Genomic DNA, 57,671 nt, shown 5'->3' with positions numbered 1-57,671 from the left:
AAGTTGCAGCGTCGAGAAATTATTGTGTGGTTTTAAACGTTGTAGCACCGAGGTGAGGCCACAAGCAGAGGTGAAATGAGTTTAGGCAATACTTTGTTTAAAGAGCTGCATAGCTTGACCGCGGTGACTGATTTTGTTTTTTTCAGTTTTGCTTAGCTCTGCACTGCTTAAGCCCAAATTGGGTAGCCAAAATAATGGATCATAGCCAAAGCCATGCTCACCACGTGGCGCGTCGAGTAGCTCACCTGACCAAGTGCCTTGGAAAATCTGTGGCAGCGGATCATCTGCATGCTGAACCAAGGCCAATACACATACAAACATGGCATCAATGGCTTGGCCTGCTTGGCGTAGTGGCTGAACGTCTTGTAGTAATTTAAGGTTGTTTGCCGCATCATCGCCGTGTTCGCCAGCATAACGTGCCGAGTAAATACCCGGTGCACCACCTAAAATTGGGACACAAAGACCTGAGTCATCTGCAATTGCAGGTCGACCTGAGCGGCGTGAAGCATGACGGGCTTTAATAATGGCATTTTCGACAAAACTTAAGCCATCTTCAATGGCATCTTCAATATCCAGTTTACCTTGTGCAATCACGCGAATTGGCAAAGCCAACTGTGCAAAGAGTTGTTCAAATTCTGCGATTTTCCCTGCGTTATTACTGGCAAGAACCAACTGATCTTGCGACAACCAAGCCTGTGCTGACATTGTTTTATTACTCAAAATCTAAATTTAGGGCTGTATTTTAACTGATTTTAATCGCTTGGCTGTGCAATCTTTTCGGCTGCAAAAGCAGAAAGTCTAGGCATAAAAAAAGCACCCGAAGGTGCTCAGATGGAAAGCGTGATTATTGTGCTTGGATCCACTTGTCTGCACGTTCACGTGCAGTACGAATTTGGTCTTGAGTGAGGTTTACAGCAAGTGCCGTTTTTTTGGTTTCAGACAAGTTCATGACTTTATTGTCGAGCATGCCATCACGGGTAGATAACTCATACCATTGATATGCACCAATATAGTTTTTCTTTTGCTCTTCCATGACTGCAAGATTGAAGCTGGCACGGTTATCACCATGGCTTGCGGCTTTTTCGAAGTATTGACGCGCAAGAACATCATTTTTTGAAACGCCCATACCGTCTGCATACATACGGCCGACATTTAATTGTGCAGAAGAAATACCCTGATCTGCTGCTGCTTTATACCAAGCAAATGCTTGTTTAATATCTTGTTTAATTTCTTTACCAGATTGGTAATGCATCGCTAAATAAAATTGAGCTGCAGGCTGACCTGCTTTTGCGGCTTTACTAAGGTCTTGAATCGACATATGCGCATATTGTGCCGCCATTGAAGACGTTGATTGTTTTTGTGGCATATAGTCAGCATGGACTTGCATGCTAAGCAAACCAAAAGCAAAAGTACTGCCTAATAAAAATTTTTTCATAGAGCGCTCACTCGGTAAATTGCGACTTCACCAAACAAATTGGGGCTGTACTTACTGAGTAAGCTGCCTTGTTGGTTCCCATTCACGGCAAGTCGATTAGTAATCTTTATATGATTTTCAGCACAGAGTGCTTCAAAGTCACGAAAAGTGCATAAGTGAATATTTGGCGTATTATACCACATATATGGTAATGCTTCAGAAACAGGCATTTTGCCCTTCAATGCAAGGAAGGAACGTGTCTTCCAGTAAGCAAAGTTGGGAAAGGTGATAATTGCTTGTTTTCCAACGCGAACCATGTCACGTAAAAGCACATCTGGTGCATCCACAGCCTGCAAAGCTTGTGCCATGACTACATAGTCAAATGACTGATCAGCAAAACGTTCTAAACCTAAGTTTAGATCTTGTTGGATAATATTTAACCCTCTGCTGACTGCAATTGCAATCTTTTCCTGGTCAATTTCTAAGCCATACGCGCGGATATTATGCTTTTTGCTCATGTGCGCGAGTAGCTCACCATCGCCACAACCCAAGTCTAAAACGCTTGAATCGGGCTTAATCCACTTTTCTGCCAGTTGATGATCAATACGCATTAGATTGCCTCCTTCGGGGTCGACTGAAGTAGTTTCTCACCGCCAAGGAAAGCACGTAAGGATTTAACATATAAGGGAATAGGGAATAAAAATGAATCATGACCTTGTTCTGCATCAATATCCACATAGCTCACGGGTTTGTGATTGCTAATGAGGGCATCAACGATTTCAACAGAACGTGCAGGGGTAAAACGCCAGTCAGTGGTAAAGGACACCAGTAAGAATTGGCATTGTGTTTGCGCCATTGCTTTCTGTAAGGAAAGTTCGTGTTCACGTGATGGATCAAAATAATCCAAGGCCTTGGTCATGATCAGATAGGTGTTGGCATCAAAGTTACGACTAAACTGTTCACCTTGATAACGCAAATAACTTTCAACCTGAAACTCCACATCAAAGCCATACATAAATTTGCCAGACTTGAGATCACGGCCAAATTTCTGTTTCATGGCTTCTTCGGAGAGATAGGTAATGTGGCCAACCATACGTGCCAAGATTAAGCCACGTTTGGGATAGCTATCATGTTCGAGATAGCGACCATTATGGAAATCTGGATCGGACAAGATGGACTGACGAGCAACCTCATTAAAGGCGATATTCTGTGCCGACAATTTTGGTGCACTGGCGATAATGACACATTTTTTCAAACGTGCTGGATAATCAAGTGACCATTGTAAGGCCTGCATACCACCGAGTGAGCCACCAATAATCGAATACCAAACATCAATTCCCAAACGATCTGAAAGCATGGCTTGGGTTTTGACCCAGTCACGGACAGTCACTAAGGGAAAGTCTGGGCCGTAGGGCAGATTGTCATTTTCTGGATTGGGCGAAGTCGGGCCAGTTGAACCATGGCAACCGCCAATATTGTTAATGGCGACTACAAAAAACGCATTGGTATCAATGGCTTTATTCGGACCAATACAGGCATCCCACCAACCTGCTTTTTTATCATCAAGATGATGATAACCCGCAGCATGATGATGCCCAGAAAGTGCATGGCAGATTAAAATCGCATTAGAATGGTCCGCGTTTAAGGTGCCATAAGTTTCGACCATGATTTCAAAACGTGGCAGAACACGACCACATTCGAGTGCTAAAGGCTGTTCAAATTGGTACTTTTGTGGGCTTACTAAACCCACTGAGTCAGCTGGGAAAGACACAGGTATAATTCGCCTTAAAATATGATGAATATCAATATTAAAAGGATACCATCGAGGGTATCCTTTCTAAAGTCTTTTTAGTGCATAAGGCCGCGTGTTTCGCGGCCTACAAAGCCTTTAAACGTCTACAGTACGGCGTACTTGATCGAGTACACCTTGCTCAACCAAGCGGTTGACACAAGCAATAATGGCTTCAATTGATGACGTTACGATGTTGTCATGTACACCGGCACCAAAGGCTGAACGTCCAGTACCTTTCACTTGTAATTCAATCAGTGCTAAGGCTTTGGCACTTGCACCTGAACTTACGCTGCGCTCTTCATAGTTCAATACATCAATTGGTAGTTGTAAGGCATCTAAAATGGCAGAAATAGGGCCATTGCCTTCACCACGTAAGTGTTGTACTTCACCATTGATGGCAATATCAAGTTCAATGACTTGTTTACCATTGTCATCAGACAGACGATAGTTCTTACTTGAGTAGAAACCATCTTTTACAGCAACATACGTGCTTTTGAATAATTTCCAAATTTCTTGTGCCGTAATTTCAGTTCCTTGCTCATCCGTTACTTGCTGTACGATTTGAGAGAACTCAATTTGTATGCGACGTGGTAATACCACATTGTAATTGGCTTCTAATAAGTAAGCGATCCCACCTTTACCAGACTGACTGTTGACACGAATCACTGCATCGTAGTCACGACCTAAGTCTTTAGGATCGATTGGCAAGTAAGGCATGTCCCAAATTTCTTGATTTTTTTGGAACTCAAAGCCTTTTTTAATGGCATCTTGGTGTGAACCCGAGAATGCAGTAAAGACCAAATCGCCTGCATACGGATGACGTGGATGTACGGGTAAGCCAGTACATTCTTCAACGGTTGCAATGATTTCATTAATGTTGGAGAAATCTAATTCTGGTGCAACACCTTGTGAATACATATTTAAGGCAATCGCTGCAACGTCAACGTTACCGGTACGTTCACCATTTCCAAATACACAACCTTCGACCCGATCTGCGCCAGCCATGATGGCAAGCTCAGAGGCTGCAATACCGCAACCACGGTCATTGTGGCAATGCACAGAAATAATCACACCTTCACGTCGTGCAATATTACGATGCATCCATTCAATTTGGTCTGCATAGACGTTTGGAGAGGATACTTCTACGGTGGCAGGCAAGTTTAAAATAACCTTGTTTTCCGCAGATGCTTCCCAAATTTCAGTGACGGCATCACAAACGTCTTTGGCAACTTCAAGCTCAGTTGCAGTAAAACATTCAGGGCTATACTGGAAAATCCATTCAGTTTCAGGGTATTGCGCTGCATAATGCTTGACTCTTTCAGCAGCATTCATGGCCAAGGCTTTTGCACCAGCAACATCAACATTTAAAACTTTTTGACGGAAAGTTGGTGAGTTTGAATTATAGATATGCACGATGGCACGTTTAGCACCCGCTAAAGATTCGAAGGTACGCTCAATGAGGTGATCACGTGCTTGAACCAATACCTCGATATAGACATCATCTGGAATATGATTTTCTTCAATGAGTTTACGGGTAAAGTCAAAATCAATTTGCGATGCAGAAGGAAAGCCAATTTCAATGTGCTTAAAGCCAATTTTAACCAACATCTGGAACATTTTAAATTTCTGTTCGAGGTTCATCGGCTCAAAAATCGCTTGGTTACCGTCACGAAGGTCGGTACTCATCCAAATAGGCGCTTTGTTGATTTCGTTATTCGGCCATTGACGGTCTGCTAAGTCGACACGTTGATACATACGACGGTATTTTTTACTTGGATCAGCCAACATCATTTCAGAACTCCTTAGATCACATCGCATGCTTAAATTTTAGGTATAAGCAACGTGCAACTAAATATAAATTTATATCTGTTTATAAGTCTTTCAAACTTTAATATGGGGTCGAAGCCAAAATGGCAGTTTTTATTATGCGCGCGCGGGGCGCAGCATAAAGAACAAGCTTAGGGAGTCGCTTGTTAAAGGGAGGAGGGCGAGAATAGATGGGTATTTATTCATATACATAAAATTACGCCATTAAACATGTACTGTCAATTGCTAACTGAAAATTATATTTTTGTCTTTTCAATGCGCTTGAGTGTGCAGGCGAGTAGATCAAAGCTCAGCCCATTTACGTATAAGATTATGATACATATTGGTTAGTTTAATAACTTCAAGATGTGCATCGCCCAATTGGAGACGTAGGTTTTGAATACTCTGATCAAGGTTAAACAGCAGATGTCGTTCAGCATCATCACGCACCATACTTTGTACCCAAAAGAATGAGGCAATTCTACAACCCTCTGTAATCGCAGTGACTTCATGTAAGCTGGTGGCTGGGTAGAGCAATAAGTCTCCTGCTGGTAACTTAACTTCATGAAAGCCATAAGTGTCTTCAATGACGAGCTCGCCCCCCACATATTCTTCAGGTTCGGATAAAAACAAAGTACAAGATAAATCAGTTCTTAAACGCTCATTGCTGCCTCGAATGCGTCGAATGGCATTGTCGACATGCATGCCAAAGGATTCACTTTTTTCATAGCGATTAAATAGGGGCGGGATGATGTCTAAAGGAATTGCCGCAGATAGAAATAATGGATGTTGACCGACTGCTTCCAAGATAATGGTACTGAGTTCATGGGTAAGCGGATGGTCTTCAGGCAATTGCTGATTATGTTTGACAGTCGCAGAAAGCGTTCCTGCTGTGACTTTGCCATTGACCCATTCAACTTGTGACATCGCTTGTCGAAAATATTGCACCTGTGCTGGCGTCAGGACATTTGGAATATGATGAATCATGACTGCACCTATAAAATGAATGATTGAAAAAATAGCCTCATCATGAGGCTATTTTAAATCTAATTCCATAAAAATAATATGGGATTTTATGGAACAGATTTTAGTATTTAAAGTTTAATGACAATACTGCACTGCGGCCTTCAGCTTCAGTTGCATAGTGTGAAGAGTAAGCTTTATTGAAATAGCGTTTATCAGATAAGTTATTGACGTTTAGCTGCAAATTCACCTCTTTATTCACATCGAAACGTGCCATCGCATCGTAGCGTACATAGCCCGGCACCCACTTGGTATTGGCTGCATTACCATATACTTTGTCCATCGCCAATGCGCCTACACCTAAATTAAGTTTTGGCAGTACTTGATAAGTGGTCCAAAGCGTTGCGCTGTTTTTCGCTACATTTTGAACTTGCTTGCCATTATTAGGACTAGGTTGATAGTTGGCAGGTTGACCCGATGCTGCTGTATTTACAAAGCCACCATCGACAAGCTCACTGTCTAAATAGGTATAACCGGCAGATACTGCCCATTTTTCTGTGATATTACCGTTTGCACCAATCTCAATACCATCAACACGGGTTTTACCTATATTGCGAGTAGTGCCATCTTCTGCGGTAGCACGGGTATTGTCTTTTTCGGTACGGAAAATCGCAGCAGTTAAGTTTAACTTATCGTTCAGTACATCCCACTTGGTACCAATTTCATAGGTTTTGACTTCTTCGGGTTTTAGGTTGTTAATTGCAGCCGTAATACCTTCAGAACCATCACCACCGTCGACACCCACAGGGTTTGATGATGTTGCATAACTTGCATAGATCGCACCATTCTCAACGGGCTTAAATGTTATGCCAGCTTGATAGTTGATGAAATCTTTATCATTTTTAAGTTTGATCTGGTCGCCAGCTTTTGCTGTTGGCGGTGTTGTTGTTGAACCTAGAACGGCACTATTTCGTGCCCCATAAGTCATGGTTTGTTTTGTATCAAACCTATCCCAACGAAGTCCTAAATCTAATATCCACTGAGGATCTAATTCAATACTATCCAAAAAGTAGACCGCAGTTGATTTAGATCGAATATTGTATAGATCTGCTCCAGTCGTGCTAATCGAGCCCACCCAATTTGGATTGCTCGGATTTTGTACTGAAGTACACCAACCTGATGCAATATCCGCAGCATTGCACTGATTATGGTTAGAACCTGTTGAATTTGAGCCATCAATAATATATTGGGTGCGGTCTGTTTTTTGGTCGCTATATTCAGCACCTAAGTTAAAACGATGTTGCAATTTACCTGTATTGAACTTGCCTGCTAACGCAAGCTGGTCGGTGAACGTATCCGTATTGGCTACGCGAGAGTTAACACGACGCCAGATATTGCCATTTAACTGACCCGTGGTTTTATTATAAAAATTACCTTTAGAATCATCTGGGTTCGTCCAAAGAAAGTCATTGTTAGACTTACTGTAAACGGCTGTATTACTCAGGGTAAGATCATCAGTCAGGTCATGCTCTAACTTAATTGTTCCGATTTGATTTTCTTGTTTTTGGAAATCACGATCTTTCCAACCATAATAATTGCCTTGTGCAACATCGATTGGTTTACCATTACCATTTAGTCCAGCATTGGGGTCTGTCGCTGAAAACGGATTGTTATAGGGAATACCTGAATCTGGGGTATCATCCGATTTTAAATAATAATAGCTTAAGGTTGCACGGGTTGGGGTATCTAGGCCAAAAGTAATACTTGGTGCGATACCAAAGCGTTTGTACTCAGCACCATCAGACTGACCGGCTTTGTCATTGTGATGTCCCATCACAGCAACACGCGCTGCAATACCATTGCCGAAATCTTTATTGCCATCTAAGGTAATCCGTTGATAGTCATCGGTGCCACCTTGTACAGAACCTTCAACGAAATCACCGGCTTTGGCAAGCTTAGAGATCATGTTAATGCTACCACCAGTACCACCAGCGCCACCAATGGTTGAGGCTGAACCTTTAATCACTTCAACTTGTTCAATCGCAAACATTTCCCGATTTTGCGAAGATGAATTACGTACGCCATCAACATACATCGAACTTTCTGAGTTATAGCCACGAATAAATGGGCGGTCACCATTTGGATTGCCGCCTTCGCCAGCACCTAAAGTAATACCAGGAACGTTGCGTAGCGCATCGCTCAAGCTAGTCACATTGGTGTCTTCAATTAGTTGTTGGGAAATGACTGAAACTGATTTTGGAACATCTAATAAGGGAACTGTAAATTTTGAGTTGGCAGATTGGTCTACTTTTAAGCCTTGTTCTTGTGTTGCGTTGGTATAGATGGTTGGCAGTTGTGTTGGTTGTTGTTCATCTGCTATAGCGTGAGTTGTGATCAGGGTGAGGGATGAAGCAATCGCGGATGAAACGATTTTTTTCCGTGCTGAAATAAATGACATTGCTTGTCTCTAGCGTTTAATTAAAAAATCATGAGAATCATAATCAGTAAGATTTAGGATTGCATTAATTTAAAATTGATTTTGACGATTAAGTTGAAGGACTTGTTTGTAATAATTGATTACAAACTCTAAAATTTAGTGCAAGTCATTGATTTTAATTTCTATTGGTTTTTTAGATTAAAACGATGTTTTAGGTCAAAAGTATTAATAACTAGGGCAGAAATACCGAATTAAACGCAGTTGAGGTTTTGAATGTTATTTAGATCTTTATAGTAAGTCGTTTATAGCTTATGGCAGTTGTTCAAATACGCTAAGTTTTGGCTACTGCTGATTGACATCATTTAAAACGCCATCCTCGTCAATCCATATGAATTTTTTTAGTTGGTTTTCAGGATTATCTAGGGGAATTTCTATTGTTGAAAAAGGAGCTATCATTCCGTCATTTGGCAAATCACTAACGATTTGATTATCGTTAAGAGTGATATTTAATAACGAGATGTGTAATGGCGAATGATTTTTTAATGATAAGCAACGACCAGACAAACAGTTAACTTTATCTGATTGAAGCTTTTTTATTTCGTTTGTTAGATTAGTCGTTGCCAATATACTCGGACGATAAAACAACTTAATACGCGTTCGAAATGCCAGCTGTAATGAGTTACTATCCACTGATGATAAAGGTTTTGGGGGCACTTCTAATACATTTAGCCAGAATAAGGATTCTCTATCTTTAGCCATTGCCTCATCCTGATCAACCAACTGAATACGTACAGCATATTTTTTACTTGCATCTAACCGAAACAATGAAGGCGTAATTAGGAATGGGGATTTTATTAACTCAGGTCGATCAAATAAATTGTTTTGATCAATCCATAATTGCATCAAAGCTGGAAACTGGCCTTGGTTTGTCAATGAGAATGTCACATCTGGATCTTTCTCTTGAATAATAAGCCGTGTTTTATTTAAATAAGTTGCTGATTGAACTGTGCTCGCGAAGCACAGCCCAATAAATAGCCAGAATATTTTTTTAATATTAAAAAGTAGAGATAGCTTGAAAATCAATTTCGGATGCCTCATGCCTATTTATAGCTTAATGTAAAAGTAACAGCACCACTAATACTACCTGGATTAACATTGTTTTCGGTTTGATAAATTCCGACGCGTAAAGGTATTTTATAATTAGCATTGCCGACTGAGGAATTATAATCGTTAAAGCGATACTTAGTATTAAAATTGAGTGGGCTATCTTGATTATTTAATAATTGTAGCCCTACACCACTAGCGGTAGAGCTATTATCTAGTGCAAATACACCATTGCTGTTATCTATGATAGAAGTCGTTGGCGTAAAGAGATAGTTAATACTTGCTAAGCCAGCTGGACATTTGATTAAATTTAAGTCAAAACTAGCGCGCGCTGCTGTGGAACCAATACCAATAAATTTACTTCGACTTACTGGTGGAAGCGTTACGTTAGCATCAGAAGTTGTACAAGTGCCACCAGTTTCTATGCCAACCTGACCAGCACGAAATTGAGCAATCATATAGGTTCCACCCCCAGCATCGGTATTGCCATTATAACTTTGATAATGACGGACATATATTGGATCAAAGAGGGGGATTCTACCACTGGTTAAGTTCTCGCCAGTTTTTACAAAACGAGTTTGTACATCTACACCAAAACTCCATTGCGGGTTATTGGGATCATAACTGATATTAAAAAACTCTGCTGGAGTCTGTTGCCCTAAAGCAGCAATTGTTAGTGGATACCAATTGCTGGTTTGCCCCTTGGCAGTGAAGCGCCAACGTGTAATATATCCTAGCCCAGGTTTGACTGCTGTACTGTAAATTGTGTAAGTGGCTCCATCAACACTAATTGTACCTTTGGTTATATAGGGCGGGTAGCCCTGTACGGTTATGGGCACTGTAGCATTTTCATGTGTTTTACGATGTGAGCAAGTCCATGCCGTTGGGTTAGCGGAGGTAAACCAATCACCAAGAACATCACCTACTTCAGCATCCTTTCCAGCTTGAACCGAACCGGAGTCATAAAATTGATAATAGCCATCGGTCCGATTACAGTTGATCCATGTGCCATCGGCATGAGCTGAACTGTAAAGTCCTGCAAAAGATAGCACTGGTAAGATATTTATTAATATAGTTTTTTTCATGCTATAGATTCCTTTTATTGGCATATAGCGTCATGTTGGCGTAATGAATTTTTTTCTAAAGGTTCAATATTTAGTTCATAGTTAAATTGGCATATTTGGCTATCTTCTGTACCCCATTTTAAGCTTAGAGTACCTTTTTCTTTCTTTGTGTGAACAAAGCTACGCCCGCCTTGTGAAATATAACCTACAATTTCATTATTTTCGTCCATCAACGGGGTCCCAAAAGGTAATTCTTGTACGGGGTGACGCACATTAAACAAGACTGAGTTCCCGATATCGGTTTTGTATTTTAGTAATACAATTGCACCTGCGGTTGGCACACTATTGTGACTAGTCTCTTGAAGTACTATGTCATTAGATAATCCTTTTGGATTTAACTCAATCGTGTTCAGACGGTATGGTGTTAGGTATGGCACAGCAGCTTTTCCTTTGTTATCAAGGCTTAGGCTTGAATTATTATTGATTTTTGCACCCCCTGCGTGCTCGGCTTCAATAATGGCCATGGTATCGCCCATAATTGGTGTTAACACTAATCCGTTGCTGTAGGCAATAACTCCACCTGATAATTGCATGCCATATTGTTGATAGTTTCTACTCGTTGAGAAGTTACCACCTAACCTTGCCCATGGTGAAGTCCAGTTGCCACTAATACCACCTGTAGTTTGAGTACCTGTGTCACTATACTTGTCGAAATTAATATAAGAACTGTAATTATATTGTTGGTCTATGCCGGCACTACCAGAAATTGAGTTTTGAAGGCCTTGATAACCTTGTTCATGTATATACGTAGAGTTGAGATAGGGGGCTTTAGAGTTTTTGCCCAGTGGTAAAGAGATACCTAGGGCGATTTTATTTTGCCATTCATTATTAATCACATCTTTAGTTCGACTGGCATTAACACTAAGGTTAAACCATTTAAAGCTATTATTATAACCAAGCTGATATTCTGTATCTCGTTGATCACGATTCCAGTAATCTTGTATGCTAGCGTTAATACTAATGCTTCCAAGGGTGTCTGAAATCTTTTGATTGGCACTGAATTGAAAGCGGTTTTTGCGATCAATCCCTGTATTCTGCCAACCAGTATCGTCCCAATTATTTGAACGCATCAGCATAGCGTCATTAATATTGTAAAATCCAGAGCTCGAATAGCGATAGCTTGCTAATGTGATGTTCGTATTCACAACTGGTAAAATTTTTGAAAAAGAAAATCTTATGCTGTGCCCTTTACTCTTGAGATCATCGTTTAATATTGTGTTTGCATAAGTAATATCAGAGGATATGGCGCCAATTGGTGTATTTAGTGCAACGCCACCTGATACCGCTTGGTAGTATTTCCCACCTAATACCCCCGTGTACCCGGTGACCAAGTTATTGAATCCGTGACGTACAGTTGCTAAAAATATTTCTGGATTTTCATTTATACCATTGTCATGAAAGCTACCACCCATCACTGAATAATGAGTTACACCAGGGCGTAAAAGCTCTGAAATACTTGCATAAGTAACATTAAAGCTGCGCTCACTGCCATCAGCTTCTTTAATTGTTACGAGTAAATCTCCACCAGTACCTGTTGGATAGAGATCATCAATCGTGAATGGTCCTGGAGGGACAGAGGTTTCATAAATAACAGTTCCACGTTGGCTAACACGTACCAAGGCATTTGTATTCGCAATTCCATTTACGATAGGTGCGTAGCCGCGTTGAGAGTTCGCCTTCATACGGTCATCAGACACCAGCATCACCCCTCTAAACCCTATACTATCAAATACTTGACCATCAGTAGACGACTCACCAAGTACGAGTTTACTGCGAAGTGGAACAATTGCTCGTTCTAGGTAGATATTCGAATTATTGTAGCGCCAACTATTGCTTTCATCCCAATTTAAAGCGCCACGATAACGTAAACGCCATGCACCCCAATTCACTCCGCCACGAAGCCCAAGATATTGAGTTGAAAAGGATGAGTTATCTGATGCTTCAGAATGCCAAGCATTGTAATCATACTGTAGACTAGCTGCAGGAATACCATTATCCCAAAGTTCCGGATTGATGTAACCTTTAGCATTTCGTGATAGGTAACTTTGTGGTGCTTGCACTTTAAGCTGTTGAGTGGATACATCATAATCAGCAGCTAACTCATGAGATAAGTCACCTATACGAGTACATTTAACGCCACTTTCCAGTTGAGCTAACCCTTCTGGTGTCATGAGTTTTGTATCAATACCAAGCATTGTGATTAGTTTGGTATTAAAACAGGGTTGTGCTACAGAAGAGTTGGCTTCAGAATTTTTGAACATCACATTTGTGCGCCCCTTCAAATCATTATTAACATATACATGAATGAAGTGATTACCCTCAGAAACGGGATTACCGTGAGAATATGCACTAATATCTATGGCTGAGCGTAAAAAAGCTTTGTTGAAATTGATATTATCACTTGATTTGGAAAAAGCATTTGAGGAAACAAAAAAAGAAAATATAACTAATTTTGCAATTTTGGCTAAACCAAATTTTGAGCTGATAATATTGTCATTTACTTTGCAAGATTTTCTCATTTGTTATATTTTCTCCAAAATCCTTCAGTTAAGTTGTGTTATGGGGTACTTTGATTTCTAATGGTTTTTTATTTATTTAAATACATTCATTCTTCTAAGTTGTTAAGCTCAAGTAAGTTGATCACGTTAGGAGGTATGTAGATATTTAGATTTTATCTATAAGTTGTTTTATTAATTAATATTAATAATAGAGTCTAGAGGTTTTTTATTTATGGTTTCTCCTCCAAAATCATTGATTACATTATAGAATAAATTAGCTTTATTTATTTCTGAAGGTTCTTTTATTGTTAGGGGGAGCTTCATTTCCCCATTTGGTGCAATCATATGTTCAGGAAATTTTTCAACGGAACCTAGAATTTTTGTGTTTTTTGATTTTCGAATTTCAATTTTACTAAATGTAATATAATAAGGTGATGGATTTTTAACGCTTAATATATTTTCATTTAATGAGAACGTTAAATTCTTATAAGCCTCAACTGGTTCCGGTATTAAATTGTTGGGACGGTAAAAAAGCTTAACTCTTGTTCTAAGCGCTAACTGCAATTGATTTGTACTGGCATCCGTCGCAGTTGATTTTGGTGGGATCTCTAGCATATTGAACCAGAAAAGAGATTCTTTCTCCTGCGGCAATGTAATAGATGGCGCTGTGATATGTATCGCTTGTCCTTTCTCAGGATCAATACGAATAACTGGAGGGTTTATTAGAAAGGGTACATTACTTTCACCTGGACGAGCCTTAGGGTTACCATCATCTATCCACAATTGTAAAAGGTAAGGGCTCTTACCATTATTTTTTAATTGAATTCTTGACTCATTATCTTTAGCATTAAATATAATTCTTGTTCCATTAATAGAAACTTCTGCCAGTGCATTATTATTAAAAATTCCAGATATTAGAATTATTATAATAAGGAATGATTTTGTAACCATAAAACAAGCCTCATTTTTTATTTAATTTTAATAAATAGAGGTAAGGGAAATTACCCTTACCTCTTCAAAATTATTGGTAAGTAATAGTGTAGTTGACTAATGTAGAGACAGCACCTGGGCTCGCCAAATCAGTAGCATAATACTGAGCGTAATAGTTAAGTAGACCACTACCAGTACTGATATCTACAGGAATGTCATTTTGGTCTGCATTCGCAGCACCAGCTTTGATTGGACTCATTTTACTATTTAACAGTTCCACTTGAACATTTGTCGCGGCATCCGCAGCTGTAAGATCATTGTTAAGACGACCAGTTAGACCATCTACGTGAGAGCCTGGCTCAAAGTGTGTACTAGCAGTCGACATTGATACGCCAGTACAACCACTTAGAGCAATACTAAATGGAGTTGCGCCGGCAGTTTGTCCAGAAGCACCTAATGAGCTAGATGATACTTTTGGCAAAGTTACAGTCGTATCTTTAGCGCCACCATTAACCGAAACTGTGCAAGTAGTATCTACAATTTGCCCTTTAATAGTAATAAGTCCATCCGCTGCGAAAACAGATGAAATACTTAATGTTGATATTGAAATAGCACTCAAAAATTTATTCATAGTAATTCTCTAATTGATGTAGAAGTAATATCTTTTTTGTTTACTTGTAATACACTATTGAAATTAGTATTTTTTTAACAATTAGTCAAAAAATCTAACCAATCGGCATATTCTGATGTTTTGTGTCTTTATTTTCAATAGTTTTTTTATTTTAATTGATATTTATTGTTAACGGTTTTTCATTAAATTTTATTTTTTAAAAAGTATAAATTAATTTAAATATGGTTGTTTTAGATGCTTGTGTATTATTATTAATTGGTGGTTTTTTAATATAAATAAATAGTTACATCAAGTGAATTGGTTTAAGTTTTATGTGAAAATTGAGTGTATTTTTATCAGTTTTTTATCCTGTTAATTAATGCGACTTAATACTGGGTGGTGATCTGAGTTGATATGTTTTTTGTAAATCATATTTCGTGGTTTATTTTTTGATGTCATAGCAGAGTGTCATTTTTTGATTGATGGAGGTATGTCAATTTTTTGTGTATCTGGAAAAGGTGGTGAGCTAATAGGGTTGTTTGAATGATGGTTGAGACTGGTTTAAGTGAAAATAATGAATGTAAATTAATGAGTATATTAATTATTTGGTTTGGTTGGTATTGAGGTTGTATTTTTAAAGGTTAATAGGGGGTAATCAGATGTTTATTTACTATTGTTGTAACTAAGATTTTTGGAAGTTTTAATTATTTTGTTGAAAATATTAATTTATAATAATGGGGTGTATATATTGCGTTTGCTTTAAAGCAGTATGTAGTTGAATGATTTTAAATTTTATTGGTTTTTTAGATTAAAATGATTTTTTTACATAAATGGTTGGTGCCCAACATTGCTAGCATGAAAGATACTCTCAAACCTCGTTATAAAACCCTCAATTGGCCTGAATATAACTAAGCATTTAAAAGGCGTGGACGTATTGATATCTAGTTCAGTAAAGATCTCAAATGGATTATGCCATCACAAGGCAAGCACGGGCGTAATCAGTTATATTCAGATGCTGCAATCCAATGTTACCTCATGCTTAAAGTCCTTTTTCAACTACGATTGAGGCAAGTTACTGGATTTGTTGAAAGCTTAATTGAGATCACTGGATTATCATGGTCAGCACCTGATTACTCCACACTATCCAGACGACAAAAAACGATTGATATCAAGATACCCAACCAAAGAAGCCAACAAGGCTTGCATCTTTTAGTGGACAGTACAGGGATCAAAATATTAGCTGAAGATGAATGGAGGCGTAAAAAGCATAAGGCAGAATATCGAAGACAATGGCGTAAAATAAATATCATTATCGATGCTGCAACCTTGCAAATACGTGCAGTAGAAGTGACAAGTAACAGCATTGGTGATGCAGAAGTGCTGCCTAATTTACTCGATCAGATTCCGGAGTCTGAGGAAATTATTACAGTCTATGGAGATGGTGCTTACGATGCGAAGCAATGCTATAAAAGCATTATCGAGCGAGGTGGAATACCTATTATTCCACCGCGTAAAAATGCACAGATTAGGAAGTCATTTCTGCCTTTTGCACAAATACGCAATGAGGTTGTTAGCCTAGTAAAGAAAATAGGTGTTGATGTCTGGAAAATTAAGGGGACAAATTATAAAGACAAAAACCAAGGCAAACATTCCAAAGAAACTGAATACAAAATTGAGCAACGATGATATGGATTGGTATTTATATAAAATCAGACACTTGATCGAAAATGCATTTGCAAGATTGAAACAGTTTAAGGGAGTTGCTAGGTGTTACGACAAGCTTGAAGGGAACTATGGAAATTCTGTCGCTCTAGCTTGGATTTTTATCAGATTACCATTATGAAATGGCAATAGACCTAAATAACTAAGGCAGAAATGCCGAATTAAACGCAGTTGAGGTTTTGAATGAAAGGGTGTGAACGAGATCATGTCTACTTTAAAGTGGGCCTGCTAAAACTTAATTGATGAAGTAAAGCTATCGGTGGTAAAAATAAAGTTGTGATTCGTTAAATGTGATAAGTCGTAAAAAAACCCTAGATTGACTAGGGTTTTAGAGCTTGACTCACGTTGTTCAGTGTACGTTGTATTAGAAATTGTAGGTCACGGCCAACCAGTAATTGCGGTCTGGGATATAAGTTCCGGCAGTTGCTGAAGTCGTCTTATTGTATAAAAATGCGTTTACAGTATCGCCATTTGTATTGATGTAACTTCTATAATCCCCAAAATCTTTATTGAATAGATTGTTAACACGGCCAGAAAGTGTAACTTGGTTACTTACCTTATAAGATGCTCCCAAATTAAATAACTCATAACCTTTTAATTCGTTATTGGTTATTTCTGCTTCACGAATAGTATTTATATTTTGCATTGGGTCTGTAAAACGGGTGCGTTTTGATTTGTATTCTGCTTCGAGCCAAGTTGAAAGCTTATCATTAACAAACCAAGTACCTGTTAAATTTGCTGCATGTCGAGGCGTATTCTCGATGGACTGACCTTTTGTTTTACCTTCAGTGATTTCAGACTCTAACCATGTGTAATTGGCTTTGATATTAAAAGCATCATTGATATCATATTTTGCACTTAATTCAACGCCATAGCTTTTGGCTTTGTCTGCATTACCCTTGAAGGTGAAGTTTTCTTGATAAGAAAAGTTACCAACAGTCATGCAGTTAGTTGCAGGTGCTGTTCCGGGTTTACGATCTTCCCATAAGCAATTTTCAAATGACTGTGCATTTGAAATAATAATGTCTTTAAATTCTGTATAGAAACCTGTCGTAGTTAAAGTGAAGTTATTTAAATTATCAAAGATAAAACCTAGCTCGTAGTTTGTTGTTTTCTCTGGCTTGAGGTTAGGGTTACCAAGCGTTACGCTACGGCCTTGTGCTGTAAAGCCGTTAATACCATCATGTAAGTCATTCGCAGTCGGGACTTTATAACCCGTGCTCACACCACCTTTTAATGTCCAATAGTCATTGGTATTCCAAACCAAATAAGCGCGTGGAGTGAACTCACCACCAAAGGCGCTATGATCTTCATAACGTCCACCAAAGGTAAGTGTGAGGTTTTCTTTCAAGCTCCACTCATCCTCAGCAAACAAAGACCATGAATCCTGTTTAAATTTAATGCCATTTCCGGCAGCGGTATCGATAGTTTTATTATCTTTATATTCTGCACCAACTGTAAGCTTATGATTGTTTAGCGGTAGAATAAATCTTGAGTCTATAGTTAGGTCTGTATTTTCAAGCTTTCTGCCCTGAGTTCCATCAGAGTAGTAGTTAAATTGTGGCACATCACCTACAGGAAGGCGGCGACCTTCTTGTTTTGTTTTGACCTGACTTGCGAAAGTTGTCCAAGTACCGAAATCTAAATCAGCATCAACACCAACAGAAATACGATCACGCATAAACTTTAGTTCATCTTCATAAGATCCAAGAGCAGAAATCCCACCAGTTTTCTTGTATTCATATTGTTCGCCTAAACGAGAGTCTGTATTGTCATAGCGTTGTTCGGCATGATCTAGATCAATCCAGCTACTGACTTGATCATTCAATTTATAGGTCAGTTTAGTCCCTATATTATAGTTGTTGGCTTCAACTGTACGAGGATCACGGCCCTGAGAGCCTTGGTCCATGGTCTTTGTTGGAGGCGCTATGCGTTCTGAATCGTCACGATGATAAAAATCACCACGTAATTGTAAGCCCAGTTTATCTTTAATCAGGGGTCCATTTAAAAAGGCGCTGGTTTTGAAACTGTTCCCGATATCACTATTTTCTTGAATGCTATTTTCTAACGTAACGCTTCCAGTCCAATCATCAGTTACTTTTTTAGTAATGATATTAATGATGCCCCCCATTGCATCTGAGCCGTACAAGGTTGACATTGGTCCACGTATTACTTCAATTCTTTCAATAGATGCTAGTGGTGGCATAAAACTGCTTGCAAACTCGCCAAACCCATTTGGAGAAACAGTTCCAGAAGTATTTTGACGCTGTCCATCAATAAGAATCAATGTATACGCTTGATTAAGGCCACGCATTTGTATATTTAAACCGCCAGTTTTACCTTGACCATTACGGATATCGACACCAGGAACATCGCTCAGGGCGTCAGCAATGCTAGTAATCCCTTTTTGTTCTAACTCATCAGCGGTAATGACCGTAATACTGGCTGGTGCATTTTTAATATCTTGTTCGAAGCCAGAGGCGGACACAACGATTGTTGCGAGTTGTACGGGTGCGGTAGCATCTGTGCTGGAATTTTGCTGGGCAAAAGCAGAGCTTGTTGTTGCCCCGAGTAATGCCAAAGACAAGGGGCAAAGTTTAAAGATACGCATAAGAAACCCTAGAGTAAGCTACATAAAAATAAAATAAAGTAATATAAACAGTACAAGTGAATATAAATGAGAAGAATAATCATTTATGCGTATTGAATGCAATACCTTTATGCAATTAATAAAATATGTGATTTATTTAAGCCAGAATTAGGCATTTATTGACGTGATTGAATTTATTTGAAAAGAAATAATGATTAATTTTTGAAAAATTTTATACATGTTTACTCAGACTTATTTATCATTTGAAATGAATGGGGGTTTGTGTAAATTACTGATTTTATAGTGTTATATTTGCTATTTTGAGCGTTGTAGTTGTTTTTTTGATGTACTTGGCTTCTGCATAAACCTAAAAGATGTGGATGAAAACTAGTTTAGAAAGGACTTGCACAGAGACTTATTTTGTATATCTTTAAATGTTGTCATATAATGTGGCACTTTTTGAAAAACTGTTTTTATTAAATTCTATCGAGGAAGCCATGCAAGTAACTTCTGAAGCGGTTTCGGGCGTTGCCCGTCGTTTAAATGTATCTGTACCGACGAGCCGTGTGAACGAGCAATTTGAAGCCCGTTTGAAACGCACTGCTAAAACTGTGAAGATCAACGGCTTCCGTCAAGGTAAAGTGCCATTAAACGTTGTACGTCGTGAATACGGCGCTGGTATTTATCAAGAAGTCGTTAACGATGTTATTCGTGACACCGTATTTGAAGCGATTCAACAAGAAAAAATCAATGCTGTCGGCATGCCGAACATTGATAAAGTTGAAAACAAAGATGATGCATTGGTGTATGAAGCCACTGTAGAGGTTTATCCTGAAGTTGAAGTGAAAGCATTTGATGGTTTGGAAGTTGAACGTAAAACAACTGAAATCAATGATGCTGACGTTGATGCAATGTTGGAAAACCTACAAAAACAACGTCAAACTTGGGTAGAAACCAAGGGTATGGCGAAAAAAGACATGCAAGTGACTTTCAACTTTGAAGGCACACTTGATGGTGAAAAATTTGAAGGTGGTTCTGCCGAAGACTTTAAATTGGTCTTAGGTTCAGGTCGTATGATTCCAGGCTTTGAAGATGGCATCATTGGCATGAAAAAAGGCGAAGAGAAAGACATCGATGTAACTTTCCCTGAAGACTATCAAGCTGAAAATCTTGCAGGTAAAGCTGCTAAATTCAAAATCACTGTAAGTCTTGTTGAAAAAGCAAAACTTCCAGAAATTGATGCTGAATTTTTAACGATTTTCGGTCTGACTGAAGAAGAAGGCGTTGAAAAGTTAAAAGCTGATGTACGTAAAAACATGGAACGTGAAGTTAAAAATGGCTTACGTAACCAAGTTAAAGGCGCAGCTTTTGATGCACTTGTTGCCGCAAATGACGTAGAAATTCCTGCAGCAATGCTTGCTCAAGAAATTGATCGTCAACGTCAACAAATGATTCAACAGTTTACTCAACAGTTTGGTGCTCAAGGCGCTCAATCATTTGACAGCAGTATGCTTCCAGATGAATTGTTTAAAGAGCAAGCTGAAAAAGCAGTTAAATTGGGTGTGTTGGTTAGCAAAGTATTGGCAGATGCTAAACTTGAAGTTGATCAAGCACGTGTAGATGCATATGTTGATGACATGGCTTCTTCTTATGAAGATCCAGCGGAAGTGATTGAATACTTCAAAAATGATCAACAGCAACGTGCTCAAATTGAAGCTGTTGTATTAGAAGATCAAGTTGTCGATTTCATCTTGGCTTCAGCGAAAGTAACTGATACCGTGGTGAGCTATGAAGAGTTGTTAAAAGAGCAACAAGCTCGTCAACAACAAGGCTAAGCCAATCTTAAGAAAAAAGGCGCATCATGCGCCTTTTTTCTTATACGAAATATTGCTTTATGACAGACTTTGGCCATGTTAAATATATTTGATATTTAATTGGGAATATTTTGCAATTTTAGTGAATATCCCTCATATTGTCCGGATGAGTTTGAGAAACAAGAATTCAGGAATAAATAACATATGTATGTTCCAATGATTGAAAACGCATTAGTCCCTATGGTCGTCGAACAGTCTTCACGTGGCGAACGATCTTTTGATATTTTCTCGCGTTTATTGCGCGACCGTGTGATTTTTCTCACAGGCGAAGTCGAAGACAATATGGCCAACTTAATTGTTGCGCAGATGTTGTTCCTAGAAGCTGAAAATCCAGATAAAGACATTCACCTGTATATTAACTCGCCAGGCGGTTCAGTGACTGCTGGTATGGCGATTTACGATACCATGCAATTTATCAAACCTGATGTTGTTACTTACTGTATGGGCCAAGCGGCTTCTATGGGTGCATTTTTATTGAATGCGGGTAGTAAAGGTAAGCGTTATTGCTTAGAAAATGCGCGTGTCATGATTCACCAACCGTTGGGTGGTTTTCGTGGTCAGGCATCTGACATCGAAATTCATGCACGTGAAATTCTGTATATTAAAGAACGTCTAAATCGTTTAATGGCTGAACACAGTGGCCAAGACTATGAAAACGTTGCACGTGATACGGATCGTGATAACTTTATGACTGCACAACAAGCAAAAGATTATGGCTTGGTTGATCAGGTGTTATCAAAACGTCCTTAATACGACAGATTAAAAGTAAAGATTTAGAACTTGGAGTGAAAATGTCCGATCAATCTCAAGGACAAAAGCATTGTTCATTTTGTGGTAAAACGCAGACTGAAGTTGGCAAATTGATTGCAGGCGAAGATGCATACATTTGTAACGAATGTGTGGATGTATGCTTGGATCTCGTGCAAACCAGCCAACAAGTGGATTCAGGGGATTGGGCAACACGTCCACTGCCTAAGCCACATGAAATTCGTGCTGCGCTTGATCAATACGTTATTGGCCAAGACACTGCGAAAAAGACCTTATCTGTTGCGGTATATAACCACTATAAGCGTCTGAAAGTTTCTCAGTCAGCCCATAAGAATGAAGATGCAATTGAACTTGCTAAAAGTAATATCTTACTGATTGGACCGACTGGTTCAGGTAAAACATTGTTGGCACAGACACTTGCACGTCTATTGGATGTGCCTTTTGCGATGGCGGATGCAACCACGTTAACCGAAGCGGGTTATGTAGGTGAAGACGTCGAAAACATCGTACAGAAGCTTTTGCAAAAAGCTGATTACGATGTGGAAAAAGCGCAGAAAGGCATTATCTACATTGACGAAATTGACAAGATCACACGTAAGTCAGAAAACCCGTCGATTACCCGTGATGTGTCTGGTGAAGGTGTACAGCAAGCCTTATTGAAAATGATTGAAGGCACCGTGGCTTCAATTCCTCCTCAGGGCGGTCGTAAGCATCCACAACAAGAGTTCATTCAGATTGATACTGCTAACATTTTATTTATTTGTGGTGGTGCATTTGCCGGACTGGAAAAAGTGGTGCAACAACGCCAAGAAAAAGGTGGAATTGGTTTTACCGCAGATATCAGCAGTAAAGATGATACCAAAAAGGCCTCTGAGTTATTCCGCCAAGTTGAAGCCAACGATTTGGTTAAATTTGGTTTAATTCCAGAGTTCATTGGTCGTTTACCAGTGATTGCAACTTTGGAAGAGCTTGATGCTGAAGCATTAATGCAGATTCTGACAGAGCCAAAAAATGCTTTAACTCGTCAATATCAGTATTTGTTTGAGATGGAAGATGTTGATCTGATCTTCAAACATGATGCTTTACTTGCGATTGCACAAAAAGCATTAGAGCGTAATACTGGCGCACGTGGCTTACGTTCAATTCTTGAAAATGTATTGCTCGAAACCATGTATGACTTACCAAGTCGTACAGATGTCGGTACGGTGATCATTGATGAGAAAGTAATCACAGAAAATGCAAAGCCTGAATATCAAGTGGCGCGACAAGTGAAAGCTGAAAAGGTTGTTGAAGAGAAATTGGATCTAAAAGTACTCGATAGCAAATCTGCTTAAGCGACTTAAAGTTCTTTATAAAACGTGTAAAAAGTTAATCTTTTTACACGTTTTTTTATGTGGCAGGCATAGTGCTGGCTATTTATTTACTTTGTTTTTTGAGTAGCGGTTGGATAATTTCATTTAACTGTTTCATGAATTTCTCTTGTTGCATCACCAATTTCATTAACTCAGGTGATTTTTACGATATTGGACAGGAACAGGCGATGACAAAAATCTTTGTATTGGCACCAGATTCGTTTAAAGAAAGTATGACTGCGATTGAGGTGTGTCAGGCAATGCAAGCTGGAATCTCCACGATTTTTAGTGATGCAAGGTTTGTGAGTATTCCAATGGCAGATGGCGGAGAGGGAACATTAGATGCCATTCTGGCTGCACGTGAAGGTCAAAAGATTGCACTTGAAGTAATGGGGCCTTTGCCAGAGCAGATGATATCGACTTATTTTGCGCTGATAGACGATGGTCAGACGGCTGTAATTGAAATGGCCAAGGCAAATGGTATACAGCTACTTGCACCCGCACAAAGAAATCCTTTGCTGACCAGTAGTTATGGTACAGGGGAAATGATTCGAGCCGCACTCGACTTGGATGTGAAAAAAATAATTGTTGGTGTTGGAGGCAGTGTGACCAACGATGCCGGTGTGGGAATGGCACAAGCATTGGGAGCTATTTTCCTAGATAAACATGGTGTTACTATCGGGTTGAGGGCGAATCAACTGACTTTGGTTGAAAAAATTGACTTAAGTCAGCTTGATCCGCGGTTAAAGCAGACGGAAATTGTGATTGCCAGTGATGTAAATAACCCTTTGACTGGGGTGAATGGTGCATCGTATATTTTTGGCCCACAAAAAGGGGCCAATGCAGCGATGGTTTTGCAGCTGGATTTGAACTTAAGTCATTTTGCCCAAGTGGTACAGCAACAGTTACAGCTCAACCTGCATAACGTTGCAGGCGCAGGGGCAGCAGGTGGATTGGCCTATGGCTTGATGGTTTTTGCCGGTGCAACACTTCGTTCTGGTGTAGAAATGATGATTGAACTGAGCCAGTTAAAGGATGCGATTGCCAGCGCAGACTATGTGTTTACGGGCGAGGGCGCGATTGATGCACAGACTTTACTGGGCAAAACCCCTTTGGGGGTGGCACAGGTGGCGAAGCAATACAATAAACCGCTGATTGCCTGTGTCGGGCGAGTGGGTAGTGGAATTGAAGCGCTGTATGAACAGGGTTTTACTGCCATATTTGGTATTGTTGATCAAAGCTGTCGTTTGGAACAGGCCTGTCAAAATGGGCCAAAGAATATGCAGCGAACTTGTGAGAATATTGCACGGTTGTTAAAACAGTCAGCAGGTCGCTGACTGAATCTGCTTTTCAGTTGCAGCTCTGCTAAACTATGCAAATCTTGATATTACTGAATGGTTATGAGTTTAAGCACCCTCATTGATGAGCTAAATCCCGAGCAACAACAAGCTGCAATCACTGATTCTCAACATAGTTTGGTGTTGGCTGGAGCAGGCTGCGGTAAAACCAAGACCATTGTTGCTCGCGCTGCATATTTGATTGCACAAGGTGTACCTGCCAATCAAGTACAAATTCTGACTTTTACCCGTCGCGCAGCCAGTGAAATTGTTGCCCGTGTTGAATTGGCATTGGGTGCAGAGGCCAAAGGATTGCGTGCTTCGACTTTTCATACTTTTTGTATGTTCTTATTACGACGTATCCCACAAGCTTTTGGTCTGCAACAGTTTTCGATTATTGATCGTGATGATCAACTGATGATGTTCCGACTGATTCGCGGTAAAGATGACAAGAAAAATGCGAATACGCTGCCGAAACCGCAGCAACTGTGTGATGTGTACTCTTTTGCGCGTAATACGCGACAGAAACTCAGTCTTGCCCTTGAAAAACAACTACCAGAATTTTTAGATGAGCATGAGGCGATTAAACAAGTCATGCAGGACTATGAGCAGCGTAAACGCGAACGCAGCTTTTTAGACTATGACGATATTTTGGCAATTGTTGCAACGGCATTGGTAAAATCGACGGAGTTGGTCAATTACGTTGCATCGATTTGCAAACATATGTTGGTCGATGAAATGCAAGATACCAATCCCTTGCAGTGGGCTTTACTAGAACCTTTAAAAGATCAGGTTAGTCTGTTTTGTGTTGGTGATGATGCACAATCCATTTATGCATTCCGTGGTGCAGACTTTGAAAATATTCACCATTTTAAAGAACGCGTGCCCAATGCGCAGATCTTTAAACTTGAAAAAAACTATCGTTCTACCCAAGAGATTTTAGATTTATCCAATTGGTTGTTAGATCAAAGTGCGATTACATATGACAAGCATTTGCAAGCCTATCGGGGAGATGGGGTTGTGCCGAAAATCCATGTTTTTTCGAATGAATTTGAGGAAGCAGCTTGGGTCGCACAAGACTTAAAACGTCGCCACCAGTTAGGTGATGCATGGCAAGATCATATGGTGTTGGTGCGTTCTGCCTTCGCAGCGCGGCATGTTGAGGCTGCGTGCATTCAATCAAATATTCCTTATCGTTTTATCGGTGGGATGAAACTATTAGAAACCGCACATGTTAAAGATTTGCTCAGTCTGCTGCGGGTGATTGCCAATCCATTAGATGATATTGCTTGGATGCGTTTTCTAACCCTGTGGCAAGGTGTTGGTGATGTCGGTGCCAGTAAGTTGGCAGTGCAATTGTTGCAATCACCAGAAATTGATCCGATTACTGAAAAACTGGAAAAGTTTGGACGCATACCAGACAACACCATTCTAATTATGAAACAAATGGCGGTGTTACGTCATGAGGTGTCAGCCTGTGTTGCCTTGGCGATAGAAGCTTTAACCGAACAACTGGCAGAGAACTATGCCAAAAAAGACTGGTCTAAGCGACTCAATGATTTTGATCTGGTCAAGCAATTGGCAGCCAAACATAGTCAACTGAGTGAGTTTTTAGAAGAGTATGTGCTTGATCCTGTTTCAATTAGTGAGATTGAACGCGCGTCGGAGCAAGATGTGGTGACCTTGATTACCATTCACTCAGCCAAAGGAACTGAACAAAAAGTTTGTTATGTACCGAACTTGACGCCTGGGCAATACCCGAATGCGCGAGCACAAGGTGATTTCGCTGAAGTTGAAGAGGAACGTCGGGTTTTATATGTTGCTTTAACACGTGCGCAAAATGAATTGATCATCACCAAGCAAAATTTAAGTCAATGGGCACAAGAAAAATATGATGAACAAGGTCGTTTTATTGAGACCTATTTCTTCAATGATTTGCCATCGAGTCTATGTCGCACAGAAAGCCATCAACAGCCGCAACGACGCTCATCTTATCCACGTCGAAATGAAGATGAATTTGATGGAATTGACCTCGATTATGGCTTAGATTTCAATTAAATTTAGCTGAGCATATCCACCAAGCGCGACACAGTATATGATGTGTTTTTGCTGTAATTGTCCATTGAAGGTTGTCAAATGAAAATTTTAATCCGTAATTTAGAACGCTCAGTTCCTGAAGATGAGCTTTTGGCACTGTTTACACCTTTTGGGCAAGTTGAATCGTGCACGATTGTCATGGACAAAGAAACTGGAAAATCAAAAGGTTTTGGCTTTGTTGAAATGACCAATCCGCGTGAAGCGATTAAAGCAATTAAAGGTTTAAACACGCTTAAAGTTCGTGGTGTTGGCATGCGTGTAAAAGCTGCTGCAGAGGAATAAGTCGCCTTAGAAAATGAATCAACGCACTGTTTTGATTCATTTTCTTAGCTTGAATTGCACCTTTTTGAATCGTCTGCACCCGTATAGGTTTCCAGTTGCTCTTTTTTTTAAGATCGTGATAAAAGCACTTTGATTTTCGGACAATAGAATTTACTCTAATAGATTCACAGCGGTTGTTCAGTCAGGAAGCTTACTATGTCACGTGTTGCTCGTTATCACGCAGATCGTACCAATCAAAAGTTATATTTCGCACGTCTTTCTTGCCAACAAGCTGAAGCAACTGAACACATTCAACAAGCACAGGCTGCTCGTGAAGCTGCCGTATTTCATTTACATGGTGCAATGTTGGCATTTTTACAAGAACTAGTACGCTATTATCGTTTAGCTGATCCAACGCCAACATTCAAATCAATTGAAGAACTGATGGCTGCAAAAGGGCAGATTTCACCTGAAGTTAGCATCTTACAAAAACTGGCCAAAGATGGCTTTATTGCAGAACTCAAGCGTGCTTATCGTCTGTGTCAGTATGCGCCAGAGCCAAGTACCCATGAGCCTGAACAAGAAACCTCTTCCAATCTAATTATTAAAGTGACACAAACCCCGCAAGCATGGTTGCCAGACCTTAAAATCTTGCGTGAATGGCACCGAGATTTAACCCAACTCATTGATGGATTTCGCAATGAAATGGTTGAGTTCTAATTTGTTTGTTATTTGACTTGAAATGTTTTAACGTGGTCCCGATATATCTTTTTACGCATCACAAATGACATCCTGTTTTTTGTGCCATGTTCAGCATGGAGGATTTATGTCTATAGAACAGTTAAAAGAATTATTTGGTAGTCAGGAAGTCATTCTTGAATTGGTTCAATTAGAAGGCGGTGAACTGGCATTACGTAATGCTGGATCTGAAACGGACCCTTTGGTGACTATTCAGTTTAATCATGAAATCAAGGCGATCCTTGGCGATCAAACGCCGATGGTTGCACAGCAAATGATTCAAGCCGCTTTATTAGGGCTCATGGAAAAACAAAGTAATCAATTGCACGCTGAAGTCATCGACGAAACTCCACAATATCTAAGTTAATCAGAAAGCTTCCAGTTTGGAAGCGACTCAACTTGGTGTTTCGAAGAGCTCAATAACAAAACTAATCTAGGGAGCGTATGCAATGCAGCGACTCCCTTTGTTTTGTATAACAATTTAAAACGACATAAAAACTTAATTTACAAAGCTATTGTTAATATTTTCTTATTAAGTTTTAGGGTGGTTTAATTCAACTTCCTAATATGCATTTTTGTAAATAATTCTTACATTCTGAATGGCCTAAATCATCATGTAAATTGATGATCAAGATAAAACTATCAATTTACATGATATGGTTGCGACCTTGCTGTGAATTTAAGCTTTCTGAGATAGAAAGTGAAATGAATAATCTAAATAGAAATTCTTTATAAAATTCACATGCTTATTTATAGCATCCTCATTTAAAGATCATATCTGTTCTAAAAATTAGGTTCATTTTTACGCTTAAGCGACAACAGGAGAATGCTGAGCCTTGCAATACGAGCGGATGTTTGATCGACAGGAGCAAGTTTGTAGAACTCAAAACTAATGGAGATAGTCATGACGAGAATTGCAATTATTGGTGCTGGACCAAGTGGTATGGCACAACTAAGAGCTTTCCAATCAGCAAAGGCCAAAGGTCTGCAAGTTCCAGAAATTGTATGTTTTGAAAAACAAAACGATTGGGGCGGATTATGGAATTACACTTGGCGCACAGGTGTAGATCAACATGGAGAACCTGTACATGGAAGTATGTATCGCTATCTTTGGTCTAATGGACCAAAGGAAGCACTAGAATTTGCTGATTATTCATTTGATGAACACTTTCAGCAACCGATCGCCTCTTACCCGCCACGTGCTGTGCTGTGGGATTATATTCAAGGCCGTGTCGAAAAAGCCGAAGTGAGAGATCAAGTGCGGTTCAATACCGCAGTTAAACAGGTCGACTATGACGCGGCGACACAGCAGTTTACCTTGCATGCCAGTGATTACAAAACTGATCATAGCTATGCGGAACAATTTGATTATGTTGTCGTCGCATCGGGGCATTTTTCAACCCCTCGGGTACCCGAGTTTCAAGGTTTTAGCCGCTTTAACGGCCGCATTTTACATGCACATGATTTTCGTGATGCTGTTGAATTTAAAGATAAAATTGTGCTTATCGTCGGGAGTAGTTATTCGGCAGAAGACATTGGTTCACAATGTTATAAATACGGCGCCAAACAGATCTATAGCTGCTATCGCAGCCAACCGATGGGCTTTGATTGGCCGGAAAACTGGTGTGAAAAACAGCAGCTATTGCGGGTCGATGAGCAACGGGCTTATTTTGCAGATGGGACATCTGCAGAAGTGGATGCCATTATTTTATGCACCGGTTATTTGCATCATTTTCCCTTTATGCCTGAAAACCTAACTTTAAAAACGGATAACTGTTTGTATCCTTTAGGTTTATATAAAGGTGTTGTATGGGAAGACAATCCACGTTTATTTTATCTTGGTATGCAAGATCAGTGGTATACCTTCAATATGTTTGATGCACAAGCATGGTATGTGCGCGATATTATTTTAGGCAAAAAATCTGTACCGAGTCTGACGAAAATGCAGCAAGATACAGCTTACTGGCATGCACAAGCACAAGCGCTGACACACGCTGAGCAATTGGTTGAGTTTCAAGGTGAATACATTAAAGGTCTGATTGAACAAACCGACTATCCGAGCATTGATATCGATGCGGTTAATCAGATTTTTATACAGTGGATGGATGACAAACGCGAAGATATTATGAATTTTAGAAATAAAGTTCATCGCTCTGTTATGACGGGGACGTTGGCAAGAAAACACCATACTCCTTGGTTGGATGCTTTAGATGATTCATTGGAAGGTTATTTAAAACAGCCAAAGCCAACACAATCACAGCAGGTTAAGCGATCACAACTGAAATCACAGCGGCCTAAAATGAGCGAATACAGATAATTTGATCTAAAGCGATCGAATGTTATATGCAACCGAGTGATGTAGATCACTCGGTTTTTGGTTATTAAGCTCAATTAAACAGATAAGAGGATAGAGCCAAACTGCTGACGTAAATCTTTTTTCAGTATTTTACCTGTGCCGCCAATTGGCATCGTTTCTACAAAAATTGCACGATCAGGGATTTGCCATTTTGCGATTTTATTGTTGTAATGCGCTAAAATTTCAGACGCTTTAAGTTGACTGCCAGTACGTTGTTTTACAATTAATACTGGTCGTTCATCCCATTTCGGATGGATTGCGGCAATGACTGCAGCAGCTTCAACATCAGGGTGACTCATTGCAATATTTTCGAGTTCAACCGATGAAATCCATTCCCCTCCAGATTTAATTAAATCTTTGGCGCGGTCTGCAATATTCAAATAACCATCTTGATCCAAGGTCGCAATATCACCAGTATCAAACCAAGCATCGCTGGTTAGCGCAGTTTTATCCGCACCAAAATAGGTGTTAACGATCCAATGCCCTTGAATTTGTAGATGTCCGGTGGTTTTGCCATCGCGTTGCACTTCATTTACGCCATTTTCACTATCACAGATGCGCAGTGATATGCCAAAGGGTGGACGACCTTGTGCGAAGCGCAGCTTAAATTGTTCGGCTTCAGCTAAGTCATAATGCTTGGCTTTGAGTTGGTTAACCACACCCAATGGACTGGTTTCGGTCATGCCCCACGCATGCAGGGTTTCACATTGATGTACATCTCTAAAGGCTTCCATCATCGATTGTGGGCAAGCTGCACCACCAACCACATTGCGTTCTAGACTGTCCAAGCGACTGTTTAACTGCTGTGCTGCACTGAGTAAGCCTTGCCAAATGGTGGGTACACCTAAGGCCATACTGACTTTATATTGATCAATCAAATGGACTAAGCTGGCACCATCAAGCATTGGACCTGGCAACACCAAGCTACATCCGACCATTGCTGCGGCATAGGGTGTACCCCACGCATTGACATGGAACATTGGTACAACTGGCAGGATGGTGTCGTGTGCAGAGAGATTAAAGGAATCTGGCAGACTAATCGCATAACTGTGTAATACGGTTGAGCGATGGCTGTACAGTACGCCTTTGGGATTACCCGTAGTACCAGAGGTATAACACAATGAGCTGGCAGTATTTTCTTCAAATTCTGGCCATGCAAAGTTCACTGATTGTGCCTGAATTAAGGCATCATAAAATTTCACATCAGGAATTGCTGCACTGACGATTGCATCATCAGCATCAAGACAAATGAAATGCTCAACCTTGGTTAGGGAGGCTTTAATTTGGCTGATGATCGGGACGAAGGTTTTATCAAAAATCAGGACTTTGTCATCGGCATCATTAATAATGTAAATCAGTTGTTCTGGAAAAAGTCGTGGATTAATGGTGTGACAGATGAAACCGCTACCAGAAATTGCATACCAAGACTCTAGATGACGATGGTTATTCCACGCAATGGTGGCCACACGATCACTCAAAGTTAAGCCAAATGATTGTAGAACATTCGCAAAGCGTTTTGCGTTTTGTGCAACCTGAGCCCAATTGCTCTGGGTTATGCTTCCATCGGTATTTTTGGAGATAATAGATGTATCTCCGTGATAAGTTTCAGCATGTTGGATTAGATTGCTAATCAAAAGCGGCTGGAACATCATGTTTCCATTCATTGAAATATCCTTAACGTACGATGACAATAAAACCTGAATTAAATTTTGAGTGATGCGATAAATTCATTGCGATTTTTATACGCTAAAGCTATAAGTTTTGTTTTTTTTAGGTTTGTCTTTTAGTCACTTGTATTTGTCATTAAGACACTAAGTGGCTACGGCACTTATGTTTTTGCATTAGATTTGGTTTAAATGACAGTTGAGGTACGTGAAATTTTCGTAAAGGCTCACAAAACGCGCCCAAAATCCACGCAAATACTGACTTAAATAAATTGTCGACGCCAACGGCCAGGGGCAATGCCATACCAACGCTTAAATGCGCGGGTAAAGTTGGCTTGATCGTCATAGCCCAATTGATTGGCGACATCGATGATCAAATTTTTTTTGTTTTCTAAGAGTTTAATCGATTTACTTTTTCGGGTATGGTCGAGTAAGGACTCAAAATTGGTTTGATATTCATTTAAGTAACGATAAAGCGTAAAGCGATGAATTGAAAAACTTTCAGCCACACGTTCAATATTACACATGCCATGTGGCAAGAGTTCTTCAATGATCTTACAGACTTGGGCTTTTAGATCGATGCTTTTATTGGGTTGTAATTCAGCCAAATGCCCGCGGAGAAAATGGTCTAATTGATTGTCGTGTCCGCTGCGGATCTGATCCAATTGTGCTTGAGGAAATAACATTTCGCATTGGGATTGCCCGAACCAAACGGGGCAACGAAAAAAAGATTCATAGAGGTGGGCTGAGGCTGGTTTGGGATAGGAAATCCGGACCAAGGTCGGTCGCCAAGATTTGCCCATGATCAGTTCCATAATGGTGACCATGGCAACCAAATAAGCGGTTTGAAATTGTTCTTTACTCGGAATATTCGCTTCGATTGAGATACGAATCCCTGCATAACCCTGATCTTCATTTAAAATCAGGTGCATACCTCGGTACCATAAGGCACTGTACTGAAAGAGACTTTGCATTGCATCACGCAGCGTTGCTGCATTAAGTACTAAAAAACGCAGTGGACCAATGTTGGTGAGGGAGGCATTTTTCCCAACCAATAAGCCGAGATGATCACAGCCGGTTAAGCGCTGGGCGGCTTCATACAGCTCGCCATGTACCTTAAAGGACATTGGCATGAGGGTATGTTCTAAATCTTCCTGACGAATGCCAAACTGACTGAATAAAATCCAAGGATCAAACCCTTGTTCTTCTAGAAATTTTTTGAGAAAGGACAGCACCCCAATCGGGATTGATTTTTCTTGGATTGCTAAATTGTGATGCTTCATCTCAATTCCTTTTACGATGATGAGGTATCTGGGATAGGGGGATACAAGTTTGCTGTAATCGTGCTATCTCGATTTTAAGTCCTTTTAGATATGTGCATGCTGGCAGTATTACTGTGTTGACGTATCGCAGCGTGATCGGAGCATGATGCTCTATTATGCGTACCGTATGATCTCTAGACTATTGATATAGCTTATATAGCATAAAACATGAATGTTACTGCTTTATGCTATATATTTTTTACCTTGAGCTGGATTAAAAATTAACTTTAAATGCCAAAGAAGCAAAGTCACGATCATCTATCACACTGAATTCATTTGAACCAAAATAGTTATAGTAGGTGAACTCAGTGGTATATTTTTTGTTATAGGTTGCAGACAAGGCTGCACCTAATGCCATTTGTCCCTGTTGGAAATTTGGCCCATAGCCATGAATATCATGACGGAAGGTGAGACTAGGGGTAATCACTGTGCCTGCAAACACATCATCGTAGCTGAGAGCACCACGCAAACGATAACCGAAAGACCATGCACTGAAGAATCCATCTTTCGAATTACAGTATTTTTCATTCATACGGTCAACTTGTTCATTGGTCAGGTTGCCTGCACCATAAGCCGTACATTTAAATGCACCCGTTTCTGGATTATAAGCCCCGGTGGTTAGTTCACTTCGACCAAAGGCACTGCTACGCCCATAACGTTGATCGCCAATATTGGCAATGTGATTTACCGCAAATTCACCCGACCATAATAGAGACGTTGCACCGAGAATATTGGAAATGCTATCGCTTGCTCCAATTGAGAATTGGGTGAATGGTAGGCGTTTATAACCGGTGGCAAGTTCACCAAATCCAAGCGTTTCTCCTGGAGGAGCAAAAGGGGTATCTGGAAACAATACTTGATAAAAAACAATATCCGAGCCGTTGACTTGCATCGGTTGATTGGGCTTGTGGGTTAATTCACTAAAAAATGTGGTGCTGCCTTTTTTAACGCTTAAGCTCAGCCCATACATCTTAATGTTTTCAACATAGACCGCATAATAGTTCCCTGTATTGTAGTTGGCAGGGCCCAGTGCAGTCACGGTTGTGGCATCAAAGTTGGCATATCGGTTGTGATAATTTGCATAATAAATCCCAAGTTCGGCATTATTTAAGCTGGGGAGAATTTGTTTGAGTGCAAGCCCATATTGACCACTGTCTTTGGCCAGACGAGTATCCACACGAGGAATATAACTGTGTGCTTTCATTGCTGAATCTGAGGTTTTGTCGCCAACACCAGCCTGAACCATTGGACCACAGCCTTCTGGCACCAAATCGGTAATCGCAAAAAAAGTTCCACAGCCATCGACCACTGACGGTCTAAACTTGAACTGATAAAACCCTTCGATACTGAGGTTTTCATTAATGCCCGCATTAAAAGAGAACATTTCAACTGGAATAATTCGTTCCTTTGCCTCTCCACCTGGACGATTCATTGCAGCAAGATCAAATGCGCTTACAGCGTTGAGACCATTTTGCATAAATTGAGATTTGCCCCAATTTAAGCTGTGTTTACCGAGCTTGGCATTGAAGGACTGACCATTTGGCAGATCAAAATTTTTCCAAATATAGGCATCCCAAAGATCGATTCCCTTAAATTTGGCCAGCCGCGGCCAGTCGGAATCATCAAAGGTTTTAAACTCACCATTGCCAGTTTCGTAGGCATGGTCATACCAATACTTGGTACTAAGGACCGCACCTTGCTTTTTACCATTTAACTTAAATTCAGTTAAGCCTTTGACAATTTGAGAAATATTATCGTGTTTACTGAAGTTCATACGACCATCATCGCCATTAACATCGAGGCTGCTCCCGACTTTACCAATGGCCGCTGCATCGGGCTTAAACAGTAACGATTCAGCAGGGTCTTGCATGCTCCAACTCGCCCCAAAACTTAAACTGGTATTGGTTTCAAGCGTCCAGTCTTGATTCAAATCAAAACTGCTGGCAGCAAAGCTTGTAGTAGATAATACCAAACAGCCTAAAGTACCGACGATTTGAATGAAAAAGTTATTGTTTTCAGCTTTGTACACGCGTGCGTATTTATTCACCATATCATCTCCGTATAGATATGATTTATTTTGATTACCTCCTGAGATCAGGAGGCGCTTGGGGATTTGTAGATTAAGATTTTTGAATGGCTTTCTGTTCGTTGAGCAATCGGGCAGGCATCGCAACCAAGATGGTGATTGCACCGATGATCAGTAATAGTCCAATGACCGCGAAGGCGAGATAGATACTGCCGGTTTGGGTTTTAATCGCACCGACCAGCGCAGGACTAATTGCGGCTGAAAGGCTGCCCATGACATTAATCCATGCAATGCCTAAGGCTGCGGCTGTCAGTGATAAATAGGCGGGGGGAATGGTCCAAAAAATCGTTGCAGCAGAGAAACATGCACCACCACCGATGGTTAATAACAATACTGAAAGAACTAAGTCATGCTGTGCAAATCCGAGCAAGATAAAACTTAAGGCACCAATACCCATGGTTAAGGCCAAATGCCAGCGGCGTTCCAGATGTTTATCTGAACTACGGCAAAGTAAATACATGGAAATCAAGGCACAAATAAATGGCAGACTTGAAATCAAACCGATGTGTTGAATATTTTTGACCCCAAATTCTTGAATCAAGGTCGGCAGCCAATAGGTAATGGTATTGGTGGCAGAGTAAATGCACAGGAACACCACCCCCATCAAATGAATGCGCGGGTCTAAGAACACTTGTTTAAAAGCACTGGCACTTTTCTGAGCTTTAGCAGTGGCATTTTCTTGCTGTAAGCTGTTTAGAACAATGTGTTTTTCACGTTCTGTGAGCCATTTGGCTTGCGCAGGTTGATCGACCAGCCAAAACCAAGTGAATATGCCCAAGAGCACCGCTGGAATACCTTCGATGACGAAAAGGACTTGCCAATCTTTGAGGCCCATCCAACCATCAAAAGTAGTCATAATCCACGTGGCTAAAGGACCATTGATAATGCCTGCAATCAATCCTGCCATAAGGAAAATAGAGGTCACACGACCACGTAAAAAACTTGGAAACCAATAACTGAGATATAAAATTACCCCAGGAACAAAGCCTGCTTCAGCCACACCGATTAAAAAACGAAAAACATAAAAACTGGTGGTGCTTTCAACGGTACTCATCAATATGGTGAGCACACCCCACAGCAGCATAATCCGGGTGAGTGTGGCACGGGTTCCGACCCTTTTTAAATACATGTTGCTCGGGATTTCAAAGATTAAGTATCCAATAAAAAACAAGGATGTCCCGATGCCATAAGCGGCATCACTTAATAAAAGATCTTCTGACATGCGGAGTTTTGCAAAAGAGATATTGATTCGGTCAACGATATTCAGCAGATACGCAAAGAATATAAAAGGCACGATTCTGAACATCACTTTTTGAAAGGTCTGATCTTGCTCCTCAGCGGTAATCGGATGTTGCTCAGCAGATATGCGTTCTGGATCTAAACTCACATGAATCTCCTCATGTTTGTGCTTTAAATTTCCCTATCGTCATGATGACTTGAAGGTGCTTTGGATCGGTTTAGAGATTGGCTGAGTTGTTACTCAGCGGATTCATCTAAGGCTTGTTCAAGCATTGGAACGCCCAGTTCGCATGCTTCGATACCTTGTAAGCTCACAATTTTCAAGACTTCTAAAATTTGCTCACGGCTGGCACCCAATGCCAGTGCAGCCTGGATATGTCGCCGTGTACCATGTGCCCACATGTGGGTGATGCTGGCATCGCCTGCAATACATAGCAATTCGATCCAAAGCGTAGGTAAAATTCCATTTTTCCATGTCGCGGTTGCCATGCTAAGGAAATTTTCTAAATAGCTCGGGTCCCAACGATAGAGTGTTTCCCAAAGTGGATTAAAGTTACCTTGCGCGCGCATTTCGTCACATACCGGTGTCTCGATCTGTGTATTGAGATGATTTGGTGCGGTTTCTTGCTCAAGTACGCCAGCAGCAGCCAACTCGTCTTCTAAAATTGGAACGCCAAGCGCACAGGCATGGATGCCGATGACGCTTGCGAGTTTAAACACCTCTAAAATTTCATCACGACTCGCCCCAATTCTTAATGCATCACGGATATGGCGTTGTGTGCCGACGGCATGCAAATGGGTTGCAGTCACATCGATACATAAACGAATCAGGGCAATTAACTTTGGTTCAAGCACATTATTTAATTGGCTGTCTTGCACCAATGTCATGAAGGTTTCAGTCCAGGTCGGTGCCCATTTGGCCATAGCATCAAAGGATGCATCGAGTAGTCCTGCTGCGCGTAATGCATTGTAGTTCGGTGTGTTTTCCACTTGTACCTGTCCTTGAAAATTTAAATGCTAATGCCGCCATTGGGGCTAATCACTTGGCCCACTAAATAGTGCTCACCGCTTAAGTACAGAACGGTGCCTGCATATTCTTCAAGCGTACCAAAGCGACCTGCAGGCACACTTTGCCAAAGTCGATTACAGGACTCTTCACCGACATGGTCGAGATAGGCATTAAATTGAGGGGTAGCAACGCCACCTGGTGCCATGGCATTGACAAAGATATTGGCGCCAGCAACTTCATAGGCAACGGATTTGGTAAATGCAATCACTGCACCTTTGGTTGCCGAGTAGGCTGGACTATGTGCACTTTTACTGGACATACCTGCAATCGAACTGATATTGACGATGCGGCCTGATTGTTGTTTTTGCATGAGTTTTAAGGCTTCACGGGTGCAATAGAACACGCCATGTACATTGACACCCCAGAAACGTTCCCATTCTGCATCGGTTATCTCACTGGTAAAAGCCAATGAACGGCGAGGTTCTGGAAGGGCATTGTAGTCATATAAAGTGGTGCGGCGTTGCATATCAAGTGGTGTGGTTGGGGTGATGGCGGCATTGTTGACCAACACATCTAACCTGCCATAGCGTTGAATCAATTGCTCAAACATCGCACTGACTTGTGCACTTGAGGAAACATCGCATTGTACGGCCAGACACTCAGCACCATGCTGTGCTACAACTTTTTCAGCTTCAGCTAAATTGTCTAAATTGATATCGCAAATCACCAGTTTTGCTCGGGCTTTGGCAAAGGCTTCAGCGCATGCTTTACCCAGTCCAGGTCCAACACCGGTTACTAATACAATTTTTCCATGAAAATCCATATCTTATCTTCCATTGTTTTTGAAGGGGCAAAGCATTGTTTTGCAATCAACCTTGCGATGCTATTTTTATTTATGCATGACGAAACAGCGTAAAATCGGATTGCTCCAATTGATGCTGAGTTGGCGTATTGCCAGTCATGGCAGATTTTTTAGTGGGTTTACTCAAAGGTGCGCAGCTGAAAAAATGCATCTGTTTTCTCCGCATTCATACGTTGTTTTGGGCGCCTTCCGTTGGCGCTTTAAACAAAGTACTCGCTCATCTCGGTATATTTTTGTCTTCTAGTCACAGAAAACTGTCATTTAGTCACTCTTCCTTGTTAATTTTTTGACAATGAGATGTATTGCAAGTACAGCGGGGAGGAGGGGCTTGTGAACGCTATTTAACTCAATTTGGATCTAAAACACATATATGTAAAAAAGCCTTGGATCATCCAAGGCTTGGTGTTTATGGCAAGTGTACGAGATTACTTTTCTTCAAAAATAGTCGATAACGGCACTGCTAATTTTGCGGCTAAATAGTCATCACTGTCGATGAGGGCAGGACCGATTTTTTGCATCCAGAAGTCATCACTGTGAACATTGGCGACATCTTCACGGCGTGGTAGTGGATAAGGCAATGATTTGTAAAAAGTCCAGAAATCAACTTCAGACAAATTACGCACCAAGACAAATTTATTGTCATCGGTACATTTAATAAAGTTTTGCTTTTGCAATATTTCAGCATAATGCGGCCAGCGACCAACCTCTTCACGACCAAGGACTTCAAGGGTTTCAAGGTCGGATACGCTTTCACCATTCTTCTGTTTGCGATAAAACAGTTGCAGTAAATCGAGGAGCACAATCACTGGATGACGGGTTTTATCTTTGCCCGAGCTAAAGGCGGTCAGTGCATAGCTAATTTCGACACCGAGTAAGATAATATTCCATGACAAGTAAATCCACAGTAGAAAAATTGGAACGGCAGCAAAGGCACCATAAATAATTTCATAGCTGGTGAAGTTCGACATCACATAGCCGAATAGATTTTTAAGTAAGTCAAAAATAGTGGCACTAAATAAACCAGCAATTAGTGCTGCTTTGGCTGGGACACTTCGATTGGGAATGGTCCAGTACAAAATAAAGAAGCCTAAAATCGTCAATAAAAATGAGATTGCGCCAAATAGAAAGGCACCATCCACTTCATAACCACCGAAATAGCCACCAAAATTACTATTAATGATATTCATTGATGCGACGGCTGATGAAATGGCAAAGGCACTACCCAGTAAAATCGGACCAAGTGAAATAATGGTCCAATAGCGCATAAAGCCAATAAGGCCACCGCGGGTTTCACGGACGCGCCAAATCCGATTGAATGCGGTTTCGATACTGGTCAGCATGAGCACGGTGGTCACAAAGAGAAATAAAATACCAATCACCGTGAGGTTACTGGATTTTGACGTAAAGGCATTGAGCGCCTTATCGAATGCAATTGTGGTTTTAGGGAGAAAGTTACTATAAATCAGTTGTTGTAATTGTTGGCGTGCCGGCTCTAGTGCTTTAATCGAGGAGATAATCACCAGAAAAACGGTCAGCATCGGCACCACAGCAAATAGCGTGGTATAGGTGAGTGAACTGGCTTGCTCACGACAACGGTCCGTTTCAAAGCGCTTCAATACAAATAAAATAAATTGAAACCATGTTTTGTCATAAAACGGAAGTTTTCTTAAGTATTTTTCTAGCATGCAAATTTCATCTCGATTCTTTATTCAAATTCTTACACTTTCAAAAGTTAGCTTAAATCAAAAAAGAAGAAAACTATCGTATAGTGAACTTTTCCACTTAGTCTATCAAAAATATGGCAGCTTACATTTTAGTTTTGTATTACAGCAAATATGGTTCAGTCAAACAAATGGCAGAATTGATTGCAAGTGGCGTGGAGTCAACAGGCATGGCGGTGAAAATACGCACCGTGCCCAACATCACCACTGTGGTCAAAGAAGCAGCAGCAAGCATTCCGGAAGAAGGAGACCTGTACTGTAGTTTAGAAGACTTAGCCAATTGTGCAGGGCTGGCGCTTGGGTCTCCAACACGCTTTGGCAATATGGCCAGTGAGATGAAATATTTTTGGGATCAAACCACTAGCCTTTGGCTAAATGGCGCTTTGCATGATAAGCCAGCCTGCGTATTTACTGCTTCTGGTTCAATGCATGGTGGGCAAGAAAGTACCTTGTTGAGTATGCTGCCACCTTTGTTTCATCATGGCATGATGATCATGGGGCTAAGTAATCAACACGCGGCATTGTCTAACACCAAAACTGGTGGAACCCCTTATGGTGCAAGTCATGTCAGTGGCCCACGTCATGAACAAATGCTTAGTCCAGATGAAAAACTATTGTGTGAAGCACAAGGCAAGCGCTTAGCAGACATAGCATTGAAGCTAAAGTCCGTTTAAGAAAGAGCGTTTTGAATGCTGATGTGGTTATTTAAGATTCACCATATTTTATAACGATGCGTTGAATGTATACAGCGCATCGTATGATTTACATCGTTGAATTAAATACATTACAGGGAATATCGACATGGCTCTACATCAATACTCACTCAAGGTGCAATGGGAAGGGAATCGGGGTTCTGGAACTTCGTCTTATCAGGCGTATAAACGTGATTTTACAGTTCAGCATCCCAATAAAACCGAGATTCTCGGGTCTGCTGACCCCGCTTATTTGGGGGACGTCTCACGTTGGAGTCCAGAGGATTTGATGGTGGCCGCAGCTTCAGCCTGTCATAAGCTTTGGTATTTACATTTATGTGCAGTCAATAAAATCATTGTACTGAGTTATGTTGATCAAGCGATTGGATATATGGAGGATGTTGACCCCAAAAAAAGAGGCCATATCACTCAAATTATTTTAAGACCGCACGTCGAGTTGAGTGCTGAAAGTGATCAGCCCTTGGCAGCAGCTTTACATGAAAAAGCACATCATGAATGTATGATTGCCAACTCCGTTAATTTTCCGATTATTTGTGAAGCAAGCTTTAGCGTGACAGCAGCAAAATAAAAGCTGTGATCATATGGTTTGAGGCGATGTGATCACAGCGCTAACGTTTAAGCTTGCGTTTTAAGGCGTATGCTCAGACGGTGCAAGTGGGATAATTTGTGGCTGAGTATCTGCTTTTTGAGGTGTTGACGTGGTTGGTCGCGTTGATGACGGTGCTGACAAGCTTGCAGCGGCAGGTTTTGGCATGCGTGGAGTAAATTCTTTAAAATCAGCTTTTCGGATTTTGGCATGAATCCCCTTAGTTTTATCAACCACTTGTGAAACCTCAAAGTCGGTGGCAGCACTTAGGTAGGCGTATGCCAATGCTTCATCAATACCGTATTCTGCATTTAAAAAACGAATGGCTTCTCGTGTTGACTTTTTCATGGCTTCATCGAGATCAGGATCAAGTCCGGGGGTAATCCAAAACTGTGATGTTTCTCCAAGTGGTTGCGTTAGGGTCTGACTGGGGACTTTGTCTTTGCCTGCTTTTAATAAGGTGAATTTAAAGGTAGCGCGTGCAGAGCCTTCGAGTGCAGTTAAAGCGACCTCGCCATTGCCCTGAACAAAATGGCTATCTCCGGTATAAAACAGTGCACCGGGCACCAAGACTGGAAAATAAACGGTGGCACCTGTGCCGAGTTCATTGATGTCAATATTGCCACCAAAATGTGCAGGTGGTACGGAATGGACTGGCTTTGAAGTGTCATCCGCCACGCCCATGATGCCCATAAATGGTTTCAGTGGAAAACGGATTGCGTTGCCTGATGCGGTTTGAATGACGCCTTCATATTGGCCTTTGCTATTTTTTTCAATTGGGGTAAATACCGAGACATTGCCATAGGATTCAGGTTGTTGAGGGCTAGGTTGTTTACTGGCAGGCGTTTTCGGGAATTCATTTGGAAGTGCACCTTTGCCATGTCGATTTGAAATTACGCCATAAGGCACCCGAGGTTCAATTTTTAAAATCTCAACTTTAAGCACATCTCCCGGCATAGCATCTTGAATGGCAACCGGCCCTGTGACGATGTGTGGACCATCTTTTTCGAAATCATGCTTAAGTTCAGATTGTGTGATCAATTGAGCTTCTGCTAAAACCTGTTCTTCAGGCACGCCCTTGGATTTAAAATATTGCGCTGCATTACGACCCTGATCTTCGAGTAGACCTTCATGCGAAATGGTATCAAAAGTCACATAACTTCCTGAGGGAACGGTCAGTAGATGTTTGGCATCTCGATTGGGTAAATAACCCCATTGAATGGTGTCTAGGGTAGAGGGCACATAATAATTGTCTTTATAGGGACCTTCATGTAGTTGACCAGGTTGGTCTTTGATTTGTTTGAGGATTTGAAATGGCTCTGCAGATGCCATGGTCAGGCTAGTGGTTAGTAGAGTGAGGGTGTACGCTATTTTTTTTATCATGCTCTATCCTGTCAGATCAAAACTTTTAAAGCTCAAATTGAGCAAAATATATGCCAATTTTATTCTTATTCATTCCTGATTTTATTGGTGGTTATCGTTGCTTGCTCCTATAATACATGGTCAATAAAGTGAATCTTCATTTTTCGGATCAAAGTGCTTGCGTTGTTGCTTTGAACATTAATAAACAGCTTTTGTATCTGATTAAAAACAACTAGGAATATTATGAACTACTCTTCTGCTTTACTTTGTGCGGTGGCTGCTTTTTCTTTAAGTGCTTGTTCTACGACAGAAACTTCAAAAACAATTCAGAGTCCGCAAGTGGTTGCAGCAACCTCAGCGGTTCAATATCAAGGTCCGAAAACCCCAGTTTCGATTGGTAAATTTGATAACCGTTCGAGCTATATGCGCGGTATTTTTTCAGACAATGTTGATCGTTTAGGTGGTCAAGCCAAAACCATTTTAGAAACGCATTTGCAGCAAACAGGATATTTCTCTGTACTGAACCGAGATAATTTGTCTGAGTTACAACAAGAAGCGGGTTATACCAAAACCACCCAAGCGATTAAGGGGGCGCGTTATGTGATTACTGGTGATGTTTCAGAATTTGGTCGCAAGGAAGTTGGAGATCATCAGTTATTCGGTATTTTAGGCCGCGGCAAACAACAAGTGGCATATGCCAAAGTGAATTTGAATGTGGTCGATGTGCGTAGCTCAGAAGTGGTGCATTCAGTACAAGGTGCGGGTGAATATAGCTTAAGCGCACGTGAAGTATTGGGCTTTGGTTCAACGGCCTCTTATGATTCAACGCTAAATGGCAAAGTATTAGACTTGGCTGTGCGTGAAGCCGTCAATAATTTGGTCAATGATATTCAAAGCAAGCGCTGGTCTGCTCAATAATTGGAGATTATGTTTCCATGAAAAATATTGTAGCAGCCCTGTGTGTGGCGTTGGCTTTGGTGGGTTGTACAACACCTTCTTCATCGCTCTATAGCTGGGGATCTTATCCTCAGCAAAACTATTTAATGTATAGCCAGCCAGAAAAGGCATCTCCGGCTGCTCAGATTTTAAAGCTTGAGGCTGAAATTGAACGAGCAAAAGGCAAAAATCTGGCAGTGCCACCGGGATTGTATGCGCATCTGGGCTTGATGTATTTTCAAGAAAACCAACCTGCCCAAGCCGCGGAATACTTTCAACTGGAGCGTCAGGTCTATCCTGAGTCGACAGTCATGATGGATCGGTTATTGAAAAAAATGAACGTGTCAGCAGGGCAAGCCAAATGAAGATCAATCTGGGTTTAATTGCAATTTTGGCTGTTTCGAGTCTGATGCTGGGGGGCTGTGCATCGACGATGGTAAAACCGGAAAGAGATTCATCGGTTTATCGGAGTCATATGCCAAAATCGATTTTGGTGCTTCCACCGATTAATGACTCACCTGATGTCAAAGCCACTTATAGTTATTGGCCGACAGTCACAGTTCCTGTGGCAGAGGCGGGCTATTATGTTTTTCCAATGGCTTTGGTCGATAATATGTTCCGTGAAAATGGGGTAACCAATGGGGCAGACGCACAATCCATTGCACCACAAAAACTGCATGAAATTTTTGGTGCAGATGCTGGCTTATATATTCGAATTAAAGATTATGGTTCGAAGTATCAAATTATTCAAAGTGTTGCAACTGTGGCAGTTGAAGCAAAACTGGTTGATTTGAGAACAGGTGAATTACTTTGGTCTGGAGAGAAAAAAATCTCTCAATCAAGTGATGATGGCAACAGTGGTTTACTGGGGGCGATGATTAGTGCCGTAGTTCAGCAGGTGTCGAGTAGCTTAAATGACAATGCGTATCCCATTGCGAATTCAGTGAGTGCGGTCTTATTTAGTCCTAATCCACAGGGTGCGGGGTTGTTATACGGGCCACGTTCTCCACATTTTCAACAGCAGGCAGCGGGTAATCAATAGCAGACTTTCTCAGCCTAAATCAGAAAAACAAAAGCCTCGAATCAATCGAGGCTTTTGTTTGGTTACATTCAAATTAAATGTAAGTCCTAATATTTGATTGGTTATTCTTTTACAAACTCAACCACGCCTGTATCTAAAGATTTAACCCGTGCCAAAGATTCAACGCGGTAGCCTTTTTCTAGCAATAAATCACGACCAGGTTGGAATGATTTTTCAATCACGATACCAATACCCACCACTTCAGCATTGGCTTGATGAATCAGATCTGCCAGACCAAGTGCTGCTTGACCATTGGCCAAAAAGTCATCAATCACTAATGCTTTATCATTTGAGTTGATATGTTTGTTGGAAATCGCAATGGTGCTTTCAGTTTGTTTGGTAAAAGAAAAAACTTTAGAACGATATAAGTCATCTTTTAGAGTCAGCGATTGATATTTACGTGCGAAAATCACTGGTACGCCTAGCTCTAGTCCAGCCATCACTGCGGGTGCAATGCCTGAAGCTTCAATGGTAATGATCTTGGTAATGCCTGCATCTTTAAAACGACGCGCAAACTCTTGACCGATGAGCTGCATAAGCACTGGATCAATTTGATGGTTTAGGAAAGAGTCGACTTTAAGAACTTGATCAGAGAGAACGATACCTTCTGCTAAGATTTTCTGTTCGAGTGCATGCACGGTTAGAATCCTCAAGGGTCAGGTGCTTTAAAAAGCAAAAGCGTATTTTAAAAAGCACCCGGAAAAATGCAAGCCGTATTTGCCTTAAAGTAGCAAATTACATCAATTTTTGTAATTTGTGAGCAATAAACCATAGGAAGTCTTGCCATCTTGGTGACTCATCTTCACTGGAAGGTAGTCTAACTTCGGTGCTAACCAAAAAATTGAGTTCTTGTCGGCCTTGTCATGCTTGAGTAAAACTTTGACGGTTTCAAAAGTACCATAGCTTGTTTTAATGGTTTCATTGCCCAGTTTGACAAATTGGCGGGTATCTACAGATTTAGCATCGGCAATAAAATATGCGCTTTTTAAACCTGCAGCTTTCAGATCTTCACGCACTTGTAATTCGGCATTAAGTTCATCCAACACACCTGCTTTCCATGGGAAAGAACGGGCTTTATCATCTTTTTGTGTGCTGATGATTTTGGTACTTGGGTTGAAGCTGATATTCAGTTTATTGCTATGGACTAAAATTTTGCTGGTGCGGCTAAAGCTATTGGAACTGATTGCACCATTGCTAAAAGTAAAGCGGCTGGTTTCTGTTGCAGATGCCATTGCCGCAGCTTTGGCTGAAAAGTTGTAGGTCCAATTGTTGCCATTTTGAGTGAGTACGCGGGTTGCGGATCCCATATTTTTGCCGTTATAGGAAAATTGGTAGCTGGCATTGAAGGGGCTCATTGCAAAACTGGTACTTGAGAGACTGCATAGTAACAATACGCTGGCTGAACTTACTGCTAAACCCAATGATTTCAATTGGTAATTTGCCATTGCTAACGATCCTTTGACACGTGTCTGTGGAATAATTTTTTGATTCTACCTTTAAATTGAGAAGAGAATCTGTGTTTTTGGTTAAGACTGTGCACTGACTTAAGTTTAACTTGGCGAGGTTGACCGTCTAAGCCTTCGACTCGATTTTAAGAGCGTTGCTGAGCTGAGATGTCTTGTGAAGATACATTCTGCGTAGCTACATCCTGTGTAGAGATAATCTGTTCTTCTTCAACAATAATGATATCCACGTCTTCTTCTGGTTTAAATGAACTGCCTTTACTCAGTAATGCAGCTAAATTTAGGTTGCCCATTACGATCAACTCGGTTTCACGAAGCTCAGCATGGTTGATATGTACCTTACTTAGAGTGTCGAGCACTGAATCACTTTTTCCAAGCCAACGGTTCAGATCGAGATGCAATAATTCATCTTTGACTTTGAGTACATCATATTTTTCTAAAATGGGGCCAAGTGGGTCACGCTTTAATATTCTTTGATAGAAAAATAGGGCAGCATTGGCAGCAAACTTCATCCATGTTTTTTGAAATCTGGCTTCAATCACTTTGGTTTGGCTAATTTGTTCAAACACGATGAGCTGAGTCGTTTTATTCATTTCCATTTGAAGCAGTTTTAAATCGACCGATAAAACGGCATATAATCCTTTGATCTCAACCGTGGCATACAGTCGTAGCCAATCATCATGCACGTCCGCATGCAAATCTTTCAAGAGATCAACATTGTCTGTGACAAAGCGCTTAAAGGTTGCATTTAGAAAGACTTGAGATACTGCAAAATCGCGTTCTTCTTCGATGAAATCTCCTGCCTTTTGGTACACCTGACGAATTCGTTTAGTGATATTAGAAAGCAAGGTTGACATAAGCATGGGTCCAATTTCATTCAATATAATAAGTCGTTCATTGGTCAATTTAACAAAAGTGATCAAAGAAAATAAGTTCAGCCGAGTTTATCAAAACGGAGATGATCATTTTAATGATTAATGCAAAGTTTGTTTTTTTAAAGGTAGGCCAATTTTGTTGAAAAAAGCCAGATCACCTGAATTTTAAGCAGTATATCGCGCTTTAAGCCTGTTTTGACAGTATTTGCCATGACTGGAGTGAATAATGCACGATTTAATAAGTCGTTATTTTAAACCATGATTTAATCATAGATACTGCAGTTAGTAAAAAGCGACCCCAATATTGCTTGAGGTCGCTTGGTTTTAGTACTTATTTAAAAAACTAAAATTTAGTTTTCTTGAACGGTATATGGGTTTTTTAAACCTAATTTGGCTAAAACTTCGATTTCCAGTGCTTCCATTTCAACCGCATCTGCTTCACTGGTTTCATGGTCATAACCCATCAAGTGCAGCACGCCATGCACCAACATATGACTAAAATGTTCTAACGGTGATTTCTGCTGTTCAAGGGCTTCGGTTAAAACCACGGGAATACAAATCACCAAGTCACCCATTGGCCATGCATCTAACATCTCCAGTACGTCTTCTGGGAGGTCACTTGAAAAAGACAGCACATTGGTTGATTTGTCTTTTTCACGATAGGCAAGGTTTAAGCGCTGGCTTTCATCATGATCAACACACGCAATACCGATTTCACAATCTTGATCGATATCAATATGGCGTAATGTCGTTTCAATAACTTTTTTGAGATAAGGGCGTTTCAGCACCAATTCAGGTGCTTGAAACGTTTGTTGCAAGGATAAACTAAGTTTCAAAATTAAGCCTTATACATGTTTTGAAGAAGGATCTTGGTGCTGCGCATCTGCTGCTTCATCATTGGCACTGATCAACGCTTCTTGACGTGCTTTACGTTCTGCACGGCCTTCAGCAGAAAGTCGATATTGTTCACTGTCCCAGCCTTCATAGGCTTCGACAATTTTTTGTACCAATTGGTGTCGCACGACATCACGTGAATGGAAGCGAGTGATATGAATCTCAGTAACGCCTTCAATGACACGTAAAGCATGTGCTAGCCCTGATTGTTGACCGCGAGGTAAGTCAACCTGGGTAATATCACCCGTAATCACCGCACGCGAGCCGTAGCCCAAGCGGGTCAGAAACATTTTCATTTGTTCTGGAGTGGTATTTTGCGCTTCATCTAAGATCACAAATGCATGATTGAGTGTACGACCGCGCATATAGGCCAGTGGTGCAACTTCAATGATTTGGCGTTCGATCAGTTTGGCAACTTTTTCAAAACCAAGCATTTCATACAATGCATCATAGAGTGGGCGCAAATAAGGATCGATTTTCTGTGAAAGGTCACCAGGTAAAAAACCGAGTTTCTCACCCGCTTCAACTGCTGGTCGAACCAACAGAATCCGTTGAATTTCATTGCGTTCAAGTAAATCAACCGCAGCTGCGACTGCCAGATAGGTTTTACCAGTACCGGCAGGGCCGATACCGAACGAAATATCACTTTGTAGAATACGTTGTACATAGCGCTTTTGGTTGGCGCCACGTGGATTAATACGGCCTTTACGGGTCTGTAACCATACTTCATCTAAACCTGTATGTTCTTGTTCTGGATCAAGTTGAAGTTCGTGGTCGGTTTGACTGCCTTGAATCATAAGATGCAAGGTGTCTGCGCTGATTTGAGGGGAGGTTTCTGCTTCATTGTGTAGGCGTTGTAGCAGGCTTTCCGCCCGCTCAACGGTATCGAGATCCCCATCGAGGTAAAATGCATCACCTCGATGAGAAATTTTGACATCTAATCGTTGTTCTATTTGTTTCAAATGACCATTGTATGCCCCAAGCATACGTTTCAAACGTTCTATCGAAACACCAGGAAATGCTACTGTACGTCGAATCGCTGTAGTCAAGAGATATCCTTTTGGGTTAGTAAGTCTTGTAGACCTACATTACGCCACGTCGGGTTCAAGATTCAAGAGTTCGCCATAAACTAAATTTAAAGTTTTTATTTCAGTAATTTCAATTTCAGCGAAGCGACCGACCCACGTTGGATCACCGATAAAGGTCACCAAACGCGTATTGTCTGCCGTACCCATCAGAATATTCGGGTCTTTGTCTGAAACTTTTTCGACCAATACTCGTTGGATACTGCCTAACATGGCATCAGTTTTTCGAATACTTGATTGTTTAATCCAGTGTTGGACTTTCGAGAGTCGTTCTTTTTTAACGCTTTCTGGAATGCTATCTTCAATCTCAGCGGCTGGCGTACCTGGGCGCTTCGAGTAAATAAAGCTATAAGAGTGGTCGAAGTCTAAATCTTGGATAAACTGATAGGTTTCCGCAAAGTTCTCATCGGTTTCACCAGGGAAGCCAATAATAAAGTCACTTGATAAATGCATATCGGGACGAACTTTACGCAGTTTGGCAATTTTATCGATATAAACATCAATCGTGTGATTGCGTTTCATGGCTTGCAACACATCATTTGAACCACTTTGTACTGGTAAGTGTAGATGTGAAACCATTTGCGGTAAGTCGCGGTAACATTGGATCAGCGCTTCTGAAAACTCTAATGGGTGTGACGTGGTATAGCGTAAACGACCAATCCCAGGAATTTCAGCAACAAGGCGTAGCAACTGATCAAAAGTGCAGATTTCACCATCGAAAGTTTCACCACGATAGCCATTGACGTTTTGCCCCAATAAGCTCACTTCACGTACCCCTTTTTCAGCGAGCACGGCTATTTCAGCCAAAACATCGTCGAGTGGGCGTGAAACTTCTTCACCACGGGTGTAGGGCACTACACAGAAAGAGCAGTATTTTGAACAGCCTTCCATAATTGAAACAAAGGCTTTATAACCTTCAACGCGTGGTTCTGGCAAAAAGTCAAACTTTTCAATATCGGGAAAAGAAATATCAATCAGCTTAATTTTTTCTTTTTTCGGCTTTTCAATTTGATCATGATGTTGATCAAGCATCTGCGGTAAGCGATGTAAGGTTTGTGGGCCAAAGATCATGTCGACATAGGGCGCACGTTTTTGAATGTTGTCGCCTTCTTGTGAGGCAACACAGCCGCCAACGCCAATCACTAAGTCTGGATTTTTTTCTTTCAACTTGCGCCAGCGGCCGAGTTCCGAGAACACTTTTTCTTGTGCTTTTTCACGAATCGAACAAGTGTTCATCAGTAAAATATCTGCGTCACTCGGATCGGTTGTTAAGATATAACCGTGTGAATCACCGAGTAAATCTGCCATGCGGTGACTGTCATACTCATTCATCTGACACCCTTGCGTTTCGATATATAGCTTTTTTACGGCTTCGAAGGCTGGGGTGTGCTGTGGCTGGGAAACAGTGTTTTCTGAAGCAGCTTTGGCAACATTGGGGATGAAGGTTTGAACCGTCATGAAGGCTCCTCGCGCTAAATGTGGTGAGATTGAGTCGACAATTCCGTCAAGCTCAAGTAAACAGGCCATTTTACATTATTTGAATGAAAAAGAGAGTAGAAATAAATAGCTTGCTTTGATTATAGAATGAGGGGTCAAAAATACAGGCTAATAATACCGTTGAATCATAAGGTTACATAACACAACAGTAGAATTGCTTGAGAATAATTAAACTATGCATCTAAAATTGAAAACGCGAATAAAAGGCATGTCATGCAAGTTAAAAGGATCATTGTGTTTAAACAACAAGACCACTTCAAAAACGTTAGATGTTCTTTATTGGGTTGCATGATCTTCGCTGCTGCATCAATGACATACGCAGCTGAAGAATCTTTTAATAATGCGTTACGTATTGCAAGCAGTGGGAATGTGAGCCAGTTGGCACAGTATAGCGAATCAATGCAAAATGATGTGCTGGGCTATTATCCCGAATATTGGACACTCAATTCCAATCTTGGCTTTCAACCTGCAAGTAATATTGTCAGTTTTGCACAACGCTATCCGCAGTCCGCAATGGCTGAAAAACTGGCAGCAGATTTTGTTGAAGAAAAAGTAAAACAATCTGATTTTGCGGGTGCACAGTCTGTTCTACCTTTTGTGAGCAATCCTGATCAGGCCGAGAGCTGTGCTGTTGCACAAGTCCGCGCCAAGATGGGTGATCCATTGGTTTTTGCCGAATATAATGATGTTTGGTTGGCCACCAACAACCAGCCTGAATCATGTCACGGTTTGGGTCGCTTAATGCTATCTAGCCCATTGATGACCACAGAAAATCGTCAGCAACGCTTATATGCACAATTACGTGCAGGCCAGTCGGGTCCAGCGATTGCAACCGCACAAAGCTTGGGTATAAATCTATCTTTGGCTCAATTCAATCAAATTCAAGCCAATCCACAAGGCTATCTGTGGACGGCACCTAAAAACAATTTAAATGACTATGCCTATTTGGTATTTGCTTTAGGGCGTACTGCAGATACGGACTTAACCACTGCCTTACAATCGATGCCACGCTTGGTGGAGGGTGTGCCACCCGAAGTACAAAAATATATCTATCGTACAGTGGCCTACATTGGTGGGACCACGGTGATGAAAAATAATTTTAATCGTGAGGTGTTGACCAACTTTGATGCCAGTTATGGGATGCCATTCACGCCTGAAGAATCTGAGGTATATGCGCGTCAAGCGATTCGTTTCGGCAGTTGGGAAAGTGTGATTCGCGCCATAGACAGCATGAGTGTGACGCAGAAACAAGAAGATCGCTGGCAGTATTGGTTGGCGCGTGCTTCTGAGCAGCGTGCAGACAGTCAGTCAAAACGGACTGCACAAGATATTTATAAGCGTTTGGCCAGTTCCGGTGATGATTACCATAATTTATTGGCCAAAGATCATTTAGGTCAGCGCTATGGCGGTAAATCGCCAAATGAAGAACCATCAAGCAATGATTTACAACGACTTGATCGAGATATTCATTTCCGCCGTGCATTTACCTTACGCAATATCAATGCACCAGCCAATTATGTGAATCGTGAGTGGAATTGGGCTGTGCGCCAAGCTTATTTAAAACATGATGATGGATTGATTTTAGCTGCGGCAAAACGTGCATCGGATATGGGTTGGTATGACCGCGCGATCTATGCTGCTGATCGAACAGAGAAAAAACACAACCATGTTTATAAATATGCGACACCGCATCAGAGCACTGTAGTCAATCATAGCCGTAATGCTGGGATCGATCCTGCTTGGGCTTACGGGTTAATGCGCCAAGAAAGCCGTTTTGTCAGTTCTGCAAAATCACATGTTGGTGCTGGTGGGATTATGCAAATTATGCCGAACACAGCAAAATTGATTGCAAAACAAATGGGTGAGACCTATAACCCCGCAGCATTATCCGATACCAATACCAATATTCGCTATGGCACCTTTTATTTATCAACGATTCAGTCTCAACTGAGCTCAAATCCCGTGTTGGCAACCGCTGGTTATAACGCTGGTCCGAATCGTGCTAAACGCTGGCAACCCGATCAACAAGGTTTGGCAGCAGATCAATATACTGAATCAATTCCATTGAATGAAACACGTGATTACGTCAAAAATGTGATGACCAATGCGGTGCATTATGGAATTTTACTTAATCAAGGTCCGCAAGCAATCGAAAGCCGTATGCCAATGATTCCTATGCGTAATCCCTAAAGATGAGGTTGTTGTTTAGGTTGATGAAAGTAAAAGTTTTTCAAATGATTAGGATGCGTTGTTGTGCCTATATGCTAGGGACAACCACGTTATTCTTTGTGCTGGGTGCAAGCCAGAGTCACGCAGCTGCGACTTTGCAGGGTTATGTGATGCAGGTGGAAATGTCACCTGCAATTTGTGCATTAGATCGAAATAGCGCGAAACAACGTAAATGTTTGGAAGGCTATTCATTAACCATTACTGGTTTGATGCCAGAAATTAATAGCAATAATTGTACAACCCAGTCTTCTCCTGTTCTCTCTCCCTTGCAAGCCAAGGTGGTGGTGAGAGTGATGCCAGAAGATGCTGTTCGTTTTCAGCTTTGGCGCAATATTGGGGGCTGTGTGCCGATGAATGCCAGCCAATATTTTCGTACGATTATTAATTTTGCTGAAAAACTTAAAATTCCTTCTGAACTGACCGTATATGAAGATCGGAAGATTCAGCAGAATTATTTAAAGGCTCAATTTTTAAAATTAAATCCAGGGATGCCCAGTGATGGTATTCGTTTTAGTTGCCAGAATATTAAATCTCGACCGGTTTTGACTGAAATTCGCGTGTGTTATAAGACCAATGGTGAATATAAGCAATGTGCTAGCCAAGTGGTCTCAAATTGCCCGTCAGCGTTTGACATCAAAGGAAGTTATTAAATAAGCACAGACGAAACTGCACTTTGATTGAAATTTGCTATCAGACTTTTGTTGAATTAGGCACTGTTTTTCATGCAACAGCCAAAAGTTTGGAGTACAATCTTTGCCGTTTATGATAATTCGATTAAATGGACTTAACTGTTTAATCACATTGACGATCCTCAATTGGAGATAATGATATGAAGCAACCCGTTCGTGTTGCCGTTACTGGCGCTGCAGGTCAAATTGGTTATAGCTTGTTATTCCGTATCGCAAGCGGTGAAATGTTAGGAAAAGATCAACCAGTTATTTTGCAAATGCTTGAAATCCCAGTTGAGAAAGCTCAACAAGCGCTTAAAGGCGTAATGATGGAACTTGAAGATTGTGCATTCCCATTACTCGCGGGTATGGTTGGTACTGATGATCCAAACGTTGCATTTAAAGATGCAGATTATTGTTTGCTTGTTGGTGCTCGTCCACGTGGTCCAGGTATGGAACGTGCTGATCTTCTACAAGAAAATGCTAAAATCTTTACTGTTCAAGGTAAAGCAATTAACGATCATGCAAGCCGTGACGTAAAAGTACTTGTTGTTGGTAACCCAGCAAATACCAATGCTTATATCGCAATGAAATCTGCGCCTGATTTAAACCCAGGTCAATTCACTGCAATGTTACGTTTAGATCATAACCGTGCATTAAGCCAAATTGCTGCTAAAACAGGTAAAGCTGTTAAAGACATTAAAAATCTTACTGTTTGGGGTAACCACTCTCCAACGATGTATGCAGACTATCGTTTTGCAACCATCAACGGTGAAAATGTTAAAGATTTAATCAACGATCAAGAATGGAACGCAAACGTTTTCCTTCCAACTGTTGGTAAACGTGGTGCTGCAATTATTGAAGCGCGTGGTCTTTCTTCAGCTGCTTCAGCTGCGAATGCTGCTATTGATCACATGCACGATTGGGCGCTTGGCACCAATGGTGAGTGGGTAACAATGGGTATTCCTTCTGACGGTTCTTATGGAATTCCAGAAGGCGTGATGTATGGCGTACCTGTAACATGTGAAAATGGTCAATATACACGCGTTGAAGGATTGGAAATCGATCAATTCAGCCGCGAGCGTATGGATTTCACGCTAAATGAATTAGAAGAAGAACGTGCTGCAATCGCACATTTGTTCAACTAATCATCCAAATTTAGCTTCAGTGATGTTGAACTCTGCTGAGTGAGATATCGAAGCATAAAAAAACACCCCTTATGGGGTGTTTTTTTATGCTTCGAATCACGAACACTTTCAATCGTGGCTTCGCACGAACAGCTGGTTAGTTCATGCGAGACTGGCACAGCTGGATAAACCAGTCTTTGTCACGGAGTGAGTTGAAGGCGCTGTGGTTTTGCATCAATTCCTGATCAAATGCATGCGTTTTTGCATATTTGTTGAGCCAATGCCGTGCCATCGCGAACTCTTCTTTGCGTACAGAGGCATAGGCCAGAAAGAAAAAGATATCACCATGACCTGAATTGGTTAGCGGTTTTAACACCTGCTGGGTAATTAAGGCAAAACGTACTTCGCGCGTGATTTCAAAATACAGCATATAAGCTTTTGCCAAATGTAGGGACAAGTCGACATATAAGCGCATTGGCATTTCTTCAAATTCAACCCGTGCTTGTTCGAGCAGAACCACCGCTTCTTGTAAAAAATGAATTTGCTCTGAGCGAGAGTTGCTGTAGGTGACCAGTTGTAAACGGAGATCACTTCTTTCTAAGGCCAGTTCAGGGGTATTTTGAATTAAATACAACTGATCCGTCTTGCCAATGCGTGAAATGACACGCTTTGCTTGTTCAACCATCAAGATTTCGTCCTGTTTCAACATGATTGCTATATGAGGATGAAATAAAAAATTTAAAGTTACGCAATTAGTTGCTACGCAACCATGCCGTAATAGACAGCCGTTGTTGCTTGGCTTCTAAGACTTCATGCAGTAAGTCGCTTTGAAATAGGGCGAGGCGATTGGGTTGTGGTTGAATCGTGTGCCATTGCTGATTCTTATCTTGGAGGTGAAGTTGCCCCCCCCAATCGTGTTGCCATTCTTGGTGTACATAATAAACGCTGGAAATTACACGACCATTTTTTTGTTGTGGATTATCACGATGCAAGGCATAAAATTCACCTGGGTTATAGCAGGCATAATGTGCTTCTGTGTGTTGAATACCTAAGAAAAAATGTCGATTAAAAAGTTGAGATAAAGTATTTAAAAGTTGTAAATGTTGTTTTGCAATATTGAAGTCTTCATTGATCCAGAGAATATGATCACTACGGATTTGATTCATCACTCCATTTTGAATGGCTGCTTCTCGAAAGCGATTTAAATTGTCAGTACATTCTGCGATAAGTGCAGTGTGAATTTCGGGTGAATAAACATTGTCGATTATTGTGAAACCATGTTGATCTAAATCATCTAGGATTTGATCAACATGGCAGCACTCTGGGAGGAGAATTGCATCCATAAATTACAGTCAACTTGTGAGAAAATAGAAGGTGGATTATTTTAGAACACTAGACGAGCGATGAAGAAGTATTTTTTCATGCTAAAATGCCCGTTGGATATAGGAATGAATTAAAACATGAATTACCGTCATCATTTTCATGCAGGCAATTTTGCTGATGTTATGAAACATGTGTTATTGCTACAGCTATTGACACGTTTAAATGCCAAAGACAAAGCGTATCGCTATATTGATACACATGGTGGGGCGGGTCAATACGATTTGGCTTCAGCAGCAGCGCAAAAGTCTGGAGAGTTTTTGAATGGTATTCACCGTCTGGTCAAGCTTGACGATTCGGTTGTGCGTCAAGCACCTGAATCAGTTCAAACTTACTTGAAATTGGTTGAAGAGTTGCGGAGTAAACATGGTCGTGGTGCTTATCCAGGTTCACCTTGGTTTGCACTTAAAGCGATGCGTGAGATGGACACAGCCACAGTTTTTGAAATGCAACGTGAAGTTTTTCAGCAACTTTATGACAATATTCGTGATAAGCGTGCTGGTTTACATGAGCGCGATGCATATGAAGGCTTAATGGGCGTGATTCCACCAAAGGAAAAACGTGGCTTGGTCATGATTGATCCGCCTTACGAATTAGAGCGTAAAGACTTTCCGCAATTGGTGCAATTGATTCAAGATGCACATAAAAAATGGCCGACAGGCGTAATTGCGGTATGGTATCCAATTAAAGATCGCGCGATGATTGATCGCTTTGAAAAGAAATTATACAAATCTGGTATTCGTCGCCAATTAATCTGCGAAGTTTGTGTTTGGCCTGATGACACTCCTGTTGGTTTAAATGGTTGTGGTTTATTGGTGATTAATCCACCTTGGCAGTTCTCTCAACAAGCTGATGAAGCTTTGCAGTGGCTATTCCCACACTTGCGTATGAGTGAAAATGGTGGACATGCTGCAGTGCGTTGGTTAGTTGGTGAATAATGCAGTTAGATAATGTTACGACGAATTCATAATAAAGTTTAAGATTAGGATTGAAGAATGACAAATACCAATAAACCTGAGCGTCACGATGTAAGCCCTGAAAACCGTTCTTTCGATGGCATCACTTTTGAGGTTGAAGAGGAAGAACACACCCATGAGGGGCACAAAGTTAAACGCCGTGGTATTTATCTTTGGCCGAATCTAATCACGACCATTGCATTGCTTTCTGGTTTTTATTCGATTATTGCGAGTATGAACCATGATTATGTTCATGCGATTTACGCCATATTTTTAGCTGCGATACTTGATGGTTTAGATGGTCGAGTAGCGCGTGCGATTGGTGCGCAAAGTGCTTTTGGTGAACAGTACGATTCATTATCTGACTTACTGGCATTTGGTGTAGCGCCTGCTATTTTAATGTATAGCTGGGCGCTGCATGATTTAGGCCGAATTGGTTTGGCCTGCAGCTTTGTATATACCGCTTGTGCCGCGTTTCGTTTAGCGCGATTTAATGTTCAAATTGGCGTCGTTGATAAGCGTTATTTTATTGGGATCGCAAGCCCACTCGCAGCCGTTATGGTCATTTCGTTGGTGTGGGTGAGTTATGATTATCCAATGGTATTTGACTTAAGTTCACGCGCTGTTCAAATCACATATGCTGCGGTGATGGTGATTGTTGGCTTGTTGATGGTATCGAATATTAAATATTATTCGTTTAAGCAAGTTGATCGTAAACGCGTACCGTTTGTGGTGATGATTCCAATCGTATTGGTTTTTGCGCTCATTCTTTATGATATTCCGTTGGGAATATTAGTTGTATCAATTTTATATGCTATATCTGGTTTTATCACGACATTTTTGGCGCGTAATGAAAAAGATGACACAAGTCATGTTGGTGAGGCGGGTCAAACCAAGTAGTTAAATCAAATGAACTAAAAAGGTTATAAGGAGTTTGTGATGTCGTTGCCTCGTCATTCTCTAGAAGCGCCACAAGTATTGACGCAAATTCCTTTTCCTTTGCAATTGGCATATCACCCACCCAATGCATGGTTTAAAATTGTTCAGCAATCTCTGATAATGACTAATTTGCCTGCGCCATTACATTATTTAAATTATAGAGTGATGATGGGGCAGGCCAATCTTCCAATTTTTAGAAATCAG

48 protein-coding genes and 3 pseudogenes (1 of these 51 only partly in view) are annotated in these 57,671 nt (G+C 40.9%); 22 read left to right on the top strand and 29 right to left on the bottom strand.

Annotated elements, in window-relative coordinates:
* Window positions 1-81 precede the first annotated feature (81 nt).
* From rdgB to FD716_RS14815, 12 genes are all read right to left on the bottom strand, one after another.
* A complete protein-coding gene (gene rdgB / locus FD716_RS14870; protein ID WP_139853048.1) occupies window positions 82-705 on the bottom strand; it encodes an RdgB/HAM1 family non-canonical purine NTP pyrophosphatase in 624 nt (207 codons plus the stop codon).
* A 139-nt stretch (window positions 706-844) separates the two neighbouring features.
* Window positions 845-1,435, bottom strand: coding sequence for a tetratricopeptide repeat protein (locus tag FD716_RS14865; RefSeq protein WP_215895469.1), 591 nt, complete (start codon window positions 1,433-1,435; stop codon window positions 845-847).
* A complete protein-coding gene (gene metW / locus FD716_RS14860; RefSeq protein WP_139853047.1) occupies window positions 1,432-2,025 on the bottom strand; it encodes a methionine biosynthesis protein MetW in 594 nt (197 codons plus the stop codon). The genes FD716_RS14865 and metW overlap by 4 nt, the downstream gene beginning before the upstream one ends.
* On the bottom strand, window positions 2,025-3,185 hold the full coding sequence (gene metX / locus FD716_RS14855; RefSeq protein WP_139853046.1) for a homoserine O-succinyltransferase MetX: 1,161 nt from the start codon (window positions 3,183-3,185) through the stop codon (window positions 2,025-2,027). Before metX ends, metW begins: the two co-directional genes overlap by 1 nt.
* 117 nt (window positions 3,186-3,302) lie before the next feature.
* A complete protein-coding gene (leuA, locus tag FD716_RS14850) occupies window positions 3,303-4,997 on the bottom strand; it encodes a 2-isopropylmalate synthase (protein WP_139853045.1) in 1,695 nt (564 codons plus the stop codon).
* Window positions 4,998-5,315: 318 nt separating this feature from the next.
* A complete protein-coding gene (locus FD716_RS14845) occupies window positions 5,316-5,999 on the bottom strand; it encodes a Fe2+-dependent dioxygenase (protein WP_139853044.1) in 684 nt (227 codons plus the stop codon).
* 100 nt (window positions 6,000-6,099) lie between these two features.
* Window positions 6,100-8,433 (bottom strand): TonB-dependent receptor, encoded by a 2,334-nt coding sequence (locus tag FD716_RS14840; protein ID WP_139853043.1) that lies wholly within the window; start codon window positions 8,431-8,433, stop codon window positions 6,100-6,102.
* Between the two features lie 321 nt (window positions 8,434-8,754).
* The gene (locus FD716_RS14835) at window positions 8,755-9,495 is read right to left on the bottom strand and encodes a fimbrial biogenesis chaperone (RefSeq protein WP_171477056.1); all 741 of its coding nucleotides are present in this window, start codon (window positions 9,493-9,495) and stop codon (window positions 8,755-8,757) included.
* Window positions 9,496-9,512: 17 nt separating this feature from the next.
* On the bottom strand, window positions 9,513-10,601 hold the full coding sequence (locus FD716_RS14830; protein WP_171477055.1) for a fimbrial protein: 1,089 nt from the start codon (window positions 10,599-10,601) through the stop codon (window positions 9,513-9,515).
* 14 nt (window positions 10,602-10,615) lie between these two features.
* Entirely contained in the window at window positions 10,616-13,159 is a 2,544-nt protein-coding gene (locus FD716_RS14825; protein ID WP_139853040.1) for a fimbria/pilus outer membrane usher protein, read from the bottom strand.
* A 171-nt stretch (window positions 13,160-13,330) separates the two neighbouring features.
* Complete coding sequence (locus FD716_RS14820) at window positions 13,331-14,089, bottom strand: fimbrial biogenesis chaperone (RefSeq protein WP_139853039.1); 759 nt, start codon at window positions 14,087-14,089, stop codon at window positions 13,331-13,333.
* A 70-nt stretch (window positions 14,090-14,159) separates the two neighbouring features.
* Entirely contained in the window at window positions 14,160-14,699 is a 540-nt protein-coding gene (locus FD716_RS14815) for a fimbrial protein (RefSeq protein WP_139853038.1), read from the bottom strand.
* Window positions 14,700-15,533: 834 nt separating this feature from the next.
* Here FD716_RS14815 and FD716_RS14810 point away from each other — a divergent pair.
* Both FD716_RS14810 and FD716_RS14805 read left to right on the top strand, forming a co-directional pair.
* Window positions 15,534-16,364: pseudogene (locus FD716_RS14810) on the top strand (IS5 family transposase).
* A pseudogene (locus FD716_RS14805) lies at window positions 16,279-16,521 on the top strand (transposase); the annotation flags it as partial. The pseudogenes FD716_RS14810 and FD716_RS14805, both read left to right, overlap by 86 nt.
* Window positions 16,522-16,764: 243 nt before the next feature.
* Here the strand turns inward: FD716_RS14805 and FD716_RS14800 are convergent.
* Window positions 16,765-19,011: a TonB-dependent receptor domain-containing protein gene (locus FD716_RS14800; protein WP_139853037.1), complete on the bottom strand. Its 2,247-nt coding sequence runs from the start codon at window positions 19,009-19,011 to the stop codon at window positions 16,765-16,767.
* Window positions 19,012-19,487: 476 nt separating this feature from the next.
* Between FD716_RS14800 and tig the strand changes: the two genes are divergently transcribed.
* The 9 genes from tig (at window position 19,488) to FD716_RS14755 (ending at window position 29,734) form a co-directional block, all read left to right on the top strand.
* Entirely contained in the window at window positions 19,488-20,825 is a 1,338-nt protein-coding gene (gene tig, locus FD716_RS14795) for a trigger factor (RefSeq protein WP_139853036.1), read from the top strand.
* Between the two features lie 183 nt (window positions 20,826-21,008).
* Window positions 21,009-21,614: an ATP-dependent Clp endopeptidase proteolytic subunit ClpP gene (gene clpP, locus FD716_RS14790; protein WP_139853035.1), complete on the top strand. Its 606-nt coding sequence runs from the start codon at window positions 21,009-21,011 to the stop codon at window positions 21,612-21,614.
* A gap of 41 nt (window positions 21,615-21,655) precedes the next feature.
* The gene (clpX, locus tag FD716_RS14785) at window positions 21,656-22,966 is read left to right on the top strand and encodes an ATP-dependent protease ATP-binding subunit ClpX (protein WP_139853034.1); all 1,311 of its coding nucleotides are present in this window, start codon (window positions 21,656-21,658) and stop codon (window positions 22,964-22,966) included.
* A 206-nt stretch (window positions 22,967-23,172) separates the two neighbouring features.
* Window positions 23,173-24,321: a glycerate kinase family protein gene (locus tag FD716_RS14780; RefSeq protein WP_139853033.1), complete on the top strand. Its 1,149-nt coding sequence runs from the start codon at window positions 23,173-23,175 to the stop codon at window positions 24,319-24,321.
* A 63-nt stretch (window positions 24,322-24,384) separates the two neighbouring features.
* Window positions 24,385-26,379, top strand: a complete 1,995-nt coding sequence (locus tag FD716_RS14775) for an ATP-dependent helicase (protein WP_139853032.1) — start codon at window positions 24,385-24,387, stop codon at window positions 26,377-26,379.
* A 78-nt stretch (window positions 26,380-26,457) separates the two neighbouring features.
* A complete protein-coding gene (locus FD716_RS14770; RefSeq protein WP_139853031.1) occupies window positions 26,458-26,700 on the top strand; it encodes an RNA recognition motif domain-containing protein in 243 nt (80 codons plus the stop codon).
* Between the two features lie 195 nt (window positions 26,701-26,895).
* Window positions 26,896-27,399, top strand: a complete 504-nt coding sequence (locus FD716_RS14765; protein ID WP_139853030.1) for a DUF6586 family protein — start codon at window positions 26,896-26,898, stop codon at window positions 27,397-27,399.
* A 106-nt stretch (window positions 27,400-27,505) separates the two neighbouring features.
* Window positions 27,506-27,784 (top strand): hypothetical protein, encoded by a 279-nt coding sequence (locus tag FD716_RS14760; RefSeq protein ID WP_139853029.1) that lies wholly within the window; start codon window positions 27,506-27,508, stop codon window positions 27,782-27,784.
* A 537-nt stretch (window positions 27,785-28,321) separates the two neighbouring features.
* Window positions 28,322-29,734 (top strand): NAD(P)-binding domain-containing protein, encoded by a 1,413-nt coding sequence (locus FD716_RS14755; protein WP_139853028.1) that lies wholly within the window; start codon window positions 28,322-28,324, stop codon window positions 29,732-29,734.
* Window positions 29,735-29,808: 74 nt separating this feature from the next.
* On the opposite strand, the gene FD716_RS14750 is transcribed toward FD716_RS14755, so the two are convergent.
* The 7 genes from FD716_RS14750 to FD716_RS14720 all read right to left on the bottom strand — a co-directional run bounded on the left by FD716_RS14750 (window position 29,809) and on the right by FD716_RS14720 (window position 39,640).
* The gene (locus FD716_RS14750; protein WP_139853027.1) at window positions 29,809-31,437 is read right to left on the bottom strand and encodes a long-chain fatty acid--CoA ligase; all 1,629 of its coding nucleotides are present in this window, start codon (window positions 31,435-31,437) and stop codon (window positions 29,809-29,811) included.
* A gap of 263 nt (window positions 31,438-31,700) precedes the next feature.
* A complete protein-coding gene (locus FD716_RS14745; protein ID WP_139853026.1) occupies window positions 31,701-32,720 on the bottom strand; it encodes an AraC family transcriptional regulator in 1,020 nt (339 codons plus the stop codon).
* 253 nt (window positions 32,721-32,973) lie between these two features.
* A complete protein-coding gene (locus FD716_RS14740; protein WP_139853025.1) occupies window positions 32,974-34,809 on the bottom strand; it encodes a DUF1302 domain-containing protein in 1,836 nt (611 codons plus the stop codon).
* 70 nt (window positions 34,810-34,879) lie between these two features.
* Window positions 34,880-36,232 (bottom strand): MFS transporter, encoded by a 1,353-nt coding sequence (locus FD716_RS14735; protein WP_228714958.1) that lies wholly within the window; start codon window positions 36,230-36,232, stop codon window positions 34,880-34,882.
* Window positions 36,233-36,321: 89 nt separating this feature from the next.
* Window positions 36,322-37,074 carry a carboxymuconolactone decarboxylase family protein gene (locus FD716_RS14730; protein ID WP_139853024.1) on the bottom strand — a complete coding sequence of 251 codons (753 nt, stop codon included), beginning with the start codon at window positions 37,072-37,074 and terminating at the stop codon, window positions 36,322-36,324.
* Between the two features lie 20 nt (window positions 37,075-37,094).
* Window positions 37,095-37,916: an SDR family NAD(P)-dependent oxidoreductase gene (locus FD716_RS14725; RefSeq protein WP_139853023.1), complete on the bottom strand. Its 822-nt coding sequence runs from the start codon at window positions 37,914-37,916 to the stop codon at window positions 37,095-37,097.
* Window positions 37,917-38,380: 464 nt separating this feature from the next.
* Window positions 38,381-39,640: a YihY family inner membrane protein gene (locus FD716_RS14720; RefSeq protein ID WP_139853022.1), complete on the bottom strand. Its 1,260-nt coding sequence runs from the start codon at window positions 39,638-39,640 to the stop codon at window positions 38,381-38,383.
* 113 nt (window positions 39,641-39,753) lie between these two features.
* Between FD716_RS14720 and wrbA the strand changes: the two genes are divergently transcribed.
* Entirely contained in the window at window positions 39,754-40,350 is a 597-nt protein-coding gene (gene wrbA / locus FD716_RS14715; protein ID WP_139853021.1) for an NAD(P)H:quinone oxidoreductase, read from the top strand.
* Window positions 40,351-40,477: 127 nt separating this feature from the next.
* Window positions 40,478-40,957, top strand: coding sequence for an OsmC family protein (locus tag FD716_RS14710; RefSeq protein ID WP_139853020.1), 480 nt, complete (start codon window positions 40,478-40,480; stop codon window positions 40,955-40,957).
* Between the two features lie 201 nt (window positions 40,958-41,158).
* On the opposite strand, the pseudogene FD716_RS14705 reads toward FD716_RS14710, so the two are convergent.
* Window positions 41,159-42,358: pseudogene (locus FD716_RS14705) on the bottom strand (acetamidase/formamidase family protein); the annotation flags it as partial.
* 222 nt (window positions 42,359-42,580) lie between these two features.
* On the opposite strand from FD716_RS14705, the gene FD716_RS14700 reads away from it, so the two are divergent.
* Genes FD716_RS14700 through FD716_RS14690 form a run of 3 tightly spaced genes read left to right on the top strand, consistent with a single transcriptional unit; the run spans window position 42,581 to window position 44,315 of the window.
* Entirely contained in the window at window positions 42,581-43,255 is a 675-nt protein-coding gene (locus FD716_RS14700; RefSeq protein WP_139853018.1) for a CsgG/HfaB family protein, read from the top strand.
* A 17-nt stretch (window positions 43,256-43,272) separates the two neighbouring features.
* On the top strand, window positions 43,273-43,638 hold the full coding sequence (locus FD716_RS14695) for a DUF4810 domain-containing protein (RefSeq protein ID WP_139853017.1): 366 nt from the start codon (window positions 43,273-43,275) through the stop codon (window positions 43,636-43,638).
* Window positions 43,635-44,315, top strand: coding sequence for a DUF799 domain-containing protein (locus FD716_RS14690; protein ID WP_139853016.1), 681 nt, complete (start codon window positions 43,635-43,637; stop codon window positions 44,313-44,315). The genes FD716_RS14695 and FD716_RS14690 overlap by 4 nt, the downstream gene beginning before the upstream one ends.
* 101 nt (window positions 44,316-44,416) lie before the next feature.
* Here the strand turns inward: FD716_RS14690 and FD716_RS14685 are convergent, their stop codons facing one another.
* The 6 genes from FD716_RS14685 to miaB form a co-directional block, all read right to left on the bottom strand.
* Window positions 44,417-44,992, bottom strand: coding sequence for a xanthine phosphoribosyltransferase (locus FD716_RS14685; protein ID WP_139853015.1), 576 nt, complete (start codon window positions 44,990-44,992; stop codon window positions 44,417-44,419).
* A 102-nt stretch (window positions 44,993-45,094) separates the two neighbouring features.
* Window positions 45,095-45,799: a DUF3108 domain-containing protein gene (locus FD716_RS14680; protein WP_139853014.1), complete on the bottom strand. Its 705-nt coding sequence runs from the start codon at window positions 45,797-45,799 to the stop codon at window positions 45,095-45,097.
* 146 nt (window positions 45,800-45,945) lie between these two features.
* On the bottom strand, window positions 45,946-46,674 hold the full coding sequence (locus tag FD716_RS14675; protein WP_228714957.1) for a hypothetical protein: 729 nt from the start codon (window positions 46,672-46,674) through the stop codon (window positions 45,946-45,948).
* Between the two features lie 368 nt (window positions 46,675-47,042).
* Complete coding sequence (gene ybeY, locus FD716_RS14670) at window positions 47,043-47,528, bottom strand: rRNA maturation RNase YbeY (protein ID WP_139853013.1); 486 nt, start codon at window positions 47,526-47,528, stop codon at window positions 47,043-47,045.
* A gap of 9 nt (window positions 47,529-47,537) precedes the next feature.
* Window positions 47,538-48,635, bottom strand: coding sequence for a PhoH family protein (locus FD716_RS14665; RefSeq protein WP_139853012.1), 1,098 nt, complete (start codon window positions 48,633-48,635; stop codon window positions 47,538-47,540).
* Window positions 48,636-48,674: 39 nt separating this feature from the next.
* On the bottom strand, window positions 48,675-50,129 hold the full coding sequence (gene miaB, locus FD716_RS14660) for a tRNA (N6-isopentenyl adenosine(37)-C2)-methylthiotransferase MiaB (protein ID WP_139853011.1): 1,455 nt from the start codon (window positions 50,127-50,129) through the stop codon (window positions 48,675-48,677).
* A 327-nt stretch (window positions 50,130-50,456) separates the two neighbouring features.
* On the opposite strand from miaB, the gene FD716_RS14655 reads away from it, so the two are divergent.
* The 3 genes from FD716_RS14655 to FD716_RS14645 all read left to right on the top strand — a co-directional run bounded on the left by FD716_RS14655 (window position 50,457) and on the right by FD716_RS14645 (window position 54,213).
* Entirely contained in the window at window positions 50,457-52,358 is a 1,902-nt protein-coding gene (locus FD716_RS14655; protein WP_407641936.1) for a lytic transglycosylase domain-containing protein, read from the top strand.
* A gap of 53 nt (window positions 52,359-52,411) precedes the next feature.
* Complete coding sequence (locus tag FD716_RS14650; RefSeq protein WP_228715010.1) at window positions 52,412-53,047, top strand: ribonuclease T2 family protein; 636 nt, start codon at window positions 52,412-52,414, stop codon at window positions 53,045-53,047.
* Between the two features lie 179 nt (window positions 53,048-53,226).
* Complete coding sequence (locus FD716_RS14645) at window positions 53,227-54,213, top strand: malate dehydrogenase (protein ID WP_139853009.1); 987 nt, start codon at window positions 53,227-53,229, stop codon at window positions 54,211-54,213.
* Window positions 54,214-54,349: 136 nt separating this feature from the next.
* Here the strand turns inward: FD716_RS14645 and FD716_RS14640 are convergent, their stop codons facing one another.
* Both FD716_RS14640 and FD716_RS14635 read right to left on the bottom strand, forming a co-directional pair.
* A complete protein-coding gene (locus FD716_RS14640) occupies window positions 54,350-54,877 on the bottom strand; it encodes a hypothetical protein (RefSeq protein WP_139853708.1) in 528 nt (175 codons plus the stop codon).
* A gap of 67 nt (window positions 54,878-54,944) precedes the next feature.
* Entirely contained in the window at window positions 54,945-55,535 is a 591-nt protein-coding gene (locus FD716_RS14635) for a 2OG-Fe(II) oxygenase (protein ID WP_139853008.1), read from the bottom strand.
* A gap of 117 nt (window positions 55,536-55,652) precedes the next feature.
* On the opposite strand from FD716_RS14635, the gene FD716_RS14630 reads away from it, so the two are divergent.
* The 3 genes in view from FD716_RS14630 to FD716_RS14620 are tightly spaced (at most 57 nt apart) and all read left to right on the top strand, a layout consistent with a single transcriptional unit that may run on beyond the window.
* Window positions 55,653-56,510 carry a 23S rRNA (adenine(2030)-N(6))-methyltransferase RlmJ gene (locus tag FD716_RS14630; protein ID WP_139853007.1) on the top strand — a complete coding sequence of 286 codons (858 nt, stop codon included), beginning with the start codon at window positions 55,653-55,655 and terminating at the stop codon, window positions 56,508-56,510.
* A gap of 57 nt (window positions 56,511-56,567) precedes the next feature.
* The gene (gene pssA, locus FD716_RS14625; RefSeq protein ID WP_139853006.1) at window positions 56,568-57,428 is read left to right on the top strand and encodes a CDP-diacylglycerol--serine O-phosphatidyltransferase; all 861 of its coding nucleotides are present in this window, start codon (window positions 56,568-56,570) and stop codon (window positions 57,426-57,428) included.
* A gap of 39 nt (window positions 57,429-57,467) precedes the next feature.
* Window positions 57,468-57,671, top strand: partial view of a DUF6670 family protein gene (locus tag FD716_RS14620; protein WP_139853005.1) — the beginning only. The gene runs 867 nt beyond the window's last position; 204 of the gene's 1,071 nt are visible here — the first part of the coding sequence; its start codon is at window positions 57,468-57,470; its stop codon lies beyond the right edge, outside the window.

It is taken from the genome of Acinetobacter pullicarnis, assembly GCF_006352475.1.
GTDB lineage: Bacteria > Pseudomonadota > Gammaproteobacteria > Pseudomonadales > Moraxellaceae > Acinetobacter > Acinetobacter pullicarnis.
Note: the sequence above shows the minus strand (reverse complement) of the source record. Positions and strands in the feature narration are given on the sequence as shown.

Coding starts and splice junctions, on each gene's coding strand:
- rdgB (WP_139853048.1), bottom strand. CDS start 705: ATGTCAGCACAGGCTTGGTTGTCGCAAGATCAGTTGGTTCTTGCCAGT.
- FD716_RS14865 (WP_215895469.1), bottom strand. CDS start 1,435: ATGAAAAAATTTTTATTAGGCAGTACTTTTGCTTTTGGTTTGCTTAGC.
- metW (WP_139853047.1), bottom strand. CDS start 2,025: ATGCGTATTGATCATCAACTGGCAGAAAAGTGGATTAAGCCCGATTCA.
- leuA (WP_139853045.1), bottom strand. CDS start 4,997: ATGATGTTGGCTGATCCAAGTAAAAAATACCGTCGTATGTATCAACGT.
- FD716_RS14845 (WP_139853044.1), bottom strand. CDS start 5,999: ATGATTCATCATATTCCAAATGTCCTGACGCCAGCACAGGTGCAATAT.
- FD716_RS14840 (WP_139853043.1), bottom strand. CDS start 8,433: ATGTCATTTATTTCAGCACGGAAAAAAATCGTTTCATCCGCGATTGCT.
- FD716_RS14830 (WP_171477055.1), bottom strand. CDS start 10,601: ATGAAAAAAACTATATTAATAAATATCTTACCAGTGCTATCTTTTGCA.
- FD716_RS14825 (WP_139853040.1), bottom strand. CDS start 13,159: ATGAGAAAATCTTGCAAAGTAAATGACAATATTATCAGCTCAAAATTT.
- FD716_RS14820 (WP_139853039.1), bottom strand. CDS start 14,089: ATGGTTACAAAATCATTCCTTATTATAATAATTCTAATATCTGGAATT.
- FD716_RS14815 (WP_139853038.1), bottom strand. CDS start 14,699: ATGAATAAATTTTTGAGTGCTATTTCAATATCAACATTAAGTATTTCA.
- FD716_RS14800 (WP_139853037.1), bottom strand. CDS start 19,011: ATGCGTATCTTTAAACTTTGCCCCTTGTCTTTGGCATTACTCGGGGCA.
- tig (WP_139853036.1), top strand. CDS start 19,488: ATGCAAGTAACTTCTGAAGCGGTTTCGGGCGTTGCCCGTCGTTTAAAT.
- clpP (WP_139853035.1), top strand. CDS start 21,009: ATGTATGTTCCAATGATTGAAAACGCATTAGTCCCTATGGTCGTCGAA.
- clpX (WP_139853034.1), top strand. CDS start 21,656: ATGTCCGATCAATCTCAAGGACAAAAGCATTGTTCATTTTGTGGTAAA.
- FD716_RS14780 (WP_139853033.1), top strand. CDS start 23,173: ATGACAAAAATCTTTGTATTGGCACCAGATTCGTTTAAAGAAAGTATG.
- FD716_RS14775 (WP_139853032.1), top strand. CDS start 24,385: ATGAGTTTAAGCACCCTCATTGATGAGCTAAATCCCGAGCAACAACAA.
- FD716_RS14770 (WP_139853031.1), top strand. CDS start 26,458: ATGAAAATTTTAATCCGTAATTTAGAACGCTCAGTTCCTGAAGATGAG.
- FD716_RS14765 (WP_139853030.1), top strand. CDS start 26,896: ATGTCACGTGTTGCTCGTTATCACGCAGATCGTACCAATCAAAAGTTA.
- FD716_RS14760 (WP_139853029.1), top strand. CDS start 27,506: ATGTCTATAGAACAGTTAAAAGAATTATTTGGTAGTCAGGAAGTCATT.
- FD716_RS14755 (WP_139853028.1), top strand. CDS start 28,322: ATGACGAGAATTGCAATTATTGGTGCTGGACCAAGTGGTATGGCACAA.
- FD716_RS14750 (WP_139853027.1), bottom strand. CDS start 31,437: ATGAATGGAAACATGATGTTCCAGCCGCTTTTGATTAGCAATCTAATC.
- FD716_RS14745 (WP_139853026.1), bottom strand. CDS start 32,720: ATGAAGCATCACAATTTAGCAATCCAAGAAAAATCAATCCCGATTGGG.
- FD716_RS14740 (WP_139853025.1), bottom strand. CDS start 34,809: ATGGTGAATAAATACGCACGCGTGTACAAAGCTGAAAACAATAACTTT.
- FD716_RS14725 (WP_139853023.1), bottom strand. CDS start 37,916: ATGGATTTTCATGGAAAAATTGTATTAGTAACCGGTGTTGGACCTGGA.
- FD716_RS14720 (WP_139853022.1), bottom strand. CDS start 39,640: ATGCTAGAAAAATACTTAAGAAAACTTCCGTTTTATGACAAAACATGG.
- wrbA (WP_139853021.1), top strand. CDS start 39,754: ATGGCAGCTTACATTTTAGTTTTGTATTACAGCAAATATGGTTCAGTC.
- FD716_RS14710 (WP_139853020.1), top strand. CDS start 40,478: ATGGCTCTACATCAATACTCACTCAAGGTGCAATGGGAAGGGAATCGG.
- FD716_RS14700 (WP_139853018.1), top strand. CDS start 42,581: ATGAACTACTCTTCTGCTTTACTTTGTGCGGTGGCTGCTTTTTCTTTA.
- FD716_RS14695 (WP_139853017.1), top strand. CDS start 43,273: ATGAAAAATATTGTAGCAGCCCTGTGTGTGGCGTTGGCTTTGGTGGGT.
- FD716_RS14690 (WP_139853016.1), top strand. CDS start 43,635: ATGAAGATCAATCTGGGTTTAATTGCAATTTTGGCTGTTTCGAGTCTG.
- FD716_RS14680 (WP_139853014.1), bottom strand. CDS start 45,799: ATGGCAAATTACCAATTGAAATCATTGGGTTTAGCAGTAAGTTCAGCC.
- FD716_RS14675 (WP_228714957.1), bottom strand. CDS start 46,674: ATGTCAACCTTGCTTTCTAATATCACTAAACGAATTCGTCAGGTGTAC.
- miaB (WP_139853011.1), bottom strand. CDS start 50,129: ATGACGGTTCAAACCTTCATCCCCAATGTTGCCAAAGCTGCTTCAGAA.
- FD716_RS14655 (WP_407641936.1), top strand. CDS start 50,457: ATGATCTTCGCTGCTGCATCAATGACATACGCAGCTGAAGAATCTTTT.
- FD716_RS14650 (WP_228715010.1), top strand. CDS start 52,412: ATGCGTTGTTGTGCCTATATGCTAGGGACAACCACGTTATTCTTTGTG.
- FD716_RS14645 (WP_139853009.1), top strand. CDS start 53,227: ATGAAGCAACCCGTTCGTGTTGCCGTTACTGGCGCTGCAGGTCAAATT.
- FD716_RS14640 (WP_139853708.1), bottom strand. CDS start 54,877: ATGGTTGAACAAGCAAAGCGTGTCATTTCACGCATTGGCAAGACGGAT.
- FD716_RS14635 (WP_139853008.1), bottom strand. CDS start 55,535: ATGGATGCAATTCTCCTCCCAGAGTGCTGCCATGTTGATCAAATCCTA.
- FD716_RS14630 (WP_139853007.1), top strand. CDS start 55,653: ATGAATTACCGTCATCATTTTCATGCAGGCAATTTTGCTGATGTTATG.
- pssA (WP_139853006.1), top strand. CDS start 56,568: ATGACAAATACCAATAAACCTGAGCGTCACGATGTAAGCCCTGAAAAC.